Here is a 47,500-nt window from a genome sequence, read left to right as displayed (position 1 = left end):
TTTCTCATCTCTCTTACGGCAACATTTTCGTTCTTTAAATCGATAAGACGATCTAGATGCAACATACATACATCAATTTTCTCACGCACTGTTGGTTCCGGCATTAACTCACCTGTCTCTAAATACTTTACCGTACGATAAATCATCCACGGATCTCCAAGAGCAGCGCGACCAATCATAACACCATCTACACCAATTTCATCAAGCATACGCTTTGCATCTTGTGGTGTTTCGACATCACCATTTCCGATAACCGGAATATTTACAGCCTGCTTTACTTGTTTAATAATATTCCAATCCGCTTTACCTTCATACATTTGCACTCGTGTACGCCCATGAACCGCTATCGCTTGTCCACCAGCACGCTCAACAGCTCTAGCATTTTCTATTGCGAAAATATGTTCTTCATCCCAACCAATACGCATTTTAACTGTAACTGGCTTTTCAACAGCATCTACAACCGCCGCTACCATCTCATATATTTTATTTGGGTCTAAAAGCCACTTTGCTCCTGCATCACACTTAGTGATTTTCGGTACTGGGCACCCCATATTAATATCAATAATGTCTGCTGTCGTATATTTATCTACGTATTTCGCAGCATCTACAAGAGTTTCTTTCTCTCCACCAAAAATTTGTAAACTTAATGGCTTTTCTCTCTCATCGATATATAACATATCTAATGTTCTTTTGTTATTAAGTAATATTGCCTTATCACTTACCATTTCAGCACAAACTAAACCTGCACCAAATTCTTTTACCGTCAAACGGAATGCAGAGTTACACACTCCCGCCATCGGTGCTAGTACAACTGGATTTTTCATCTCAATATTTGCAATCTTTAACACCCGACTTACTCCTTCCTTTACGGTCACTTTGGCATCAATTCGTCTATTGAAACGTTTAATGTTTTAGCGACTTCTACTACAAAATCTTGGGAAGGTGATCTATTGCCCCTCTCAACTTCACCTAAAACCGATACAGATACCCCTAATTCTTTCGCAAAACCTTCTTGCGTATAGCCTTTTAGCTTTCGAAAAGCACGAATGCGTCTTCCCCATTTTTCTGCTTCCATACCGTTACTCCCTCTCGCCTTTTCATTTCTTCTACTTGTGAACGTGAAATGTCTTGTTTTATATCTTGATTGATTTCTAACAACGGAACGATAACAAAAGCTCTTTCGAACATCCGCGGATGCGGAACAATAAGATTCTCTGCTTCAATATTTTCTTGATTATATAGTAAAATGTCAAGGTCGATGGTCCTCGGGCCCCATCTAATTTCCCTTTTTCTTCCTAGGTCATTCTCTACCTTTTGTGTTACTTTCAATAATTCTTGCGGTGATAAATTGGTAGAAATTTTTATAACTAAATTTAAAAAGCAATTTTGGTCAGTATAGCCAACCGGATCAGTTTCATATACAGACGAAACATCATCAACTTGGATATGCTGGTTTTTATTTAAAAACTGAATTGCTTCAGTTAAATAAGTATAACGCTCCCCAATATTGGAACCTAATGCAATGTACGCTATATTATTCATGGACGTTCTCTCGTAATTTCTACCGCTACAGCACGATAATGTCCCGGTATCGGCGGATCCGGTTTAATTACCTTAATTGTACACTGTGAAATACTCTCATATTGTTTCAATATATCTGTAGCGATATTTTCAGCAATACTCTCTACAAGCTTATACGTTCTATCTTCAACCACTTTTCTACATAGTTCGAAAAGCTCCCCGTAATTGACAGAATACTCTAAGTCGTCGCTTTCTCCTGCACGTTTTAAATCCAACTCCACCGTTAAATCCACTTTAAATCTCTGACCCAATTTATTTTCTTCTGGGAATACACCATGATAACCGTAAAACTCCATATCATGGATATAAATTTTATCCAATTACTTTGCCCCCTTACCAATCATCGCGTCCATCATCTTAGCCATACGCGCCATTTCTTTCAAATCATGAACACGGATAAACTCACAGCCCTTTTCAATACCAAGACAAACGGTAGCTCCCGTTCCTTCAAGACGTTCCTCCACTGGCAAATCTAACACATGGCCAATAAAGGACTTTCTTGAAGTACCTAAGAGAACTGGGTAACCCAGTACATTTAATTGTTCTAAATTGCGCATCGCTTCTAAATTTTGCTCAGGTGTTTTCGCAAAACCGATACCTGGGTCTAAAATAATATTCTCATCTCGCACACCAGCATCTTTAGCAATTTTAATACTTTCATACAAATCAGCAATCATATCGGCCATTAAATTGCGGTAATTCATATTATCTCGGTTATGCATTAAGATAATGGGCACATCATAATAGGCTGCAACTTCAGCAATCCTCGGTTCCGCCTTCGCTCCCCAAATATCATTAATAATATGAGCACCAGCTTCAATCGCTTGTTTCGCAACCTCAGCTTTATACGTATCAATAGAAATAGGTAGCTTTACTTCTTTTGACACTGCCTGAATCATTGGAACAACTCGCTTTATTTCCTCTTCTACTGAAACTTTAGCGAAACCCGGGCGGGTAGATTCGCCGCCAATATCAATAATATGGGCACCTTCACTTTTCATTTCTTTCGCATGTCGCACCGCAGCATCTACTTCGTTGTAACTCCCACCATCAGAAAATGAATCTGGCGTTACATTTAAAATCCCCATAATTAATGTCTTTTCATTTAAGTTCAATGTATATTCGCCGCAGCGCAAATCATAATCCCACTTCAAACTACACATCTCCTCTTCGCAATTCATTTCTGCTCCACAATTTCTCTCTCTGCACTCCATAAAGATCCATAAGTCTTTTTGTAACCACTCCCACTTTACCTGGGAAATCTTTCTCCTCTATACGATAAAGAGGGACAATCTCTTGAATAGAGTTCGTTACGAACACTTCATCCGCTGAAAGCAATTCATCTTTTGTAAAGAAACCTTCCTTTACTTCTATATCTAGCTCTTCAGCAGCCTTTATAATAAACGCACGAGTGATTCCGTTTAAAATCCCTGTTTCTAATGAAGGAGTATATAAAATATCTCCTTTAACAAAAAAGAGATTCGAAACAATACCCTCTGCAACATAACCTGTTTCGGTAAGAAAAATACCTTCCTTATTCACAACATTTCCAATTTCGCGTTTCCCTAAAATATTATTTAAATAATGATGGGACTTCAAGCGAAATGCACCCTCTGGTGTATTTCTCACTTGCTTTAAAATAACTCCTTCTTTTTCCACTACATTCCCTGGAGATGCTAAAGGTTTTATAAAAACAATAACAGACGGTTCTTCATATACTTCCGTTTGTAATCCTATTTCATCTATACCCGCCGATACATTTAAGCGCACATATGCATGCTTTAACCCATTCTTAACAAGTAGATTCTTTAAAATAAGCATCACTTCATCTTTTGTCATTGTCCATTTGATTTGCAATATATCTAGCGCATCCATTAAGCGTTCATAATGATCATCCAATAAAAAGGGATGACCATTATAAATACGAAATGTCTCAAAAACCCCAAGTCCATATAGGTAACCGTGGTCATAAGGAGAAATTTTCGCTTCACTCGCTTCTACATACGAGCCATTTACGTAAATTAACACGATGTCACACTTGGGCTATATTTGCGAATGAAATTCTGTAGCAACTCTTTCCCATGAGAAGTCATAATAGATTCCGGATGGAATTGTACCCCTTCAATCGGCAACGTTTTATGACGAAGCGCCATAATTTCACCTTCTTCAGTCCAAGATGTTATCTCTAAACAATTCGGTAACGTCTCTTTTTTAACGATAAGAGAGTGATAACGTGTCGCGGTAAATGGATTTGGGATATCAGAAAAAATCGTCTGCCCATCATGATGCATTAAAGATGTTTTTCCATGCATCAAACGCTCTGCCCTGACAACATCCCCTCCAAATACTTGCGCAATTGATTGATGTCCAAGACAGACCCCAAAAATCGGAAGCTTACCTGCAAAATATTTAATAACCTCCATACTGATTCCCGCCTCATTAGGACTACATGGACCTGGCGAAATCATTAAAAAATCTGGTTTCATATTCTCAATATCCGAAATAGTCACTTCATCATTACGCTTAACAACAAGCTCTTGTCCAAGTTCTCCAAGAAATTGCACTAAATTAAATGTAAAAGAATCATAATTATCAATCATTAATATCATTTCTCTCACCTAACCGTTTCTTCGCTACTTTCTTTTGCACGCCATAAAGCGATTGCTTTTTTTAACGACTCTTTATATTCATCTTTTGGATTTGAATCAATTACAATACCCGCTCCAGCTTGCACATGCGCTTGTCCATCTTTAGCAAGTAGTGTTCGGATTACAATATTCAATTCCGTATCTCCAGAATAACCAATCCAACCAATTGAACCCGTATAAATCCCTCGGCGAACAGGTTCTAATTCTTCAATGATTTCCATCGTACGTATTTTCGGGGCACCGGTAATTGTCCCACCAGGAAATACAGCCTTCACCAAATCGAAAGCATCTTTATCTACTTCCACCTCACCACGCACATTAGAAACAATATGCATAACGTGTGAGTATTTTTCAATTACCATAAATTCATCTACTTCAACAGTGCCATATTTACAAACCCGGCCCAAGTCATTTCGTTCTAAATCCACAAGCATTACATGCTCTGCTCTTTCCTTTTCATTTTCAATTAATTCTTTCGCTAATTCTTCATCCTCTTGCTCACTTGCTCCTCGAGAGCGCGTACCAGCAATCGGTCTTGTACTCACTTCTTTTCCTTGCTTTTTAATTAGCAATTCAGGCGAAGCACTAACAATTTGAAAATCTCCAAACTCCAAGTAACCCATATATGGAGATGGATTAATTTCACGAAGACTTGTATATATTTCTAGTGGATGTGTTTGTAATGTTCTTTCTTGTCTTGTCGACAAGTTTACTTGAAACACATCACCCGCTCCAATATATTCTTGAATACGTTCAACGGCCTTCATAAAGCCCTCTTCCGTAAAAGCGACTGCTTCATTTTTCTTTTCAGGAGATTCAAACGGCATAGTCACTTCGGGGGCTTCTTTCATCCAAAGACCCTTCCATTCATTTAATCGTTCTTCTGCCTCTTCACACTCATCTACATAATGCGTAATAATCCATAACACTCTCTCCTGTTGATCATACACAAACACGTCATCAAATAACAAAAAGAATATGTCAGGTATATTAATATCATCCTTCGCAAGAGAAGAAAGTTTTTCAATATAACGGATACAATCATAACTAAAGTATCCAATTGCCCCACCTTGAAAAGGTGGGTACTCCGGATTATAATCCGTTTTCCATTTCTCCATATACGCTTGCATTAAATCTAACGGATTCCCTCGCTTTATTGTTTCCTTACCACTTTCACTTATATGTAACGTCTCATTCTTACCCTGAATTACCGCTACTGGATCCAGCCCAACAATATTATAACGACCACCACGTCCACTTTCTAACAAAATATGTTGCGGCTTATCCTGAGAAAGAAATTTATATTGCTTAAAGAAATCTAACTGATATGGAATAGAAAGCGCTAAAGATTTTCTTCGTTGCATATCAACACCCCGTCTTCTGTTATCCCACCCTCTTAAGCCAATCAAATCAAACTACATAAAATTATTTATATAGAGAATGACTACACTTGAGGGCTAGTGAAAATAAATTAATTATACTACTTCTTATTTTACATGAAGTTTTCTAGTCATTCACTCTTTTCCTTTTTCCAATCAAAAAAGAAAAAGCATCCTTTTTTAAGGATGCTTTTCAAATCACATTCACTTATGACTCAAATTGATAAAGTGGTGTACTTAAATATCGTTCACCGTTACTTGGGATAATAACAAGTACCTTTTTCCCTTTACCTAATTTCTTCGCAACTTCTGTCGCTGCATAAACGACCGCTCCCGAAGAGATACCAACTAAAATACCTTCTTCTTTAGCCACTCTTCTCGCATATTCGAACGCTTGCTCCGTTTTCACTTGAATAATTTCATCATATACCTCTACATCCAATGTCTCCGGAACAAACCCCGCTCCAATTCCTTGGATCTTATGTGGTCCTGGCTTTCCACCAGATAATACTGGTGAATCCGCAGGTTCTACCGCGTAAATTTTGATATCTTTATAAGCCTCTTTCAGCACTTCACCGGCACCTGTAATTGTTCCACCTGTACCAATACCTGCGATAAAAGCATCTAATTGATCCCCCATCTGTTCAACAATTTCTGGACCTGTTGTTATACGATGGATTTCTGGATTCGCTTGATTTTGGAACTGTTGTGGTATAAAGTACCCATGTTCTTCTGCTAATTCAGTTGCCTTTCGAATTGCTCCGCCCATTCCTTCAGGTCCTGGAGTCAATACTAATTCAGCACCGTAAGCGCGTAATAAATTACGACGCTCAATACTCATTGTTTCTGGCATTACTAAAATTGCCTTATATCCTTTAGCAGCTGCTACCATCGCTAAGCCAATACCTGTGTTACCACTTGTCGGCTCAATGATTGTATCGCCCTCTTTTAATAATCCTTTATTTTCAGCATCTTCAATCATAGCTAACGCGATACGATCTTTAACACTGCTCCCCGGATTCATAAATTCTAATTTTAAATATACATCTGCGCTGTCTGATTCTACGATGCGGTTCAACTTAACGATCGGCGTTTTCCCGATTAATTCTGAAACTGATTGTGCCACTCGCATTCCTGTCACTCCTAACACCGAGTATTTTTATTGGTTTTATCTATATTTAGATTTTGTCAGAAAATTCCCTATTTGTCAATCTATTTGGGCGGCTGATTCTCCACCTAAACTTCTTTATTACAGCTTCTCAATTAGACTTGTAATATCTTCTTTAGCGAATTTATATCGTTCATTACAGAAGTGACAGTGAACTTCCGTCTCTTCTTCTTCTGCACGAATTTGTTCTAACTCCGCTTTACCTAAACTAATTAGCACACTTTCAATACGCTCACGTGAACATGTACAATTAAATTGAACATCCATTGTTTCTAGCACTTTCACTTTATCTTCTCCAAGCACTTCATACAGTAATTCTTCTGGAGAAAGACCTTGTTCGATTAATTGTGATACTGGCGGGATTTGTTGAAGACGCTCTTCAATAAATGAAATTGTTTCTTCCTGCGCACCTGGCATAATTTGAAGAATGAATCCACCCGCCGCTAATACGCTATCATCTCCATTTACAAGAACACCAACACCTACAGAAGAAGGCGTCTGCTCAGAAACCGCGAAATAATATGTGAAATCTTCCCCTAGTTCTCCTGAAACAATGGGAGATTGACCAATAAACGGTTCACGCATACCGATATCTTTAATTACCGTTACAAATCCTTCTGTACCTACCGCTTGATATACACGTAATTTCCCTTGTTCCGTTCCTTCAAAATCAACATGCGGATTCGTTACATAACCACGTACATCCCCATTTGCATGAGCATCGACTAAGATAGGACCAATCGGGCCGTTACCCTCTACTTTAATCGTTAACTTCTGCTCGCCTTTTAACATAGCACCCATCATTGTACCCGCAGTTAAAGAACGACCAAGTGCCGCTGAAGCTGTTCTCCATGTATCATGACGCTTTTGCGCCTCACTTACTGTATTTGTTGTACGTACACTATAAGCACGAACCTCTCCATTAAACGCTAACGCTTTTACTAAATAATCTTTCATACTTATTTATTCACCCTTCTCATGTTGTAAATTTGCATTACGCTCATATAACATATACAAACCTTTTAACGTTAAAAACGGATCTACAATATCAATTACATTTGATTCTTCTGAAATTAATTTTGCTAATCCACCTGTTGCAATAACTTTCGGTTCTTGCTTAGCTTCTTCCTTCATACGCTTAACAATACCTTCCACTTGTCCAACGTATCCATAAAGAATACCTGATTGCATTGCACTTACTGTATTCTTCCCGATAACACTACCCGGTTTTGTAATTTCAATACGAGGAAGCTTTGCTGCCCTGCTATATAAAGCCTCTGCCGAAATCATAATTCCCGGCGTAATGACGCCACCCATATAATGCTTCTCTTCGTTAATATAACAATATGTAGTAGCCGTACCAAAATCAACAATAATAAGCGGACTTCCATATAAGTGGATTCCTGCTACTGCATTTACAATTCGGTCCGCGCCTACTTCACGTGGATTTTCATATTTAATATTCAAGCCAGTTTTTATCCCAGGCCCCACTACAAGCGGTTTAATTTTAAAATACTTTTCACACATACGCTCTAAAGCGAACATAATTGGCGGTACAACTGAAGACACAATAATACCTTTCACATCTTCAAAAGAAAGACCTTCATGCTCAAGTAACTGCTTTACAAGCATCCCATACTCATCTTCTGTTTTATGACGATCTGTTTCCATGCGCCAATGCTGACGAAGTTCCCCCTCTTCAAACACACCTAGTACCGCATTTGTGTTCCCTACATCCAATACAAAAATCATATTCTCACCACTTATCTTATTTAATCTATATTTGCGCAGTATGTATAAAACTTACAAAAACATCATATCACACATACTTATATAATCAGTTTTTCTATACTCATCATTGTACAAAAAGATTACTCTCTATTTCAATTTTTAATAATAGTTTCATTCAATTTTTTTTGCCACTTAAATTCATTCCACAAAAAAAGGAGTGACTATTGTCACTCCTTTTTTTCTTACTTATCTTCTGTATCTTCATCGTCTTTCTTCATATTGATGTTTACTTTCACATCATCTGAAGATGTTGGACGCTCAGGTAATCTGCCATAATCATATAAATGATTAATTTGCTCTGCATCTAATGTTTCTACTTCAAGTAACGTTTTTGCGATAATATCAAGCTTATCTCGTTTTTCAGTAAGAATTTGTTTCGCGCGAGCATAACAGTCTTTAATAATTATTTGCATTTCCACATCAATTTCATGCGCGATTGCATCACTGTAGTTTTGTTCTGAATGGAAGTCTCTTCCTAAGAATACCTGACCACCTTGTGAGCTACCAAATTGCATCGGTCCAAGCTTATCACTCATCCCGAATTCTGTAACCATACGTCTTGCAATACCAGTCGCACGTTGGAAGTCGTTGTGAGCACCTGTACTTGCTTCACCAAATACAATCTCCTCAGCTACTCGACCACCAAGTAAACCAGTGATTTTATCAAGTAACTCTGGTTTTGTCATGAAGTAACGATCTTCCTTCGGAAGCATTACCGCATATCCACCAGCTTGACCACGAGGGACAATTGTTACTTTATGAACGATATCTGCTTCATCAAGAACAACACCAATTACAGTATGGCCAGCCTCATGGAATGCAACGATATTACGTTCTTTTTCAGAGATAACGCGACTTTTCTTAGCTGGACCTGCAATAACACGATCCGTCGCTTCATCGATGTCACTCATATCAATTTTCTTCTTATCTTGACGCGCAGCTACTAAAGCAGCTTCGTTTAATAAGTTTTCAAGATCGGCACCAGAGAATCCTGGTGTACGAGTTGCAATTGCTCTTAAGTTGACATTCTCATCAAGCGGTTTATTACGAGCGTGTACCTTAAGTACAGCTTCACGACCATTTACATCTGGACGATCTACTGTAATTTGACGGTCAAAACGACCTGGACGTAATAACGCTGGATCAAGAATATCAGGACGGTTTGTCGCAGCGATGATAATAATACCTTCGTTTGCACCGAATCCATCCATTTCAACAAGCAATTGGTTCAACGTTTGTTCACGCTCATCATGACCACCGCCAAGACCCGCGCCACGTTGACGTCCTACTGCATCAATTTCATCAATGAAAATGATACAAGGAGCATTTTTCTTTGCGTTTTCAAATAAATCACGTACACGGGATGCACCGACACCGACGAACATCTCTACGAAGTCAGAACCACTAATAGAGAAGAACGGAACGCCTGCTTCACCTGCAACAGCACGTGCTAGTAAAGTTTTACCTGTACCTGGAGGTCCCACTAATAGAACACCCTTCGGAATACGGGCACCAACTTCAGCGAACTTACGAGGGTCTTTCAAGAATTCAACTACCTCAACAAGTTCTTGTTTCTCTTCATCCGCTCCAGCAACATCTCTGAAACGAATTTTTTTCTTTTCATCATTGTATAGCTTCGCCTTACTTTTCCCGAAGTTCATAACACGACTACCGCCGCCCTGAGCTTGGTTTAATAAGAAGAAGAATAAAATGAAGATAATGACAAACGGAATGATAGAAGTAAAGAACGTTACCCAAGCACTTGTTTCTTCTGCTGGTTGATACTTAACTTCAGCCCCTTGCGCTTTATCATTAATTTTCTTTTGTAATTCCTCAGTATTTGGTGCATAAGTAACAAATTGTTCTCCTTGGCTAGAAGTCTTGAATTGTCCCTTTACCTCAAACACACCATTTTTCGGTTGAAGCTGCACATTACGCACTTCACCTTTTTCAAGTTGAGTAATGAATTTATCGTAGCTAACTGATGTCGTTTTTTGCGTCGAACCATTAAAATAGCTCACGATTCCAATTACTACTAAGAATATCAGTAAATAAAAGATGGTATTACGGAAGATACGATTCATTCCTAACCTCCTCTCACGGCATAAACACTATAGTAAATCGTAACATAAAAAAAATTTCCTATACAATTGTAACGCCTATATTTAATTAATTTGAGTAAACACTTGGTTTTAATACTCCTACATAAGGAAGATTACGGTACTGCTCTTTATAATCTAATCCATATCCTACAACAAATTCATGAGGAACAGTAAATCCAACATAATCTGCTTTCAGATCAACCTTACGGCCTGTTGGCTTATCTAATAAAGTAACAATTTTTACAGATTTCGCTTTACGATATTTAAACAGATCCACTAAATAGCTTAGTGTAAGACCGCTATCAATAATATCTTCAACGATTAAAATATCGCGACCTTCTACCGAAGTATCAAGATCTTTTAAGATTTTTACTTCGCCTGTCGAAACTGTAGAGTGACCGTAGCTAGATACAGCCATAAAATCCATTTCAAGATATGTATCTGTTCTCTTTAATAAATCTGCCATAAATGGCATTGCACCCTTTAGTACACCAATCGCAAGAGGTACTGTATTTTTGTAATCCTCTGCAATAACTGCACCTAGTTCGCGCACCTTTTCTTGTATTTGTTCTTCAGAAATTAATACTTTTTCGATATCTTGATTCATCATTTCATTATCCTCCCGGAAGACTCCTTGCTTTTGTAGTGAATAATCATGTATTTACCCTTCTTTGCTAGCTCTTTCGAAGTAGCAAACGCAGATCGTTTCAACAAGGGTACCCAAATAATATTTCCACTTGCGTCACAAACGATCGGCCATTCTTCTCTTTTTTCTTTTGGTACTTTCGCTTCGATAAAAACAGCTTTTATCTTTTTTGTACCATCCATACCTTGCATTGACATGCGATCTCCATTTTCCCTAGACCGAATACGAAGTGGATACGATATATCATTATACTTAGCAACAAATACTGTTTCATTCATGTTACTCGGTATATCTTCGCTCACCTCTGTTACAAGTTTATCCCCATTCGGCAATATAATTGTCCCAGGTACTGATAAATCTTGCGAAAAAGGAGAAACAATTTCTTGTTTAAATCCAAAACCACATTCTTCGTATGTGCGAACAATTTTCAAACCACCTGGAAAATCTAGTGAACCTGAAGGTTGTGCCCGCTTAAAAAATTCAATCACCTTGTCAATATGTATAGAAGAAAGCGAAGATGGAATCTTATATTCATAAAGATAGTTTAATATTAGTTGAATCCCTCTTCTTTGTAAAGGCATAGACATGGATTCAAAGGCAGGAATTGATAAGCTAATTTGTTTATCGCTTTTTTTTGTAATTACTTTATTCATTTTCTCAAAAGCTAATTCCTGCAAATAAGCCTCATCCTCTTGCATCTGCACGCTAAATTTTTGGAATTTCTCATGCATTTGTGGATTTTCTTCTTTCAAATAAGGAAGGACATATTTACGTAATCGATTCCTTGTATATACTTCTTTTTTATTACTCGGATCTATACGCGGAATAACTTTTAATTTATTACAGTAATCAACAATTTCTTCCTTAGTTACCCCAAGTAACGGCCTAATTAAATATCCATTATGAAAAGATCGCTTCACTGCAATGCCTGCGTATCCTTTCGGAGTACTCCCTCGTACAAGGCGCATTAAAATCGTCTCTACTTGATCATCTCCATGGTGACCAAGAGCTACATATCTCGCATCATATTTCTTCATTATTCTTTCCAAAAATGCATATCTGCATTCTCTAGCTGCAACTTGTGCATTCATTCCATATTGCTGTTGATATTGCGACACATTAATCCTTAGCGTTTCACAAATAACTCCTAGCTCTTTGCAAAGAACCTGTACAAACTGTAAATCCTCATAAGATTCATTACCTCTAAACATATGGTCCACATGTGCTACTACAATTTCTAGCTGTTTTTCTGCCCTTTTTTCTAACAAATAATATAAAAGAGCCAAAGAGTCAGGACCACCAGAAACCCCTACAACAATTGTTGAATGTTTCTTTAATACATCATGCTGCTTTACAAAGTCATCTACTTTTTCAACAAATGCATCTTTCAACTTCGCAATCACCTTTCATTAAACAAGAACAACAACATTAGTTACCTTGTATATAATGGTACAACTTTTACAAACATTGTGCAAAAAAAAGATGTACAAAATCCATATTTTTATCTTACATCTCTCCTGTATATTTAACAAAGTAATCACATTACCTTTTTAATCAAAAAAACCTAGGCATCTACCTAGGTTTTTTTGATTATTTTATTGCGCCTGCATTCCTACTATTGGAATCGTAGCCCACTTCGGCATATTTTTCTTTACTTTCGCCACCACAATAGTCATATCATCATTTATATAACCATCACCAGAGCGAATTACTTCTTCCATAATAATATCAGCGATTTCCTGTGGGTCCTCTGTTTGTAGTTCTTTAATTTTACGTTTTATCCATAATTCGTGATTCTCCACATGTTGCGCTCCCTCAAAGATGCCGTCACTCATCATGATAAGAAGATCACCCGTTTTTAATTGCTCACCAACCACATCAACTTCAACATCTTCAATGATTCCCATCGGCAAATTACTTGCCTCAATTTTCAAAATATTATTTCCGCGTTTAACAAAACTCGGCGTCGATCCAATCTTTAAAAACTTCGCACTCGCATCCCGCAAATCTACCATAGCCAAGTCAAGCGTTGTATACATCTCCTCTGTCGTCCTTAAAGAAAGAATCGAATTGATGGACTTAATCGCTATTTCTTCATCAATACCTGATTGAAGTATCTTTTGTAATAATTTTACCGTTTCCCTACTCTCCATATGAGCCCTTTGTCCATTTCCCATACCATCACTAATCGCAAGTGCATATTTACCAACGCTCAAATCCATCATCGCGTAGGAATCACCTGAAACAAACCCACCACCTTTTGCAGCTGTGGCCAATCCTGTATCAAGAGAATATGTCTTCGCTGAACCAAATGATATTAAACTGTGCCCATTTGGATATGAGGATTTCTCTTCATGCTTAACGACGATATTCTCTTTTAAAATATCTGAAAGCATTGGAGCAACCAACTTCTCACATTCCCCATGTTCATTAGATGCAGCCGGAATCAACATTTCAATATCAATACTTCCTCTATCTAAACAATAAATATCAACATGCTCCACTTCGACACCAAAATCACGAAACGCTTGTAAAATTTGCTCCTCCTGCGCTTGATGGTTCTCTCTTTCTCGTTGTATCTCCTTAGCGAAATCCTCCATCACTTTTGATACACCTAGTAATTGCTCCGCTACAATTCTACGATTTTCCTTCATTTGTTTTCTTAATTTCTGCCCCTCATAGAAGTGATCTAATTCACCCGCTACTAAATCCGTTACTTTCTTCCCTCTCACACAATGCTTGTCCCATTCACGAACTAACTTCCGATTATGCTGCAGCGTTCCTTCTTCTGTTTCACTCATTATTTGTTTCATATAATCGTATGTTTTATCAAAATTAACTACCCAACATTGATCCTTCTTAAAGCATGTTTGACATGTTTTTGCAGTAATTGTACTTAAAAATAAATCAGCTTCTGTTTCTTTATCTTCCTCCTCCACATACCCGTATACAGAAAAGCTATTAGACAAAGCAGCAAATACATTAGCAAATTGATTGATTTTGTTTGCTGTAACATCGCGCACTCTTCTTAAATATTGTTGTTGATCCTGTGAATGTTCCTGTGTACCCGGCATAAATTTAGCAATACGATCCATAACAAGCTTCGGTGTTAATAAGAAGAAAACAATCGCTACACCAGATTCAATTAAAGTTGTTACAATACTTGTTTGCTTGTCTACATATAATGTAATTAAGCTTGTACCAATTAATAAACCTAAACTAACTCCTATACGCTTCCCTTCTTTTAACAATCCCCCAAGCAATCCTGAAAAGGCAAGGAGACTAAGTTGAGACAAGCTCGCCACATTTGCTAAACTTAATATTAACCCAGTGACAACTCCTACCGTGGACCCTGTAGCTGCCCCTGCAATAAAGGCAAATACTAATACTAAATATCTAGTGAAAATATGTTGAATAGAAGCATCATAAACAAACCAATCCGTTGTGCCCGTTAAAACAGATGCTAGTAATATAATTAAACAAACAATTTCTTCTGTTTCTAACGCTTGTTGCTTCCCTTTCCTTTCCACTAAAAGCGGAACACTTTGTAAAAATATCATCGTTAATACGAAGCTAAGCCCCGCTTCGATCGTACTGACGAGCAGATCATACATGGTGACGGTTTGCTGTGCAAAATATACAACAACTAAATGTGCGGTTAATGCGGAGATAAATACTTGGAATGGTACAAGTCCAACAGTTTTACGTGTAAACCGACTAAAGAAGATATTATAAATAAAGAAGGTAAAGATAGATGCAAAAGTAAAAAATAAATTATCTATTGAAACTGAAAGTGCTCCCCCCATTAGGGCTAAGAACGCGAGCGGCATTTTATCTCGCTTCATAACATAAACAGCAGCAAAAAACGGCAATGCAAACGGTAAAATGTTTGTTAATATATATGCTCGTCCCAAAAGAAAACCAATAACAGCAATAATGAATCCCCATCTAAAGAAAACTTTTTCAAACTTCATTCGCAACTTACTCGTCCACTTTATTGTTCCAAGCTGACTTTCATTCATCGCCAATGCACTTGTATTCATAGTATTCCTTCCTGCTTTAGGCATATTTTTAACACCACCTGCATAGTTTAATTACTGTTATTATAAAAGATGATTATTGGTTTTTTTGTCAAAACAACAGTTTTGACTTTTATAATCGTTCGACTTTTTATTCGAAATAAATCTACATATATACATAGTATTTAATTTATTTAAAGTGAGTTGAAAGAATGTTCAGAAAATATAGGGTGATTTTGTAGAAGTATTGTACGTCTTAATTTATATTTAACAAAAAAAGACCATGCAAATTTGCATGATCTTTTTAGATGACCCGTACGGGATTCGAACCCGTGTTACCGCCGTGAAAGGGCGGTGTCTTAACCACTTGACCAACGGGCCGTTAAATTAAATATAGCGGCGGAGGGGATCGAACCCCCGACCTCACGGGTATGAACCGTACGCTCTAGCCAGCTGAGCTACACCGCCATGTCGTCGTATTTAACGGACAATTAGTATATTACATCAGATATATTTTAAAGTCAATACATCTCAAAAACTTTTTTAAAAATATATTCTCTCACATAAAAAAGTACCCGAGTAATTACTCTGGGTACCTCTCTATATGTTAAGAATTAAACGGACTTATTATCCGCGACGTGCGCCACGGCCACCACGTTTAGATTCTGTGTTACGCTTTAAAGAAGTTAAACGATCTTCACTATCTTTTAAAAAGCGTGCCATCTTTTGCTCAAATGTTTCTTTTGGAGCTCGTTCGTTACCGCCACCGCGGTTATCTCTGTTGGAAGAACGATTATTACGTTGTGGACGTCCAGAACGTTGTTGATCACCACCACGTTGGTATTCACCGCGTGGACGATCTCCTTCTGTTTTTTCACGTTCTTTCGCTTTCTTAATAGATAGGCCAATTTTGCCATCTTTTTCAACATTGATAACCTTTACTTCTACTTGGTCGCCTACTTTTAAGTGATCGTTAATATCTTTCACATAATTATCAGCAACTTCACTAATATGAACAAGACCTGTTAAGCCTTCTGGCAGCTCCACAAAAGCCCCAAAATTTGTAATACCTGTTACTTTACCCTGTAACTTGCTGCCTACCTCGATTGACATAAAAAAAATGCTCCTCCTTAGTGGTTAAAAAGTCAAATTTTACTTTATTATATATAATCCTAAAATACAGTGTCAATAAGACATACTCTACTTAGAAACAGGAAAAATTATCTCCCCTTTTCCGGAGAAGAAATAATCCCTTCTAGCAATCTTTAAAACGTACTCTTCATCATTCAACTTTTGAACTTCATCTTTTAGATTCTTTTCTTTTTTCGTTAATGAATCCAGTTCTTTTTTCATGTCCTTAACTTTTGCTTCTTTTGCTTTAATGGAACTGTTTTGTTGATAAAACGTCACACTAATACTAGCAATAATTGTAAAAGCAAAGACAAGAAAAACCGCTAAACGGCGATAAAGTCGCTTCCTGTTCTCATCCGTTTGTATTATATGTTCTTTAACAGGATTTGGACTCTGTTTGTCGATTGTTCTTTGTCTCAGTTCCCTCATTTCCGAGGTCCCCCTAACTTCTTTTTTATACGCACCCATAATTGGAAGATATGTCCCTTCAATTTTGCTACATATTGCAGGAACCCTACATGCTTCATTATAAAAAGTTTAACACGATTAGGGAGAAGTTTCCATATGAGCGAAGCAATAAACCGAACAGGCGAGAAAAAAACTTTCCATATGAAAAGTAATATCCAAATCACCATTTTCCATAACACATGTCCAATTGAAAGCAGTATACGAAATAAGAATAATATAAATGCAATAAATAGCTGTGCTATAATAATAACAGGTTTTATCATGAGTAGCTGTATAATTCGAACAAAAAATTGTGTTGTTTGTACAAAAATATAGATGAGAAAATTTAACATCTTCATGTATAGTGCTTTCAATAAGCTTTGATATGCTGCAAAACCACATAGTAACGCCAAAAATACATATATACGTAGTTCGGCTTCATTTACACGCAGTAATACATAAAAAACGAATAATGCTTGGACAATCCAAAATAGTATATCATGTATAAATACAAGCCAACGTTTACGCTCTTGGCGCTTTAAAAACCGTTGGTATGTATCTAAAGAAGCACCAATCCAAGCACCCATTCCAATCATCGAAAGCATTGTATACAACTGAATTGTTAGGCTCATTTAAACAGCTTACTAAAGAAGCCTTTAGTTTTCTCCCCTTGGTTCTCATCAATATACAGCATTTCATGAACTTTCCCTTTAATTGATACAATACCCTTTTCTACATCTAAATTCTTCATTTGCAAATTTTGACCACGAATTGTTAAAAAACCCATTACAGTCTCGAGTAAAAACTCTTCGCTATCAAAACTCTCTACCTGCTTTACACCGGTAATATCAATTACACGCCTGCCACGCATAATAATATCATGCTCTACCGAAACATTTTGTTGATTAGAAGACATAGGTGAGTAACCATTATTCACGAAAATCCCCCCATAGCTTTATACTAGCTAATAGTAATGTATGAAGGGCTAACCTATTTTAGAACAAGCCTTCTTCCGCTTTCACCTTTTCCTCACGAACGAGACTATACATGTTTGCTGCATCTTCTTTTTTAGTTGTTTCTTTCAATTCATTTACTTTCACAGTTACTATTTTTTGCCCGAAACGAATTGTTAATTCATCCTCTACCTTCACATCTGAACTCGCTTTTGCCACTTGGCCATTAATCGAAATTCTTCCTTGGTCAGACACTTCTTTTGCTAATGTTCTTCTTTTAATTAAACGTGATACTTTCAAAAATTTATCTAGACGCATATCAAATCCCCCTATTAACGCTCTGTTTGTTTTGCCTCTTCCCATAAAATATCTAACTGTTCTAATGATAAATCTTGCATTTCCTTATTCATTTCAGCTACTTTTGCTTCCATGTATAAAAAGCGATCCATAAATTTCTCATTAGTTGAACGTAACGCTTCTTCTGGATCTAATTTATAATGACGAGCTATATTCACAAATGCAAATAGTAAATCACCAAATTCACCTAGCATCTTTTTCTCGTCCATGTTTACAACTTCTTGTTGGAATTCTTGCCATTCTTCTAAGGCCTTCTCTATCATCGGCTGCACATCAACCCAATCAAATCCAACCTTTCCAGCTTTCTTCTGAATTTCATAAGCACGCATTAGTTGTGGCAAGCTTTTTGGAATACCCGCTAAAACAGATTCTTTCACGAATCCCTTTTCTTGTTTTTTAATTTCTTCCCAATTTGCAATCACTTCATCAGCATTATTTACATCCGTATCCCCAAACACATGCGGATGACGACGAACCATTTTCTCAGCTAAAGTCCGAATAATATCATCTATAGAGAACCAACCTTCATCCTCTCCAATTTGGGCATGAAGCATAACTTGTAATAATATATCACCTAGTTCTTCTACTAAATGATCATCATCCTCTTCATCAATTGCTTCTAGCACTTCATACGCTTCTTCAATTAAGTATTTCTTTAAAGATTGATGAGTTTGCTTTTTATCCCATGGGCAACCATTCGGTCCACGAAGATCAGCAATAATTGCTCTAAGCACATCAAATTGCTGATATAAGGACGCACGTTCCTTAACTGGCGGTACATACACACTCGTTAAATTATTTAATTCTGTTTCGTGATCTAACATGTATAACGATACCTTTTTCACTTGCTCGAATGAAGTCCCTGCAGCTGTTACGATATACACTTCGTAATCATCTGGCAAAATCTCCATTAACGTTAGCTTCACATCTGAAGCAACGAATGCATCATACACCTGGCAAAAGATTAAATGTTGACGTAATTCTAATTGTCCTCTTTCAAATGATGTAGCATCAATTAATTGGAACCCTTCAATCGGATCAATTTTTAGACTTGCGAACATCGGATCAAGGAAACTTTGTCCACCTTCAATTCGCACTTCAATATTTGCTGCTTCTCCTTTTTCCAAAAGTAGCTGAACTGTTCTTTCTGCTACAAGCGGATGACCTGGAACAGCATAAATAATTTCTGCGCCTTTAGCTTGTTCTAGCAATGTATTCGCAATTGTTTCATATACGATTTCAAATGTATCATGTGCCTCATATACATTATCAAAGGCCGTATACTTTATAGCTTCTTTCTCCAATTCTTCTATAACTGGGTGCTCCTTCGTTCTAACAAACATATGGTCTGCTTCTTTTATCTTTCGATATACACCCATTGTTAACTGATCTAACTCACCAGCACCTAATCCTAAAATAGTAATGATTCCACTCACAACCAGTCACCTCTATCCACTCTTCTTCAATGAACCTTCTTTTTTCTCTTGTTTCATAACGTTTCCTAATTCTTCTTTTGTAAATACACGTAATTTTAAAATTAAAAACATATATGCTAATCCACCGATAGCTACACCTAACAGCGCTTCAAGCGTCGCAATTCCTCTATGTCCTGTATCAATTACTAATCCGGACATTCGTAACATACGCATAAAGATTATTAATACAAACCCCATACCGATACCACTAATAGCTACACCTAACATATTCCGCCTATCAATAAGCGGCTCCGATACAGCTCGCATAAGTAACACACTATTTAGCAAGGCAATTACAATAAGCGCAACTAAAGTTGCAATTGCAGCTCCCTTTACACCAAAATACGGCATTAATATATAGTTTAAAACTAACTTCAAACAACCTCCAAATACAACGAATATTGCTGGTTTTAATGTTTGTCCCACTCCTTGCAAAATGGAAGCAGTTGTAATTGACAATGAACTAAATAAAATAGATAAAGATAAAATCGATAACACATCTGATCCATCACTATTTTCAAACAACATAATATTTGTAGGTTGAATAATACAAGTTAATCCAATAGCAGCTGCAGATCCAATAACAAATGTTATTTTCATTGCTAACTTTACCTTTTCTTGAATAAATGAAAGATCTCCTCTTTCTTTCGCCGCTGTAATAATAGGAATAAGTGACAATGAGAAAGAAGTTGTCACAACAGTACCTAATTGCATAAGCGGGATACTTCTATCATAAACACCTTTTAGTACCTTTGCATTTTCAACTTGCTCTCCCGCACGAATAAGCAAAGTATACAAGGAAATAGAATCCGCCATTTGTATAAAAATAAGGACTAAATTACTAACACAAATCGCTAATCCCTGCCAAAAAAGGATTCGAACAATTCCTTTTTTATTTCTAATTCCCTTCCATCTTTTGAAGAAAATAGCATGGAAATCATGACGCATATAAAGTAAAAGTACGATAATCCCAATAAGCCCGCCTGCAATTGAACCTAGCATGGCACCCGCACCAACTGTATATAAATCAAATCCATGAGCAATAAGGAATAGTGATAAAAATACAATAATAGAAACACGAATCGTTTGTTCAATTACTTGCGAAACAGCCGTCGGCATCATATTATTGAAACCTTGAAAATATCCTCTCGCTACAGATAAAAATGGCATTAGTAGGAATGAAAACGAAATAACACGTAATAATTTATTTAAATGTATATCGCCCATAGCCGATGCAATTGTTTCGGCCCCAAAGAATAATGTGAAAAACCCTATAAATCCAATTCCTAATAAAAACCAAAAAGATACACAAATAATTTCTTCTGCTTCTTTTTGTTTTCCTCGTTCTAATCTTTCTGCGACCATTTTTGAAATAATAATGGGAAACCCATAAGTAGCTAAAATCAAACAAAATCCATAAAACGGATAAATTTGTTGGTAAATATAAAAACCAACATCACCCGCTATATTTTGATATGGAATACGGTAAAAAGCGCTTAATACCTTCGTAACAAAACTTGCGATTGTTAATATAATAGCCCCACGCCAAAAGGCTTGGTACTTCTTCGCTTCCATACAAGAAAACTCCTTTTTCTATTCTCACCCCTCGTATTATATCACAAAGAAAAACTGGCTCTCCTTCATATTCCTTACATTCACTGACTTCTTTCAACAGCAAAAATATTCAATGAAAAAAGGTAGCAAAGCGCTACCTTCGTTCAATATACTTATATCTCCAAATAGTTAATTTCTCAAATAGAAATATCATAATTAGGAAAGATTGCTACTTATAGAAATTACACTTCGCTACTGCTCCATTTGTTTCGCTAAAAAGCTTGCAGCTGTATTTACTGATTTATGCTCTACTTCACTTATAATAGCCTCTTTAGAGAAGATAACGACAGCTCCGATTGGATCTCCATTTGCAATAATCGAGCCAATTGTATAAGAGCTCACTTTTTCTGTTACTCCATCAATAATTGAAATTTCGCTTTCATCTGTCATAATTACAGACTTACGCTCTTCCATTGTCTTCTCAATTAAATCGCCAACACTTTTATTTAAGTATTCTTTTTTAGATGCGCCTGCTACTGCGATAATAGAATCACGATCGCATACAAGCACATTATGTCCTAAGCTATCGTATAAAGCTTCCGTATATTCCTTTGCAAAATTACCTAGTTCACTAATTGGAGAATATTTTTTCAAAATCACTTCTCCATCGCGATCAACAAATATTTCTAGTGGATCTCCCTCACGAATACGTAAAGTTCTACGAATTTCCTTCGGAATTACTACCCTGCCTAAATCATCAATTCGACGTACGATTCCAGTTGCTTTCATTCTAATGCTGCCTCACTTTCTACTGATGATCAAAGTGGTGAATTTACCTGTTCATGTAAAAATCACCAACTATTAAACATAGTATTTTACACATTAGTTCTTCTATGCACGTCGAATTGTATTTTTTATCTTATATTAGGCATTTATTACTTCTTTTTTTACATCTGGCAAGCCTTTTAATAAATTTTCAGCAATTGTTAACCATTTCGACGTCTCTAATCCATTCGTTTTCATCACAATTTTCAATTGTGACCCCTCCATACCAAGACCGATCATACGGCCAAAACTACTTCCTAGCATGAATAATTTTCCACCATCTATATTTTGGCTCGCTTGTTCAGAAAACAGGAATGTTACTTCAAATTTATTTTGCTTAATTAACTCAATTTTTTCTTTCATCGCCAACACTTTAATGTTTGCAATTTGTAATAAATAACCAACTTCTTGTGGATAATCACCAAATCTGTCAATCATCTCTTCCTGCAACTCTTCAATATCTTCAATTGCAGAAATACCTCTAAATTGTTTATACATCATAATTTTTTGTTTACTATCTGAAATGTACGCATCCGGTAAATATGCATCTACTTCTAAATCAATTTCAACATTAACGGTATTTTCAACTCCGTCTGTTCCTCTACGTTGCTCAATTGCATCTTTTAACATTTGAGAATATAGATCAAATCCGACAGAATCAATAAATCCATGTTGTTCTGCCCCTAACAAATTACCCGCACCACGAATTGATAAGTCTCTCATCGCAATTTTGAAACCGGATCCAAGCTCTGTAAACTCTTTAATTGCTTGCAGACGCCTCTCTGCAACTTCCGATAACACTTTATCACGTTTGTATGCAAAGTATGCATACGCGACGCGATTAGAACGCCCAACACGACCACGAAGCTGATACAACTGCGATAATCCCATACGATCTGCATCAAATACAATTAATGTATTTACATTCGGAATATCTACACCCGTCTCAATAATTGTTGTACTTACAAGAACATCATGCTGCCCTTCTAAAAACGATAGCATAACAGACTCTAATTCACCTTCATTCATTTTCCCATGTGCGTATGTTACACGAGCATCTGGAACTAACATCGAAATTTCATCTGCTTTTCTTTCAATATCCTCCACACGGTTATATAGGAAGTAAATTTGACCGCCTCTTGCTAACTCTCGCTCTATCGCTTCTCGCATTAACGCTGGATTATACTCTACTACATATGTTTGTACTGGGAAACGATTCTCTGGTGGTGTCTCAATAACAGATAAATCGCGCACACCAAGCATAGACATATGAAGTGTACGTGGAATCGGAGTTGCCGTTAATGTTAACACGTCAACATTTGCTTTCAATTGTTTAATTTTTTCTTTATGTGTAACGCCGAATCTTTGTTCTTCATCAATAATAAGAAGTCCTAAATCTTTATAAGTAACATCTTTAGATAAAATACGATGCGTTCCGATTACAATATCCACCGTTCCATCTTTTAAACCTTTAATCGTTTCATTTTGTTGTTTTCGTGTGCGGAATCTACTTAGTAACCCTATATTAATCGGGTAATCTTGAAAACGCTCTCGAATTGTTTCATAGTGTTGTTGTGCAAGGATTGTTGTTGGTACTAAAATCGCAACTTGTTTTTCATCCATAATTGCTTTAAATGCCGCACGAATAGCTACTTCCGTCTTTCCATATCCTACGTCACCACAAAGAAGCCTATCCATCGGACGTCCGCGTTCCATATCTTTCTTAATCTCTTCAATAGAACGTAATTGATCCTCTGTCTCTTGATATGGGAATAAAGATTCAAACTCTTGTTGCTCTGCCGTATCTGGTGTATATGCATAACCTTTCGAAGCTTCACGCTCGGCATATAATTTAATTAGGTCATCTGCAATGTCTTGTACAGATTTTTCAACTTTCGTTTTGACCTTCTTCCAATCATTTCCGCCTAATTTATAAACTTTTGGTTCCTTACCTTCAGACCCTACGTATTTTTGCACTTGATCAATTTGTTCAATTGGAACGTATAACTTATCATTACCTTGATATTTAATATTTAAATAATCTTTATGAACACCATTAATCTCTAATGTCTCAATACCTAAAAATTTACCTATACCATGATTTACATGAACGACATGGTCTCCAACTTTTAATTCCGAATAACTTTTAATACGTTCAGCGTTAGATAACTTTTGCTTACGTTGTGATTTTTTAACCTTCTTATGAAAAAGCTCCTTTTCAGTAATGACAACAAACTTTTGCATCGGCATTTCAAAGCCTGCATGTAAATCACCTACAGCAATTTGTAACCTTCCAGGCAATAAGATATCTGTCGCCTCTACAATGTCTGCATCAATATCATAATCACTTAAAATATGTTGTAGTTTTTTTACACGTTCATCATCTGTTCCAAGCACAACGGTCGTAAAATTACCTTCATTCCATCTATCAATTTCAGTTTTTAACAAATGCATCTGTCCGTGGAAATCTTGCATCGTTTTACATGTCACATTTACAATATTTTGAGGATGTGTGTGTGCTATATGGCGTAAGAATAACGTTAAATATACAAAACTTCTTTTTTTATTATGAAGAAACTCCTCAAACGAGTGGGAGAAAGATAAATCCTGAATAATTGTTCCTTCGCCAAGAAGTGAGATATACCATTCCGCTTCTTCTGTTTCAAGATGTGATGCTGTTTCTTGAATACGGGAAATCTCATCTAAAATCACAACACCATTTTCTGGTAAATAATCTATCAGACTAGCAGGTTCTTTATAGAAAATAGATAAATATTTAAACATTTGTTCTATACTCTGCCCGTTTTTCAACATTTCAATTTCATGACTAACCGTCTCAAGCACAGTAGTCTTTAATTTATCATCGGAAAGCTTTTGCATCGTCTTAGTCAAACCTTCTTCAAGATGCTTAATTCCCGATTTCAATTCTTCCTGTGAAAATAAAAACTCTGTTGCTGGACCGAACTTAACACTTTCCTTTTTATCTTGAGAACGCTGTTCATCCACATCAAACAATCGAATAGAATCGACTTCTGTATCGAAGAATTCAATACGAAACGGTAATTCTTCCGTTAATGGGTAAATATCTAATATTCCCCCGCGTAAACTGAACTCTCCTGGAGCTTCTACCATTGACTTACGCTCGTAGCCAATATGATGTAAAGTATGCAAGAGTGCATCTAAATCAATCTCTTGCCCTAGATTGATTTCAATTTGCCTTTGCTTCCATAATTCTTTTATTGGTAAAAACCTACGCAGCCCTGCAACTGGCGCTACAATAATCCCATTCTCTCCTGCAGCTAAGCGATTTAACACTTCAATACGCTGTGCCTTCAATTCTGGACTTGCAACACCAACCTCCGATGCTATCAATTCATTTACCGGATATAGCCAAACATCTTTTTCACCAAGTAACGCCACTAAATCTTCATGTACTTTTTGTGCTTGGTATAAATTGTGCGTCACGATAAGTTGTGATTGCTTTGTCTTTTTATATAAAGCTGCCATTAATAATGAACGAGAGGATGTTGCCATACCCGATACAAGTTGTTCTTTCAACCCATCTTCTAGCCCATTAATAACCGATTGTATTTCTTCATTTTTATAAAATTGCTCTAATAAACCTATCATTTTCAAAACTCCTCTCAACATAAAGAGCAAGTTACTATATTTTATGCAAATATTTTGGAAAAAGAAAACAGAAAAATGCTTTGGACATGCCAAAGCGACAACATTTTATTGCAGAAATTTTTCATATTCATAATACTCAGGATAAGATGCGAGCGTTTCTTGACACGATTCACAAATCGTTTTTATATATATATTTCCATTCTCATGAAAATGAATCATATCCACTACTTCTTGCTCTGTTAGTTGAAACAAAACGTCGCTATATACTTTTTCTGCGATAATGGAGCCCACATTACTTCCACAATGTCTACAGTAATAATAACCTTCCATACTAGCCTCCTAAATATCCAATTGCTACTAGTATGGGATAAAACAAAATAAAATATTCCAGATTGTGCGCTTAACTATTAAAAGTATTCATGATTTGGAGAAAAGGTTTATTTAACCATTCCTCACATGCATCTGCTGCATTTTCAATGGATTGATTAACGCCAGATATTTCTTCAGATGTAAAACGTCCTAATACGTAATCCACTACTTTTATCCCATTTTTCGGACGATCGATTCCCATGCGGATACGTTGAAATTCTTGTGTTCCTAAATGTGAAATTGTTGATTTTACACCATTATGTCCACCCGCACTACCTTTCATGCGAAGGCGTAATTTACCTACAGGAATATCTAAATCATCGTACATAACAATGAAGTCCTCGACATCAATTTTATAATAATCCATGAGTGGACGGATACTTTCCCCAGATAAATTCATATATGTAAGTGGCTTTAGTAAGATTACTTTTTCCCCATTAACAAAACCTGCGCCAAATACCCCTTTAAACTTTTGTTCATTCAAAGAAATACTCCAACGTTTTGCAAGTTCATCGATTGCCATAAATCCAATATTATGCCTTGTTAATTCATATTCTCTACCTGGGTTCCCAAGTCCTACTATTAATTTCATTCTTGTACCACTACTTTCTTTTTTCGATACGAAAAGACGTAACCAAGCTTGGTTACGTCTCATTCTATCCAATTAATTGAATAATACACTTACAGATTCTTCTTCGTATACACGAATGATTGCTTCTCCGATTAATGGAGCAACTGAAAGTTCATGTACTTTATCAATTTTCTTCTCTTCTGGTAATACGATAGAGTTCGTTACAACTAACTCTTTAATATTCGAATTTTGAATACGCTCAATTGCTGGACCAGATAATACTGGGTGTGTACAGCAAGCATATACTTCAGAAGCACCGTTCTCAACAAGAGCGTTTGCCGCTAATGTAATTGTACCAGCTGTATCAATGATGTCATCAATTAAAATTGCTGTTTTGCCTTCGATGTTACCGATAATGTTCATTACCTCAGATACATTCGGACGAGGACGACGCTTATCAATAATAGCGATTGGCGCTTTTAGGCGATCCGCCATTTTTCTAGCACGCGTTACACCACCGTGATCAGGAGATACGATTACGATATCTTTAAGGCCTTTTGCTTCAAAGTAGTCTGAAAGAATCGGTACACCCATTAAGTGGTCGATCGGGATATCAAAGAATCCTTGAATTTGCGGAGCATGTAAATCTAGAGTGATTACACGAGTTGCACCTGCTGTTTCAAGCAAGTTTGCTACAAGTTTCGATGTAATTGGTTCACGAGAACGCGCTTTACGGTCTTGACGCGCATAACCATAGTAAGGAATAACAATATTAATTGTTTTTGCAGATGCACGTTTTAATGCATCAATCATAATAAGTAATTCCATGATATGTTCGTTTACTGGGAAGCTTGTAGATTGAATAATGAATACATCGCAACCACGGATACTTTCTTCAATGTTAATTTGAACTTCTCCATCACTAAAACGATCAACAGAACATTTTCCTAGTCCTACTCCAATATGCTTTGCGATTTGCTCAGCAAGTTCCTTATTAGAGTTTAAAGAGAATACTTTCAAATTAGAATTTAGATATTGAGTCGACATCTAGATTAACCCTCCACATTATGATTTTTTCTTATTCAGCAATTGATCAACATAGTCTTCTTTGTTAACTTGACGTGCACGTGCTACTGATAATGCTTTTGATGGAACATTCTCTGTTATTGTAGAGCCTGCTGCCACATAAGCACCATCTTCAACTGTTACAGGAGCAACAAGGTTTGAATTACATCCAATAAATACCCCGTTACCAATTACAGTTTTAAATTTATTCTTGCCGTCGTAGTTCACCGTAATTGAACCACAACCAAGATTCACGTCTTCTCCAACTTGTGCATCCCCGATATAACTTAAGTGTGAAGCTTTACTTCTATTACCAAAAACAGTTTTTTTGATTTCTACGAAGTTTCCAACGCGCACTTCATCTCCAATAACTGAATCTGGGCGAATATGTGCAAATGGACCAACTGATACTTCTGTACCAAGTTTGCTGTCATGTACAGTAGATTGACGAATTACCGTACGATCTCCAATTTCACTATCGCGAATTACTGTATGCGGTCCAATTTCACAATCAGAACCAATTACAGTGTTCCCCTCAATAACCGTTCCTGGGTGAAGAACTGTATCACTACCAATAATTGCATCCGCAGAAATGTATGTGTTACTTGGATCAATAATTGTAACACCATTTACCATGTTCTTTCTGTTGATACGATTTTTCATAATAATTTCCGCTTGCGATAGAGCGACTCTGTCGTTAACACCTAACGTTTCATCGAAGTGCTCTGTTTGATAAGCTGATACAATATGACCTTCATTTTTTAAAATTTCAATAACGTCCGGAAGGTAATATTCGCCCTGTACATTATCATTTGAAACTTTAGAAAGTGAAGCAAATAAAGCTTTATTATCAAAACAATACGTACCTGTATTGATTTCTTTAATAGCTAATTCTTTTTCATTCGCATCCTTATGCTCAACAATCTTTTCAACATGACCATTCTCATTACGAACGATACGGCCATATCCAGCAGGCTCTTCTATGTACGCTGTTAGTACCGTCGCCATTGCTCCCGCTTCTTCGTGTTGCTGAAGCAATGCTTCCATCGTTTCAGCAGTTATTAGAGGTGTATCACCACAAATAACTAAAGTTGTTCCCTCTTCATTTGCAAGTACACTTGCAGCTTGATCGACAGCATGAGCTGTACCAAGTTGTTCTGCTTGTAATGCAAACTCACTTACGTTTCCTAGCTGTTCTTGTACCTTTTCAGCACCATGTCCAACGACTGTTACAAGTTTCTGCAATCCTAATTGAGATACTTCATTGACTACATGTTGTACCATTGGTTTTCCACATACAGGATGCAGCACTTTGTATAGCTTGGACTTCATACGTGTGCCTTTACCTGCAGCTAGAATCACTGCAAATCTGTTTGACATATAGACCCTCCATCGCAACCTATTTATCCATTAACGATATTATCCTAAATCATCATATATTTCAAGAAACACATTATAACTATTAAATTTTACCATAATTCTTATAAGATGTTTTACTCTTTAGTATCTTTTTTAAGGAATAAGCTATACTATTTTAAATGATTTTGAAAAAATTAGAAGTTTTTCATCTTTATTTTTTCAAAATATGAATTTTTATAATTAGAAACGTGTATTATTCAAAAAAAAAAAACAAACTCCTGTAAATGCTTACAGGAGTTTGCTACAAAATTATAAGACTTTCTTTCAAAAGCCCTTTTCATTCGAATTTTACGAAGCGCCTGCTTCTTCAAACTCAACCTCTTCTAACTCGCCTAAACGATGATACTCTGTTAAAACCGCATCTTGAATTTTAGAGCGTGTATTAGAATTAATTGGATGTGCAATGTCACGGAATTCTCCATCTGGAGTACGTTTACTTGGCATTGCTACAAATAATCCATTATTACCATCAATTACACGAATATCATGAACAACAAATTCATGGTCTAGAGTAATAGAGGCAATTGCTCTCATGCGGCCTTCTGTGTTTACGCGGCGTAATCTTACGTCAGTCACTTCCATCTTGTGTTCACCACCCTTTTCTAAATAAGCGATATATTTGTATAAATTCCACAAAATTTCTATTTTCCCTTTAATTTTTTAAAAATTTTTAAGATAAAAATTTTTATTGTAGTTGAATATAAGGATTAGTAGAGGTTATCGCTTACAAAGAGTTACTTAACTAGGGCAATTACTTCGATTTCAACAGAAACATCTTTCGGTAATTTTGCTACTTGTACACAAGAACGCGCTGGTTTATGAGTAGAGAAATAAGAACCGTATACTTCATTAACAGCATTAAAATCATCCATATCCTTCAAGAATACTGTTGTTTTTACCACTGTATCAAATGAAGCACCTGCTTCTGCTAATACCGCTTGTAAATTTTCAAATACTTGCTCTGTTTGTACTGTTACATCTCCTGTTACAAGTTCTCCACTTGCCGTTAACGGAATTTGTCCTGAACTATAGAACATATTATTTACAATAATCCCTTGTGAATATGGTCCGATTGCCTGTGGTGCTTTGCTTGTTTGAACAACTTTCATACTTTTCACCCTTTTATTATTTATTTTTACTCTTTAAAAATAGTGTACCAAAGGCAGTTTGTCCATCTATTTTGTAATTTATAAATAGGAATAAAAAAAGGTAAAGCTATCTGCTTTACCTTTTTACTCAGCCTCTACAAGCCCTTTATCAAATGGTGCAAGTGCATAATTCCCCTTTTCCACTTGAATCGCTTTTTCTTTCACATCAACTTCTGACAGACGAATTAATGATACAAAGTTATTAATAAGTCTTTCTTCAATATCCGTAGACTCTACTAATACGCCAATCCCAACAACATTAGCTTTAAACTCTTCTAGCATGCTCATCATACCTTGAATGGTTCCGCCAGCTTTCATAAAGTCATCAATAATTAAAACATTGGACCCTTCTGGAAGGCTACGCTTTGCTAAAGTCATCGTTTGGATTCGCTTAGAGGAACCTGATACATAGTTAATACTAACAGTGGGTCCTTCTGTTACCTTATTATCTTTTCTCGCAATTACTACCGGTACATCTAAGTAGTTCGCTACTGCATAAGCAAGCGGAATTCCTTTTGTCGCTACCGTCATAACCGCATCAATTGGTTGCCTAGCAAAAACAGAAGCAAATAAACGACCTGCGCCATTAATCTGGCGAGGATTACTTAAAAGATCCGTCATATATAAGTAACCGCCAGGCAAAATACGGTCTGGGTTTTCAAATAAGCTACAAAGCTCGTTAATAATTAGATTTGCCTCTTCTTCACTTATATAAGGAATATATTTCACTCCTCCTGCTGCTCCTGGTACCGTTTGCAATGTGCCGACACCTTGTTGTTCAAACGTTTGCTTAATAATAACTAAATCTTCACTAATGGAAGATTTAGCCGATTGATACCTTTCAGCAAAAAAAGTGAGAGAAACTAGCTGACGAGGATTTTGTAACAAGTAATACGTCAGATCGACCAATCTTGTACTTCGTCTAATTTTCATACTCTCACCTCAAATCACGAATATTCTAAACAAATCATAACGTATTATACGTCTTTATTCAAGCGTTTCTCGCTCTCCTAATAAACGCACTGCATATACTTGCTCGCAAAATCCTTTTAACCCGTTATATATGCGGTGCATTCGCGAATCATGGTGTACAAGACCAAATACAGTTGGGCCACTTCCACTCATTAATACGGCATCTGCCCCAAAGCGTTTCATCTGTGATTTAATACGTGCAACCTCGGGATGCATCGCAAACGTCACATCTTCTAAAACGTTACCAACAGTATCACAAATTCCTTTATAATCGCCATGGTTAATGACTTCAACCATTTTATCTACATTTGGATGAGTAACACGATTTAATTTTAAATTTCCGTACACGTCAGCAGTAGATACACCAATGTGGGGCTTTGCTAAAACAACCCAACAAGAAGGCGGAGTCTTTATATGTTCAATTTCTTCTCCTCTTCCAGTGGCAATAGCAGTTCCACCATATACACAGAACGATACATCTGACCCAATTTCTGCGCCAAGCTTTGCTAATTCATCGATTGTTAGCCCTAAATTCCATAACTTATTAAGGCCACGTAATGTCGCTGCTGCATCACTACTTCCACCTGCTAATCCAGCGGCTACTGGAATCGTTTTTTCAATAGTAATAGACACACCTTTTTTTACATTAAACTTCACTTTTAATAATTTCGCTGCTTGATAAGCTAAATTGCGTTGGTCGTCTGGGACATACCGATTATGGGACAAAATTTCAATACGGTCTTCTGCTAATTCCGTTAGCTCTAAACGATCTGCCAAGTCGATTGTTGTCATAATCATTTTCACTTCATGATATCCATCTTGTCTTTTTCCCAGTACATCTAACGACAGATTAATCTTTGCTGGTGCTTTCACTAGTAGCTTCAATCTATTCACCCACTCTATGTACTCAATCTTTTATCGTTTATTTTACCATAAATTTATAGTAAGACGATGACACTTCCCTAATTATATCGAAAAGCATTCAGAATGAAACTACTTATGTCAAATGACGGCACCTTTTAGCGTGCAAAAAGCCGAGGAATCTCTCCTCGGCTACCGTAGCATAGAAAGTATCTTACAACTACTGGTTTCGTTTCATTAATTGCTGTTCTGCAATTTCTATAGCACGTTTCACCATATTACCAGCATCTTTCGCACGAATTCCGCCCCATCCTTCTTTCTGAACAACATCATAAAAGCCAAGCTCTTTTGCAAGCTCTTCTTTAAATTGATTTGACATGACTCCTCTTCGTCTACTCAATGCAGAGTCCCTCCTTATTTTGCTACGGTATAATTAGTATGCAAAATAATATAGCTTTTCATTTATGGGAATATATGTAACGAAAAATACATTAATTATAAAATACTTCATTTTGAGATTCATCGTAAAATGTTAGCTCTACTGTCTCTGTTAAAACATCTGCATAACTATAAGATACACGTTGCAATGCATCTTCTTGCTGGTCTAATTGTACAACAAACACAGAACGATACGTTTCTGCAAGTACACCTGATTGCTCCACAGTTTTTCTTCTCCCACTATTTGCCTTTAACATAAGTCGCTGTCCAAGATGGTGATCTAATTCGCTTTTAATTTCATCTAAACGTTTTGACATATACTTTGCTACACCTCGCTGTAATTTAGATTGAACACTTAAAACACGATATATCTATCCCAATTATTAACCGCAATTCACAGACAATATCATTATAAAAGCATCATGCGTTCAAATAGATAGAAGAAATACTATATTCTAAAAGTATCATTGTATAGTCTGCACGTTCTTGCCGCTTTTTATCCAGACTCATTTAAATCATTTCCACATAAAAAAGCAAGATACGTATGTACCTTGCTCATTCGTCATAATGTTGAAAGGGCAATCCTGTTCGTAAAATCCCTCTTGTTTCAATTCCGCCTAGTCCCTTTTCGCCAGTAATTGTATTACGCACAACGTCCCATACATTTACTCTTTCCATAAATGAAGTGAAACTAATTTTGCCAACTACATATACAGGATCTAGAGCATGAATATTAATTCTAGACGGTGAACTAGCAAAATTAGCACCTGCCCGAATCAACGCCTCAAAGTGTGATTGACAAGCCCCAGCAAAAATAACGAGTTGATCTAACGATGGATACTTTTTCCGCACTTCTCGAACGGCCTGTACAAAATGTCTAGAATGTCTATATGCTGCTAAATCTCCCATAACTCCTTTTGACTTTGTATATGCATCATGTCCTGTAATAACTAAAATGTCTGGGCGAAAATGATCTATTAAGTCTACTACCTTTTCATGCATCTCCGTTTCCTTACAATGAATACCTTGAACAGGAACGCCTATTTTATTATATAAATCTAAGCACTTGCGCAAATATAAAGGATCTCCATCTATATGCAACACACGTCCTGGCATTTGAAAATAATTCACTTCACTTGTATATCCACCAGTTGAATTATGTTCATGTCTTTGTTTCATCAACACGTAATCTTGCTGAAACAACCGGTAAGTACGCTCCATCGTTTCTTTTTCACGCTTCACTCTATTTTTATGTTCTCGTTGATCTATACTAACTAAATCTGCAAGTGGTGCATCCGCCACAAGTCTAATTTCCTCTCCAAATAATATTGCCATATCGCCTTTTATTTCTATAATACGAAAAAGAATATCCCTATTATGAGAATATCGTTCAACTAATTCTCCAACATGTAAATCCATTCTCCTACCTCCAAACTCCAAACTCCAAACTCGTTAGGCCATCTTACCTGTTTTTAAAGTATGAATTTAGGAAAGGAAAGGTGACAAAAGGGACAGCTCAAGTTGAACTGTCCCTTTCATATTCTTATGACAATTTATGAAGAATTAATGCATTACTTAATGTTGCAAACTCTTCGATAGATAGCGTTTCGCCTCTTCGCTTCGGATCAATTCCTACTTCTGTCAAAATTCGATCCAACAGCTCTTTATCTTTCGGGAAACCATTTAAATTATTTGATAAATTATTCATTAAAGTTTTACGACGCTGTGCGAAACTTGCTCGTACTACTTCAAAGAAGAAAGTTTCATCTGTCACTTCTACAACTGGTTTAGGACGCTTTAGAAGACGGATAATCGCAGAATCAACATTTGGTTGTGGCACAAACACTGTACGCGGTACAGTCATAACTGTTTCTACCTCTGTATAATACTGAATGGCAATTGATAAAGAACCATACTCTTTCGTTCCTGGTTTAGCAGCTAAACGATCCCCAACTTCTTTTTGCATCATAACAACAAATCCACGAACCGGTAATTTTTCTTCGAGCAATTTAAATAAAATTGGCGTTGTAATATAGTATGGTAAGTTAGCTACTACCATTACATCTTGTCCTTCTTCAAATTGCTCACTAAACACTTCATGTACATCTGCTTTTAGTACATCTTTATTTATAACTGTAACGTTGCTATATGGAGCTAACGTCTCGTCTAAAATTGGTAATAATCTCTGATCAATTTCAAAAGCCACTACTTTTTTAGCACGCTTCGCCAATTGCTCTGTTAACGCACCGATACCTGGTCCAATTTCAATTGCGCCACTTTCTGAACCGATTTCTGCGTGATCAACGATACGATTTAATACATTCGTATCAATTAAAAAATTTTGTCCTAAACTTTTTTTGAATGAAAATCCATACTTTTCAACAATGTCTTTCGTACGATTTGGTGTTGCGATATCTTTCATTTTTTTTCCTCCTGTATTACTTGCTTATAAGCTTCTGCAAATGATTCCTTTGAAACCTGAAACATTTGTAAACGTTTATGTAACTGTTTTGCGTTTGTATAACCAATCTTTAATAGCTTACCCACTCTTTCTCTGCGACTCTTTGCCATTTCTCCGCCCACTAAGCCCGCATCAACTAGATCACTCCAACTAATTTCACTTGTGTAAGCTTCCATTTCTTCATGTATATTCTCTAAAGCACGGCGAATCGACTCATTAGAAGCATGTTCGATTCCAACACCTTTTTTCCTTTTAGCAAGTGCTTCTTCCTTCGTTAAAAAAGCATGCTTACATCCAGGAACCTTGTCAGAAATAATTTTTCGAATACGCTCTCCAGGATAATCCGGATCTGTGAAAATAATAACGCCTCGTTTTTGCTGCGCTAATTTAACTTGCTCAATAACGTGATCACCGATTGCTGAACCGTTCGTTTCGATTGTATCCGCATCAACAGCACGTTTAATCGCAACTGTATCATCTTTACCTTCTACAACGATAATCTCTTTAATTTTCATGCTTGCCTCCACACTCTTTTCATCTCTACTTAGTAAAACAAAAAAATGACGACTTTTCCATTATTATTTTCCCAATCGTACATTTTAAAAAGTAGAAGAGAAAAATCTTTGTTCACTATCCTTATTGTAACACTTCTATCTCCATCTTAATTTATCCGCAATATTTCTACACTTATGTTATGAGTAAATAGTGGGTTCTTATCACTTCTACTATCTCTCTTCTCAAAAAACAAAAAAAGAATGGGACTCCCCATTCTTTTTTATTCAACACCAAATAAGGATTTGGCATTCTTTGTTGTTACTTGCGCTACTTCGTCATAAGAAATTCCTTTTAAATTCGCAATTTCTTCTGCTACCAGTTTTACATAACTAGGTTCATTTCGTTTCCCTCGAAATGGATGTGGTGTTAAATACGGGCAATCTGTCTCTATCAATAATTTTTCTAACGGAATCTCCATAGCAACTTCTTTCGGTTTCTTGGCATTTTTAAATGTTACTGGCCCACCTAATGAAATTAAAAAGTTCATATCGACACATCGCTGCGCTACTTCTGCACTACCGCTAAAGCAATGCATAATGCCCCCTACTTCAGCTGCATTCTCTTCCTCTAGGATATCAACAATATCTTGAGTTGCATCGCGGTTATGTATAATAATCGGTAATTTCACCTTTTTCGCTAATGCAATTTGTTTACGGAATACTTCCTTCTGTATTTCTTTTGGAGACTTATCCCAGTGATAATCTAATCCCATTTCCCCAATTGCAACTACTTTAGGATGAGCCGCTAATTCTTCTAACCAAGCTAAATGTTCTTCTTTCATATCGATTGCATCAACAGGATGCCATCCAACTGCAGCGTAAATAAAATCATAAGCCTCTGCTAATTCAATTGCTTTCTTTATCGTTACTTCATCAAATCCAACAACAACTGTATATGTAACTCCCGCTTCTTTCATTCTCGCGATAACTTCTTGTAAATCTTCTTCAAATTGCTCTGCATTTAAATGTGAATGTGTATCAAACAACATAATAAATAACTCCTTTTATATTGAAATCAATTCTCTCATAGAAAAACTACACTCTTTCTAACTTAACGATAACAATACTTCAATTTTAATGCAAAAAACGGAATGTAAAAAGAAAAAAGACGCTTCACCAATGTTACACGTGAAACATCTCTTTTCTTGCCTTAATTACTTGATTTTTGTACCGTTTGGTAAATTCTGGTCAATTGATGCTAATGACAATACGCCATTCTCTTCACCTGCTAAAATCATACCTTGTGATAATTCACCACGTAATTTTACAGGTTTTAAATTCGTTACACAAATAACCTTTTTACCTTTTAGTTCTTCTGGGGAATAGAATTTAGCAATCCCAGAAACCACTTGGCGCTTCTCTGTACCTAAATCAAGCTGAATTTTTAACAACTTATCTGCTTTTTTCACAGGTTCAGCGGATATTACTTCAGCTACTCGTAATTCTACTTTAAAGAAATCATCAATTGTAATTTCTTCTGCCTTTGGTTCTTCTGCTTTTTTCTCTTCTACTTTAGGAGCAGAACCTTGCATTTGTTCTTTAATATACCCCACTTCTACTTCCATTTCCAAACGAGGGAAGATTGGGTTTCCTTTTTCTACTTTTGTTCCAGCTGGAATACATCCAATTGTAGATAGGCTTTCCCAAGATTTATGCGCCTCTTCAGTAAGTCCAAGTTGAGCAAACATCTTACTTGGTGCTACTGTTAGGAATGGCATAAGCATAATACCTGTTTGACGAAGTACCTCAGCTAAGTGGGCCATTACAGACGCAAGTTTTTCGCGATCATTCTCATCCTTCGCTAATACCCACGGCTGCGTTTCATCAATATATTTGTTCGTACGGCTAACTAATTGCCAAATGGAACTTAGCGCTACAGAGAATTCCATATTCTCCATTGCCTCTTCTACTTTTTTCAATGTATCTTTGGCAAATGTCACTAACGTTTCATCAAACTCAGTTACATTTGCTTTAAATGCAGGAATTTCCCCGTTAAAGTATTTATCAATCATAGCTACTGTACGATTTAATAAGTTACCTAAATCATTCGCTAAATCAAAGTTGATTCGTTCAACAAATCCTTCTGGTGTGAATACTCCATCAGATCCAAATGGAACTTCGCGAAGTAAGTAGTAACGCAATGCATCTAATCCGTAACGATCAATTAGTGTAACTGGATCTACTACGTTTCCTTTTGACTTACTCATTTTTCCATCCTTCATTAAAATCCAGCCATGAGCAAAGACTTTCTTCGGAAGTGGTAAATCTAAAGCCATTAAAATAATTGGCCAATAAATTGTGTGGAAACGAACGATTTCTTTCCCAACTAAATGGACATCTGCTGGCCAGAATTTTTTATACTTCTCTTCATTTTCTGTTCCATATCCTAATGCAGTAATGTAATTAGACAACGCATCTACCCATACGTAAATAACGTGTTTTGGGTTACCTGGAACACGAACTCCCCAGTCAAATGAAGTACGAGAAACAGCTAAATCTTCTAATCCTGGTTTAATGAAGTTATTAATCATTTCATTTTTACGGGACTCTGGCTGAATGAAATGGGGGTTATCTTCATAGAACTTTAATAGTCGGTCTACATATTTACCCATTCTAAAGAAATAAGACTCTTCGCGAACAAGTTCTACAGCGTGACCACTATCTGGGCTTTTTCCACCAACTACTTTGTCACCTTCCATAATTGGATCTACTAATTGATGCGCTGTATAGAATGTTTCATCTTGTACAGAATACCAACCTTCATATTCATCAAGATAAATATCACCTTGATCTACTAGCTGCTTGAAGATTTTCTCAACAACATCTTTATGACGATCTTCAGTTGTACGAATAAAATCATCATAAGAGATATCCATCTTCTCCCAAAGTTCTTTAATCCCTGATACAATGTTATCCACATATGCCTGTGGTGTAACATTTAGTTCTTCTGCTTTCTTTTGGATCTTCTGTCCATGCTCATCAGTTCCTGTTAAATAATGAACATTGTATCCTTGCATACGCTTATATCGTGCCATCGCATCTCCTGCTACTGTCGTATAAGCATGTCCAATGTGTAACTTTCCACTTGGATAATAAATTGGGGTAGTAATATAAAAGGACTTATTTTCCTCTTTCATCGTTTTGGACCTCCCGAATAACCTCATATGTATTTATAAACAGTATATCAAAAACTCATATATAAAGTGAAACTTTAATCCGTGGAGAGGGTTCATCCCCCATGGATTATTAGTTGAACCAATCGGGCTTTTACGAGCAGCCCGACTCCCACTTAACTTCTTTGCTCCGGCTAAATTTTGAAGTGGGAGTCTTACTGCTCGTTAATGCGGGATAAAAACGAGTTAATGCTCGATATCTTTATCATCTATTACTCATATTCAAAAAAAATATACAATATATTTCCCGAAAAGTATAAACATTACAAAAAATAATACAAAACAATTGTAGAAATGACTTACATTCTATCATATATAAGAAGTATAAAAATCTATAAATCTTTTTTAAAAATATAGAATTTAATAATTGACGGAAATGTAAATGATTGGTATCATATGTCCATAGGGTATTTTGTCGAAAAATGACGAATCAAAAAAATAGACTCGAAACTTATAAACTATTTATTTAGGAGGAAAAGAATTATGAAATCTACTGGTATCGTTCGTAAAGTTGATGAATTAGGTCGTGTTGTAATTCCAATCGAATTACGCCGTACTTTAGGTATTGCAGAAAAGGATGCTCTTGAAATCTACGTTGATGATGAAAAAATCATCTTAAAGAAATATAAACCAAACATGACTTGCCAAGTAACTGGTGAAGTATCTGATGGTAACCTATCTTTAGCTGAAGGTAAAATTATCTTAAGTAAAGAAGGCGCTGAACAAGTCTTAAACGAACTTCAAGATTATATCGAAACAGCAAAATAAGCTTCTCAATTATGAGAAGCTTATTTTTTATCCACATGATAGATTTGATATACGTCGCGTTTCGACAAATCTCGGTCTTTAGCGACTATTTTTATCGCTTCTTTTGAATTCATACCTTTTTCATTTATATAATGTTCAATATGATTATATACTGAAATAGCTTCCCACCATTGTTCCTCTGGAGTAGGTTCTTCTGTTGAACCTGCTACTAAAATACAAAACTCACCACGAACTTCATTTTGCTTCGTCCACTCAATCGCTTCTTCAATTGTTCCACGAATAAACTCTTCAAATTTTTTCGTTAGCTCACGACATAATACGATTTCCCTATTTCCTAATACTTCTTGCATAGAGATTAAAGTATCATCTAAACGATGTGGCGCCTCATAAAACATCATTGTAGTTGGAATATAGCGTAGTTTTTCTAATTCAAGCTTACGTCCCTTTTTATTTCTTTGCAGGAAACCATAGAAATAAAAATGTTTTGTCTCAAGTCCTGATGCAATCAATGCTGTAAGGGCTGCATTTGCCCCAGGAAGCGGAATAACATGATATTGTTCTGCTACAGCCTCTACAACGATATCATAACCAGGATCTGAAATACATGGCATACCAGCATCGCTCACAATGGCTACAGTCTTACCTTCTTCTAACTTATCTAAAATTTTCCGTCCACTTACTCCTTTATTATGCTCATGATAACTCATAACTGGTGTTTCAATTTCAAAGTAATTACAAAGTTTCTTCGTTTGCCTTGTATCTTCCGCTGCAATAATGTCTGCCTCTTTTAAAATTCGGATTGCACGAAATGTCATATCCTCTAAATTTCCGATTGGAGTCGGTACTAAATATAAAACTCCCTTTTCATTTTGCTGAAAGCTTTTTTGCTGCCACATAGCGTTCTCCTTTTTGCATATATTCTTCTTTTTTTTTCCTCGTTAACTGCTTAAAGTGATACTCAGCTTGCATAGCCGTTCGTTTATCCTCGTGATCCTCTACATATTTTAAAACAACTGGAAGTCTAGCGCGTGTATATCTAGCACCTTTTCCACTATTATGGGTCTGAATCCGTTTTTCTATATGATTCGTGTATCCAGCATAATAACTTCCATCAGAACACTCCACCACATAAAAACAATGCTTATTCTTCTCCATATAAAATTGAACGAAGCTCCTTTGTATATTCATTGTTTTCTTCATATACAAAAAGAGGTGGTAAGATTTTTAAATCTGCATTCCCATCCTTAATTCCTTCAATTAACAATGTATTCGCTTCTTTACCAGCCTTAGGATAAACAAATCGCACACGTTTCGGTTCAATTTTGTATTTACGCATTAATGTGACGATGTCGAGCAAACGACCTGGACGATGTACAAATGCTACTTTCCCACCCTGTTTCACTAGCTGACTACTTGCGTATACAACATCTTCTAGTGTGCACATAATTTCATGACGAGCTATCGCTAAATGTTCATTCATATTCTTCTCAGAAGTTTGTGGTGTTTGAAAATAAGGAGGATTACATGTTACAACATCATATTGATGACGTCCAAGTTTCTCCGGCATATCTTTCAAATCTCCATGGATTAAATGAATTCTTTCTACTAAATTATTGTATTGAACACTTCTTATTCCCATATCATATAAGCGCTCTTGAATTTCTACACCTGTAATTTTCCCTTTTGTCCTTGTACTTAATAAAAGAGGGATAACTGCGTTACCTGTACACAAATCAAGTAAATTACCTTTTTGAATTGGCACCCAAGCAAAATCTGCAAGTAAAACAGCATCCAAAGAAAAATTAAATACTGATGGACTTTGTACAATCTTCATATCTTGCGCTAATAAGTAATCTAAACGCTCATCTTCATATAAATTCATATATTGCTCCCTTTCTTACACTTAACCTACCCTATTTCATCTTCTATTAATGTAAAAATAAATTTCATTCTACTCTCATGTATAAAAAATTACCTTTCCAATTATATTGGAAAGGTAATCTCACTTTTTATTTAAAAATGACAGACAGAATAAACAATCTCCCTCTTTACGTACACTTCCATAATGTAGATTGCAAATATGAAAACCTTCTTGATATAGTCTCGCTAGATTATCGTAGCCTTCACCAATATCTGTCTTCGCCTTCATTTCTTTGCGTTTTTGAGTTTTTTGTTTTTCCTTGTTCTGCACTTCTTCAAAACGATGTCGCAAATTTTCATTTTCCATTTTTATATGTTGGTTTTCTTCCAATAATTCTGCAAGATGTTGTTTTAATTCTCCCAACTGTTTGTATAAATGTCCAATTTGCTCTTCCATACTAGAAACCGATGCAAAAATATCCTTTTTCTCCACAAGCACCCACCTCATTAATCTGTGGTTTGACTCGAAACGACCCCTTTATTCATTAATTCATCTAACGTATATTCTACTATCCGTTCCTTGTCTACTAGTTCCACTTGAATTAATCTTTCTAAAATATTTAATCCGATAACACGGCCAGTACCGTGCGGTGTTTGTATACGTTGATCTAAATCAGGAAGTTGTTCCTTTGCTGCCTCATATTCATCATTCTCATATTTTAAGCAACACATTAAGCGACCACATAAACCAGAGATTTTTGCAGGATTTAATGATAAATTTTGATCTTTTGCCATTTTAATGGATACAGGTTCAAAATCTCCTAAAAAAGTAGAACAACAAAGCATACGACCACATGGACCAATACCACCAAGCATTTTTGCTTCGTCACGAACGCCGATCTGTCTCAGCTCAATTCTTGTCCTAAAAATTGCCGCTAAGTCTTTCACTAGTTCCCGGAAATCAATCCGACCATCCGCAGTAAAGTAAAAAATAATCTTATTACGATCGAACGTATACTCTACATCTACAAGCTTCATATCAAGATTATGTTCTCCTACCTTTTGTTGACAAACTTGATATGCTTCTTTCGCAGCATGCCTATTCTCTTCAACAATGGTACGATCATTTTCATTTGCAATACGAATAACTTTTTTTAGCGGTAATACAACGTCATTTTCATCAACTTGCTTTTTGGTAATAACTACTTTTCCATACTCAATACCTCTTACCGTTTCTACAATTACAAACTCATTTTCTGAGATATCGAACTGATTTGGATCAAAGTAATATACCTTTCCGGCCTTCTTAAAGCGAACACCTACTACATCATACAAAACGGTCATCCCTCCTGCAACCGCAACACTAACTGTTCGAACACAAGCTGCGCATTTACATTAGCGTTGATTCTATTTTTTGCCTCTAATATATTAAAGAGAGCTGATACAATGCGCTTCTGAGCATAAGAAAAGGATTCAAACATCTCTTTCTGCTCATGAAAAACAAGACGATCTTCTTCTCCAAGTTGAACATATAATAAATCCTTATAAATAAGGAGTAACATATCTAAGCCTTGCTGTAATTGTTCTTTCTCTCCAAAGTGCTTCCCCCATTTTTCTTGTACAAAAAAAATAGAGGCCTTATCTTTTTCGAGCGCTTCACATAATTTTATCACTAAAGCTCTCGCTTGTGCAAACCATTCATCATTACACATTAATAAAGCTTCTTCAAAACTATTTGTAAGCTGCGCAGCAAGTGTAGATAAAGAAACTGTAATACCTTCTTCCTCTAACCTCTTAATTAAAGATTCTGTAGGCAACGGCCTAAACGTAACAACTTGACAACGAGATAAGATTGTATTTAAAATCTGATGACTTTGTTCAGTAAGTAAAATAGCTGTTGTATCACTACTTGGTTCTTCTAAAAACTTTAAGAGCGTATTCGCTGCATTTGCTGTCATACGATCTGCATGCTCAATAATATATACTTTTTTATTTGCTTCTAATCCTGTTTTTGAAAACTCTTCTTGTAAATCATGAATTTGCTGTTTTTTAATAGATAATCCATCTGGTTTTACAATATGTAAGTTTGGGTAGTTACCTGAATCAATTCGGCGACAATTCGTACATACATGACAAGGCTCTACACCATTTCTTTGTGAACAGAGAAAACTTTTTGCCATTTGAATTGCTGTGGCGAACTTCCCAGTCCCTTTCCCTCCCTCTAACAAGTAAGCGTGGGATATACGCTCTTTTGCAATGCTATTCATCAACATTTTGACACCGATGGGCTGTATAGCAGAAAGCTGCTCCCACGTATTTATCATACTGCATACCTCACTTATTTCATTCTTTCCTTCTATTATAACAATTTATCTTCTATAATCTGAACAACTTCTTCTATAAGTTTTTTCATTGGTTGATCAGCATTTACTAATACAATGCGATTAGAGAAACGCTCTACAACTTGTAAATACCCTTCACGCACACGTTTATGGAAAGAGATATCTTCCATATCTAGTCGATTTACTTCACGTCCTGCATCTTTTCCAATTCGTGCTAAACCTACCTCTGGCTCAATATCTAAATAGATTGTTAAACTAGGCATACAATCTTCCGTTGCGAAACGATTAATTTCAAATACTTTATCCATACCTAAGCCTCTTGCATATCCTTGATATGCTAAAGAGCTATCTATAAAACGATCACATAGTACAAGATAGTTTTCCTCAAGTGCTGGCATAACTTTTTCCACTAAATGTTGTCTACGTGCAGCAGCATATAAGAGCGCCTCTGTACGTGCTTCCATCATCGTATACTCTTTTTTATGTAAAATTGTTCTAATATCTTCAGAAATTGCAATACCACCTGGTTCTCTGGTCGCCATTACCTTTTGTTCCTTTTGCTCAAAATATGGTAATAAACTTTTAATTAATGTTGTTTTACCCGAACCTTCTGGCCCTTCAATTGTTACAAATAATCCCTTCATCCTAAAACCTACTTTCTATATCATACACGTTCATATATTTCGTACTACCTTGAAAACGAGCCCCTGTTTTCTCTAAATGAGTAATTTGCTTTGTATGTTCTTGAGTAATTCTCTCTCCATACATGATCAATGGAATTCCAGGTGGATACGGAATCACCATTTCTGCAGCTATCATACCAACGGCTTCTTCTATAGATACTAACTTCGTTTCATATCTCTCTAATTGTTTATACGTATACGGTAAAGGGGAAATCTCCCCTTTATAAGTATAACGAATTGATGCTGTCTTGTCTTTTACCTTATATTGCTGCATAGCTAATCGAATGATCTCTATAGCTTTCATATACCCCTCATTTACTTGTAACGGTAATATAAATAGGACGTTATATGGATCTGCCATTTCCGTATATATACCGACTTTTTCAAATACAGACTGTAATTCATACCCCGATAACTGACAGCGAGTTTGCACCGTAACTTTTAATTCATCTTGCGATGGATATTGTAAAATAGCTATTTGTGGGATAGATCGCAATCCTTCTTTAAATCGGCGTAAAAACTCAACGATTTCATCATGACCTTCTTCCTTTATAACAGCTATTGCAAAACGTGCTATATCAAGAGAAGCCATAATTGGATACGATGGGCTACTAGATTGTAGCATACTTAAATAGGATGAAACTTTTTCTTCGCTCACCAAACGGCTATTTATATGTAAATAAGATCCCATTGTCATCGCAGGTAATGTTTTATGTGCGGAATGAACCACAATATCCGCACCATAAACTAATGCTGACTTCGGGAAGGGGTCCCCTATACAAAAATGCGCCCCATGGGCTTCATCTACTAGAACAGGAATTTTATGTGCATGTGCGTAAGCGATACTTGCCTCTAAATCAATTCCCATACCATAGTAATTAGGATGTGTTAAAATAAGTGCTTTTGCATTTGGATACTTTGTAATTGCCTCCTTAATAATTTCATCATGAACACCTACTGGTACGTTATGTACTTCATCAATCCATGGATTTAAAAAGACCGGATTAGCCCCTGCTAATTTCAAACCATTAATGATCGATTTATGACAATTTCTTTGTACGAGGACAATATCATGTTCGCCGCAGCAAGACAAAATCATTGCTAAATTTCCAACTGTTGAACCATTAATTAAAAAATAACTTTTGTGCACGCCATATACTTCAGCTAATAATTGCTGTGCTTCATCTATACATTCAAACGGGCTATGTAAATCATCTAATCCTGTTAACTCTGTTACATCAATTGATAATATGTCCTTAAACCCCCCTGAAGCTTTCTGAGGGAAGTTTAAACCATTCTTATGACCCGGAACATGAAAAGATAGTAGTCGCCTTTCTTTAAATTCCATTAGCGCCTCATATAAAGGCATACGATTTTGATTCATATATATCTCTTCCTTATTATTCATTCTGTATCTATTATACAGATATTAGGGCAAAAAAAATAATAGGCATAATGCCTATTTAAAAATATGATACTTCTAATTTTCGCAGTTGTTTTAAATAATGTATATACTTCGGGTCAGTTGTCTCAGTATTCACCAGATTTCTTTCGCACTCGTAACATATTAAATTATTATATACATATATTCCTTCCCCTCTTTTTGTCTCACAAACGATGCAAATTTCACTTGGTAATTTCATAATCTTTCCTCCCTTTTTAAATAAACATATTATATACCTCTATTCCTTAACAAATTTCCGGAAAATATACATCAATTTTTTATATAATATGATTTATTCTTGGGCAATGTGTTTGTATTACTTATGTATTCCCTTTACTTCTTTCATGTACTGTTTAAAAACAAAAAAACACAAGTCAAAAGACTTGTGTTTTTATCTTGCTTGGCGACGTCCTACTCTCACAGGGACAAGGTCCCAACTACCATCGGCGCTAGAGAGCTTAACTTCCGTGTTCGGTATGGGAACGGGTGTGACCTCTCTGCCATCATCACCAAACTATGAAGGTATATTCCTTCAAAACTAGATAACATTTGCTTCATATTATATGGTTAAGTCCTCGATCTATTAGTATTCGTCAGCTCCACATGTCACCATGCTTCCACCTCGAACCTATCAACCTGATCATCTTTCAGGGATCTTACTAGCTTACGCTATGGGAAATCTCATCTTGAGGGGGGCTTCATGCTTAGATGCTTTCAGCACTTATCCCTTCCGCACATAGCTACCCAGCTATGCCCTTGGCAGAACAACTGGTACACCAGCGGTGCGTCCATCCCGGTCCTCTCGTACTAAGGACAGCTCCTCTCAAATTTCCTGCGCCCACGACGGATAGGGACCGAACTGTCTCACGACGTTCTGAACCCAGCTCGCGTACCGCTTTAATGGGCGAACAGCCCAACCCTTGGGACCGACTACAGCCCCAGGATGCGATGAGCCGACATCGAGGTGCCAAACCTCCCCGTCGATGTGGACTCTTGGGGGAGATAAGCCTGTTATCCCCGGGGTAGCTTTTATCCGTTGAGCGATGGCCCTTCCATGCGGAACCACCGGATCACTAAGCCCGACTTTCGTCCCTGCTCGACTTGTAGGTCTCGCAGTCAAGCTCCCTTATGCCTTTGCACTCTACGAATGATTTCCAACCATTCTGAGGGAACCTTTGGGCGCCTCCGTTACACTTTAGGAGGCGACCGCCCCAGTCAAACTGCCCACCTGACACTGTCTCCCGGGTCGATAAGACCCGTAGGTTAGAATTTCAATACAGTCAGGGCGGTATCCCACCAGCGCCTCCACCGAAGCTAGCGCTCCGGTTTCAATGGCTCCCGCCTATCCTGTACAAACTGTACCAAAATTCAATATCAGGCTACAGTAAAGCTCCACGGGGTCTTTCCGTCCTGTCGCGGGTAACCTGCATCTTCACAGGTACTATAATTTCACCGAGTCTCTGGTTGAGACAGTGCCCAAATCGTTACACCTTTCGTGCGGGTCGGAACTTACCCGACAAGGAATTTCGCTACCTTAGGACCGTTATAGTTACGGCCGCCGTTTACTGGGGCTTCAGTTCAGAGCTTCGCTTACGCTAACCCCTCTCCTTAACCTTCCAGCACCGGGCAGGTGTCAGCCCCTATACTTCGCCTTACGGCTTCGCAG

At 36.6% G+C, this 47,500-nt stretch carries 49 protein-coding genes, 2 tRNA genes and 2 rRNA genes (2 of these 53 cut by a window edge); 1 reads left to right on the top strand and 52 read right to left on the bottom strand.

The window, feature by feature from the left end; translation table 11 throughout:
* The 41 genes from dusB to metG all read right to left on the bottom strand — a co-directional run.
* Positions 1-848, bottom strand: partial view of a tRNA dihydrouridine synthase DusB gene (dusB, locus tag MHH59_RS00425; protein WP_002009708.1) — the 5' portion only. 151 nt of this gene lie to the left of the window's left edge; the window shows 848 of its 999 coding nt (coding positions 1-848); it begins with the start codon at positions 846-848; its stop codon lies off the left edge, out of view.
* 23 nt (positions 849-871) lie between these two features.
* Positions 872-1,075, bottom strand: a complete 204-nt coding sequence (locus MHH59_RS00420) for a helix-turn-helix domain-containing protein (protein ID WP_002009706.1) — start codon at positions 1,073-1,075, stop codon at positions 872-874.
* Positions 1,027-1,542 (bottom strand): 2-amino-4-hydroxy-6-hydroxymethyldihydropteridine diphosphokinase, encoded by a 516-nt coding sequence (folK, locus tag MHH59_RS00415; RefSeq protein WP_002124564.1) that lies wholly within the window; start codon positions 1,540-1,542, stop codon positions 1,027-1,029. The genes MHH59_RS00420 and folK overlap by 49 nt, the downstream gene beginning before the upstream one ends.
* Positions 1,539-1,901, bottom strand: coding sequence for a dihydroneopterin aldolase (gene folB, locus MHH59_RS00410; RefSeq protein WP_002130228.1), 363 nt, complete (start codon positions 1,899-1,901; stop codon positions 1,539-1,541). Before folB ends, folK begins: the two co-directional genes overlap by 4 nt.
* Complete coding sequence (gene folP / locus MHH59_RS00405; protein WP_078178527.1) at positions 1,902-2,762, bottom strand: dihydropteroate synthase; 861 nt, start codon at positions 2,760-2,762, stop codon at positions 1,902-1,904. It abuts the gene before it with no gap.
* Positions 2,737-3,609 carry an aminodeoxychorismate lyase gene (gene pabC / locus MHH59_RS00400; protein WP_340850749.1) on the bottom strand — a complete coding sequence of 291 codons (873 nt, stop codon included), beginning with the start codon at positions 3,607-3,609 and terminating at the stop codon, positions 2,737-2,739. The genes folP and pabC overlap by 26 nt, the downstream gene beginning before the upstream one ends.
* Positions 3,603-4,190, bottom strand: coding sequence for an aminodeoxychorismate/anthranilate synthase component II (gene pabA, locus MHH59_RS00395; protein ID WP_002130225.1), 588 nt, complete (start codon positions 4,188-4,190; stop codon positions 3,603-3,605). The genes pabC and pabA overlap by 7 nt, the downstream gene beginning before the upstream one ends.
* 5 nt (positions 4,191-4,195) lie before the next feature.
* The gene (gene trpE / locus MHH59_RS00390) at positions 4,196-5,593 is read right to left on the bottom strand and encodes an anthranilate synthase component I (RefSeq protein WP_147740499.1); all 1,398 of its coding nucleotides are present in this window, start codon (positions 5,591-5,593) and stop codon (positions 4,196-4,198) included.
* A gap of 223 nt (positions 5,594-5,816) precedes the next feature.
* Positions 5,817-6,740, bottom strand: coding sequence for a cysteine synthase A (cysK, locus tag MHH59_RS00385; RefSeq protein ID WP_002130221.1), 924 nt, complete (start codon positions 6,738-6,740; stop codon positions 5,817-5,819).
* Positions 6,741-6,857: 117 nt separating this feature from the next.
* Positions 6,858-7,733, bottom strand: a complete 876-nt coding sequence (hslO, locus tag MHH59_RS00380; RefSeq protein ID WP_309515299.1) for a redox-regulated molecular chaperone HslO — start codon at positions 7,731-7,733, stop codon at positions 6,858-6,860.
* 6 nt (positions 7,734-7,739) lie between these two features.
* Positions 7,740-8,528: a type III pantothenate kinase gene (locus tag MHH59_RS00375; RefSeq protein ID WP_002009692.1), complete on the bottom strand. Its 789-nt coding sequence runs from the start codon at positions 8,526-8,528 to the stop codon at positions 7,740-7,742.
* A 221-nt stretch (positions 8,529-8,749) separates the two neighbouring features.
* Positions 8,750-10,651 carry an ATP-dependent zinc metalloprotease FtsH gene (ftsH, locus tag MHH59_RS00370; protein ID WP_002091565.1) on the bottom strand — a complete coding sequence of 634 codons (1,902 nt, stop codon included), beginning with the start codon at positions 10,649-10,651 and terminating at the stop codon, positions 8,750-8,752.
* Between the two features lie 85 nt (positions 10,652-10,736).
* Positions 10,737-11,279 (bottom strand): hypoxanthine phosphoribosyltransferase, encoded by a 543-nt coding sequence (hpt, locus tag MHH59_RS00365; protein ID WP_000981846.1) that lies wholly within the window; start codon positions 11,277-11,279, stop codon positions 10,737-10,739.
* The gene (gene tilS, locus MHH59_RS00360) at positions 11,276-12,706 is read right to left on the bottom strand and encodes a tRNA lysidine(34) synthetase TilS (protein WP_016119038.1); all 1,431 of its coding nucleotides are present in this window, start codon (positions 12,704-12,706) and stop codon (positions 11,276-11,278) included. The genes hpt and tilS overlap by 4 nt, the downstream gene beginning before the upstream one ends.
* Positions 12,707-12,910: 204 nt before the next feature.
* Complete coding sequence (spoIIE, locus tag MHH59_RS00355; RefSeq protein ID WP_078178524.1) at positions 12,911-15,382, bottom strand: stage II sporulation protein E; 2,472 nt, start codon at positions 15,380-15,382, stop codon at positions 12,911-12,913.
* Positions 15,383-15,643: 261 nt separating this feature from the next.
* Positions 15,644-15,715 (bottom strand) — tRNA-Glu (locus tag MHH59_RS00350).
* 13 nt (positions 15,716-15,728) lie between these two features.
* A tRNA-Met gene (locus MHH59_RS00345) sits at positions 15,729-15,802 on the bottom strand.
* Positions 15,803-15,961: 159 nt separating this feature from the next.
* Complete coding sequence (locus MHH59_RS00340; protein WP_002009683.1) at positions 15,962-16,447, bottom strand: S1 domain-containing RNA-binding protein; 486 nt, start codon at positions 16,445-16,447, stop codon at positions 15,962-15,964.
* Positions 16,448-16,534: 87 nt separating this feature from the next.
* Entirely contained in the window at positions 16,535-16,894 is a 360-nt protein-coding gene (gene divIC / locus MHH59_RS00335) for a cell division protein DivIC (RefSeq protein ID WP_002091572.1), read from the bottom strand.
* Entirely contained in the window at positions 16,891-17,544 is a 654-nt protein-coding gene (gene yabQ / locus MHH59_RS00330; RefSeq protein WP_002091573.1) for a spore cortex biosynthesis protein YabQ, read from the bottom strand. Before yabQ ends, divIC begins: the two co-directional genes overlap by 4 nt.
* The gene (gene yabP, locus MHH59_RS00325; RefSeq protein WP_003186823.1) at positions 17,541-17,828 is read right to left on the bottom strand and encodes a sporulation protein YabP; all 288 of its coding nucleotides are present in this window, start codon (positions 17,826-17,828) and stop codon (positions 17,541-17,543) included. The genes yabQ and yabP overlap by 4 nt, the downstream gene beginning before the upstream one ends.
* A gap of 79 nt (positions 17,829-17,907) precedes the next feature.
* Positions 17,908-18,183, bottom strand: coding sequence for an RNA-binding S4 domain-containing protein (locus tag MHH59_RS00320; RefSeq protein WP_002009677.1), 276 nt, complete (start codon positions 18,181-18,183; stop codon positions 17,908-17,910).
* 14 nt (positions 18,184-18,197) lie between these two features.
* Positions 18,198-19,658 carry a nucleoside triphosphate pyrophosphohydrolase gene (gene mazG / locus MHH59_RS00315; RefSeq protein ID WP_002009675.1) on the bottom strand — a complete coding sequence of 487 codons (1,461 nt, stop codon included), beginning with the start codon at positions 19,656-19,658 and terminating at the stop codon, positions 18,198-18,200.
* Between the two features lie 12 nt (positions 19,659-19,670).
* The gene (locus MHH59_RS00310) at positions 19,671-21,272 is read right to left on the bottom strand and encodes a putative polysaccharide biosynthesis protein (RefSeq protein WP_340850748.1); all 1,602 of its coding nucleotides are present in this window, start codon (positions 21,270-21,272) and stop codon (positions 19,671-19,673) included.
* 231 nt (positions 21,273-21,503) lie between these two features.
* Positions 21,504-22,040 (bottom strand): stage V sporulation protein T, encoded by a 537-nt coding sequence (spoVT, locus tag MHH59_RS00305; RefSeq protein WP_002009670.1) that lies wholly within the window; start codon positions 22,038-22,040, stop codon positions 21,504-21,506.
* A 135-nt stretch (positions 22,041-22,175) separates the two neighbouring features.
* Positions 22,176-25,706, bottom strand: a complete 3,531-nt coding sequence (gene mfd / locus MHH59_RS00300; protein ID WP_002130216.1) for a transcription-repair coupling factor — start codon at positions 25,704-25,706, stop codon at positions 22,176-22,178.
* A 105-nt stretch (positions 25,707-25,811) separates the two neighbouring features.
* Positions 25,812-26,036 carry an anti-sigma-F factor Fin family protein gene (locus MHH59_RS00295; protein WP_002091576.1) on the bottom strand — a complete coding sequence of 75 codons (225 nt, stop codon included), beginning with the start codon at positions 26,034-26,036 and terminating at the stop codon, positions 25,812-25,814.
* 70 nt (positions 26,037-26,106) lie between these two features.
* Positions 26,107-26,667, bottom strand: coding sequence for an aminoacyl-tRNA hydrolase (gene pth, locus MHH59_RS00290; protein ID WP_087943057.1), 561 nt, complete (start codon positions 26,665-26,667; stop codon positions 26,107-26,109).
* A 72-nt stretch (positions 26,668-26,739) separates the two neighbouring features.
* Positions 26,740-27,693, bottom strand: coding sequence for a ribose-phosphate diphosphokinase (locus MHH59_RS00285; RefSeq protein WP_002091580.1), 954 nt, complete (start codon positions 27,691-27,693; stop codon positions 26,740-26,742).
* An 18-nt stretch (positions 27,694-27,711) separates the two neighbouring features.
* Positions 27,712-29,091, bottom strand: a complete 1,380-nt coding sequence (gene glmU / locus MHH59_RS00280) for a bifunctional UDP-N-acetylglucosamine diphosphorylase/glucosamine-1-phosphate N-acetyltransferase GlmU (protein WP_002091584.1) — start codon at positions 29,089-29,091, stop codon at positions 27,712-27,714.
* Between the two features lie 327 nt (positions 29,092-29,418).
* Positions 29,419-29,712, bottom strand: a complete 294-nt coding sequence (spoVG, locus tag MHH59_RS00275) for a septation regulator SpoVG (RefSeq protein ID WP_000454042.1) — start codon at positions 29,710-29,712, stop codon at positions 29,419-29,421.
* Positions 29,713-29,864: 152 nt separating this feature from the next.
* A complete protein-coding gene (locus MHH59_RS00270; protein ID WP_000869819.1) occupies positions 29,865-30,239 on the bottom strand; it encodes a RidA family protein in 375 nt (124 codons plus the stop codon).
* Positions 30,240-30,362: 123 nt separating this feature from the next.
* Positions 30,363-31,211, bottom strand: a complete 849-nt coding sequence (gene purR / locus MHH59_RS00265; protein WP_002091587.1) for a pur operon repressor — start codon at positions 31,209-31,211, stop codon at positions 30,363-30,365.
* A gap of 54 nt (positions 31,212-31,265) precedes the next feature.
* Positions 31,266-32,135 (bottom strand): 4-(cytidine 5'-diphospho)-2-C-methyl-D-erythritol kinase, encoded by an 870-nt coding sequence (ispE, locus tag MHH59_RS00260; protein WP_012260164.1) that lies wholly within the window; start codon positions 32,133-32,135, stop codon positions 31,266-31,268.
* 196 nt (positions 32,136-32,331) lie between these two features.
* Positions 32,332-32,511, bottom strand: coding sequence for an acid-soluble spore protein SspF (gene sspF / locus MHH59_RS00255; RefSeq protein WP_002094215.1), 180 nt, complete (start codon positions 32,509-32,511; stop codon positions 32,332-32,334).
* A gap of 91 nt (positions 32,512-32,602) precedes the next feature.
* Positions 32,603-32,866: a biofilm formation stimulator Veg gene (gene veg, locus MHH59_RS00250; protein ID WP_002009653.1), complete on the bottom strand. Its 264-nt coding sequence runs from the start codon at positions 32,864-32,866 to the stop codon at positions 32,603-32,605.
* 238 nt (positions 32,867-33,104) lie between these two features.
* Positions 33,105-33,968 carry a sporulation peptidase YabG gene (gene yabG / locus MHH59_RS00245; protein WP_002009651.1) on the bottom strand — a complete coding sequence of 288 codons (864 nt, stop codon included), beginning with the start codon at positions 33,966-33,968 and terminating at the stop codon, positions 33,105-33,107.
* A 124-nt stretch (positions 33,969-34,092) separates the two neighbouring features.
* The gene (rsmA, locus tag MHH59_RS00240) at positions 34,093-34,971 is read right to left on the bottom strand and encodes a 16S rRNA (adenine(1518)-N(6)/adenine(1519)-N(6))-dimethyltransferase RsmA (RefSeq protein ID WP_002091590.1); all 879 of its coding nucleotides are present in this window, start codon (positions 34,969-34,971) and stop codon (positions 34,093-34,095) included.
* Positions 34,968-35,525, bottom strand: coding sequence for a ribonuclease M5 (rnmV, locus tag MHH59_RS00235; protein ID WP_002029323.1), 558 nt, complete (start codon positions 35,523-35,525; stop codon positions 34,968-34,970). The genes rsmA and rnmV overlap by 4 nt, the downstream gene beginning before the upstream one ends.
* A gap of 260 nt (positions 35,526-35,785) precedes the next feature.
* The gene (locus MHH59_RS00230; RefSeq protein ID WP_078178522.1) at positions 35,786-36,553 is read right to left on the bottom strand and encodes a TatD family hydrolase; all 768 of its coding nucleotides are present in this window, start codon (positions 36,551-36,553) and stop codon (positions 35,786-35,788) included.
* Between the two features lie 165 nt (positions 36,554-36,718).
* Positions 36,719-38,701 (bottom strand): methionine--tRNA ligase, encoded by a 1,983-nt coding sequence (gene metG / locus MHH59_RS00225; RefSeq protein WP_002029324.1) that lies wholly within the window; start codon positions 38,699-38,701, stop codon positions 36,719-36,721.
* A gap of 519 nt (positions 38,702-39,220) precedes the next feature.
* On the opposite strand from metG, the gene MHH59_RS00220 reads away from it, so the two are divergent.
* Positions 39,221-39,505: an AbrB/MazE/SpoVT family DNA-binding domain-containing protein gene (locus MHH59_RS00220; RefSeq protein ID WP_000843037.1), complete on the top strand. Its 285-nt coding sequence runs from the start codon at positions 39,221-39,223 to the stop codon at positions 39,503-39,505.
* A gap of 20 nt (positions 39,506-39,525) precedes the next feature.
* Here the strand turns inward: MHH59_RS00220 and rsmI are convergent, their stop codons facing one another.
* The 11 genes from rsmI to MHH59_RS00165 all read right to left on the bottom strand — a co-directional run.
* Complete coding sequence (gene rsmI / locus MHH59_RS00215) at positions 39,526-40,401, bottom strand: 16S rRNA (cytidine(1402)-2'-O)-methyltransferase (RefSeq protein WP_002130208.1); 876 nt, start codon at positions 40,399-40,401, stop codon at positions 39,526-39,528.
* Positions 40,370-40,660, bottom strand: a complete 291-nt coding sequence (locus MHH59_RS00210) for a GIY-YIG nuclease family protein (RefSeq protein WP_002130207.1) — start codon at positions 40,658-40,660, stop codon at positions 40,370-40,372. The genes rsmI and MHH59_RS00210 overlap by 32 nt, the downstream gene beginning before the upstream one ends.
* Positions 40,647-41,387: a tRNA1(Val) (adenine(37)-N6)-methyltransferase gene (locus MHH59_RS00205; RefSeq protein ID WP_002130206.1), complete on the bottom strand. Its 741-nt coding sequence runs from the start codon at positions 41,385-41,387 to the stop codon at positions 40,647-40,649. The genes MHH59_RS00210 and MHH59_RS00205 overlap by 14 nt, the downstream gene beginning before the upstream one ends.
* Positions 41,388-41,507: 120 nt before the next feature.
* Positions 41,508-41,858, bottom strand: coding sequence for a DNA replication initiation control protein YabA (gene yabA / locus MHH59_RS00200; RefSeq protein WP_002009639.1), 351 nt, complete (start codon positions 41,856-41,858; stop codon positions 41,508-41,510).
* A 14-nt stretch (positions 41,859-41,872) separates the two neighbouring features.
* Entirely contained in the window at positions 41,873-42,700 is an 828-nt protein-coding gene (locus MHH59_RS00195; RefSeq protein WP_002009637.1) for a PSP1 domain-containing protein, read from the bottom strand.
* Positions 42,701-42,705: 5 nt separating this feature from the next.
* Positions 42,706-43,689 carry a DNA polymerase III subunit delta' gene (gene holB, locus MHH59_RS00190; RefSeq protein ID WP_002009636.1) on the bottom strand — a complete coding sequence of 328 codons (984 nt, stop codon included), beginning with the start codon at positions 43,687-43,689 and terminating at the stop codon, positions 42,706-42,708.
* Between the two features lie 35 nt (positions 43,690-43,724).
* A complete protein-coding gene (tmk, locus tag MHH59_RS00185) occupies positions 43,725-44,351 on the bottom strand; it encodes a dTMP kinase (protein WP_002130202.1) in 627 nt (208 codons plus the stop codon).
* Position 44,352: 1 nt separating this feature from the next.
* Entirely contained in the window at positions 44,353-45,774 is a 1,422-nt protein-coding gene (locus tag MHH59_RS00180; protein WP_002130200.1) for an aminotransferase class I/II-fold pyridoxal phosphate-dependent enzyme, read from the bottom strand.
* A gap of 79 nt (positions 45,775-45,853) precedes the next feature.
* Complete coding sequence (locus MHH59_RS00175; protein ID WP_002130199.1) at positions 45,854-46,033, bottom strand: sigma factor G inhibitor Gin; 180 nt, start codon at positions 46,031-46,033, stop codon at positions 45,854-45,856.
* Positions 46,034-46,232: 199 nt separating this feature from the next.
* Positions 46,233-46,348: ribosomal RNA gene (gene rrf, locus MHH59_RS00170) — 5S ribosomal RNA — on the bottom strand.
* Positions 46,349-46,397: 49 nt separating this feature from the next.
* Positions 46,398-47,500, bottom strand: a 23S ribosomal RNA gene (locus MHH59_RS00165) (it continues 1,819 nt past the right edge of the window).

This window comes from Bacillus sp. FSL E2-0195 (assembly GCF_038003645.1).
Lineage (GTDB): Bacteria > Bacillota > Bacilli > Bacillales > Bacillaceae_G > Bacillus_A > Bacillus_A mycoides.
This window is presented reverse-complemented; position numbering and strand designations above follow the sequence as displayed.

Bases quoted from the DNA above. Each gene is read 5' to 3' on its own strand.
- MHH59_RS00420 (WP_002009706.1), bottom strand. From the start codon at position 1,075: ATGGAAGCAGAAAAATGGGGAAGACGCATTCGTGCTTTTCGAAAGCTA.
- folK (WP_002124564.1), bottom strand. From the start codon at position 1,542: ATGAATAATATAGCGTACATTGCATTAGGTTCCAATATTGGGGAGCGT.
- folP (WP_078178527.1), bottom strand. From the start codon at position 2,762: ATGAATTGCGAAGAGGAGATGTGTAGTTTGAAGTGGGATTATGATTTG.
- pabA (WP_002130225.1), bottom strand. From the start codon at position 4,190: ATGATATTAATGATTGATAATTATGATTCTTTTACATTTAATTTAGTG.
- trpE (WP_147740499.1), bottom strand. From the start codon at position 5,593: ATGCAACGAAGAAAATCTTTAGCGCTTTCTATTCCATATCAGTTAGAT.
- cysK (WP_002130221.1), bottom strand. From the start codon at position 6,740: ATGCGAGTGGCACAATCAGTTTCAGAATTAATCGGGAAAACGCCGATC.
- hslO (WP_309515299.1), bottom strand. From the start codon at position 7,733: ATGAAAGATTATTTAGTAAAAGCGTTAGCGTTTAATGGAGAGGTTCGT.
- MHH59_RS00375 (WP_002009692.1), bottom strand. From the start codon at position 8,528: ATGATTTTTGTATTGGATGTAGGGAACACAAATGCGGTACTAGGTGTG.
- ftsH (WP_002091565.1), bottom strand. From the start codon at position 10,651: ATGAATCGTATCTTCCGTAATACCATCTTTTATTTACTGATATTCTTA.
- hpt (WP_000981846.1), bottom strand. From the start codon at position 11,279: ATGATGAATCAAGATATCGAAAAAGTATTAATTTCTGAAGAACAAATA.
- spoIIE (WP_078178524.1), bottom strand. From the start codon at position 15,382: ATGCCTAAAGCAGGAAGGAATACTATGAATACAAGTGCATTGGCGATG.
- MHH59_RS00340 (WP_002009683.1), bottom strand. From the start codon at position 16,447: ATGTCAATCGAGGTAGGCAGCAAGTTACAGGGTAAAGTAACAGGTATT.
- divIC (WP_002091572.1), bottom strand. From the start codon at position 16,894: ATGAGGGAACTGAGACAAAGAACAATCGACAAACAGAGTCCAAATCCT.
- yabQ (WP_002091573.1), bottom strand. From the start codon at position 17,544: ATGAGCCTAACAATTCAGTTGTATACAATGCTTTCGATGATTGGAATG.
- yabP (WP_003186823.1), bottom strand. From the start codon at position 17,828: ATGTCTTCTAATCAACAAAATGTTTCGGTAGAGCATGATATTATTATG.
- MHH59_RS00320 (WP_002009677.1), bottom strand. From the start codon at position 18,183: ATGCGTCTAGATAAATTTTTGAAAGTATCACGTTTAATTAAAAGAAGA.
- MHH59_RS00310 (WP_340850748.1), bottom strand. From the start codon at position 21,272: ATGGAAGCGAAGAAGTACCAAGCCTTTTGGCGTGGGGCTATTATATTA.
- spoVT (WP_002009670.1), bottom strand. From the start codon at position 22,040: ATGAAAGCAACTGGAATCGTACGTCGAATTGATGATTTAGGCAGGGTA.
- mfd (WP_002130216.1), bottom strand. From the start codon at position 25,706: ATGATAGGTTTATTAGAGCAATTTTATAAAAATGAAGAAATACAATCG.
- MHH59_RS00295 (WP_002091576.1), bottom strand. From the start codon at position 26,036: ATGGAAGGTTATTATTACTGTAGACATTGTGGAAGTAATGTGGGCTCC.
- pth (WP_087943057.1), bottom strand. From the start codon at position 26,667: ATGAAATTAATAGTAGGACTTGGGAACCCAGGTAGAGAATATGAATTA.
- MHH59_RS00285 (WP_002091580.1), bottom strand. From the start codon at position 27,693: ATGTCGACTCAATATCTAAATTCTAATTTGAAAGTATTCTCTTTAAAC.
- glmU (WP_002091584.1), bottom strand. From the start codon at position 29,091: ATGTCAAACAGATTTGCAGTGATTCTAGCTGCAGGTAAAGGCACACGT.
- spoVG (WP_000454042.1), bottom strand. From the start codon at position 29,712: ATGGAAGTGACTGACGTAAGATTACGCCGCGTAAACACAGAAGGCCGC.
- MHH59_RS00270 (WP_000869819.1), bottom strand. From the start codon at position 30,239: ATGAAAGTTGTTCAAACAAGCAAAGCACCACAGGCAATCGGACCATAT.
- purR (WP_002091587.1), bottom strand. From the start codon at position 31,211: ATGAAAATTAGACGAAGTACAAGATTGGTCGATCTGACGTATTACTTG.
- veg (WP_002009653.1), bottom strand. From the start codon at position 32,866: ATGTCAAAACGTTTAGATGAAATTAAAAGCGAATTAGATCACCATCTT.
- yabG (WP_002009651.1), bottom strand. From the start codon at position 33,968: ATGGATTTACATGTTGGAGAATTAGTTGAACGATATTCTCATAATAGG.
- rsmA (WP_002091590.1), bottom strand. From the start codon at position 34,971: ATGAAAGATATCGCAACACCAAATCGTACGAAAGACATTGTTGAAAAG.
- rnmV (WP_002029323.1), bottom strand. From the start codon at position 35,525: ATGAAAATTAAAGAGATTATCGTTGTAGAAGGTAAAGATGATACAGTT.
- MHH59_RS00230 (WP_078178522.1), bottom strand. From the start codon at position 36,553: ATGTTGTTTGATACACATTCACATTTAAATGCAGAGCAATTTGAAGAA.
- metG (WP_002029324.1), bottom strand. From the start codon at position 38,701: ATGAAAGAGGAAAATAAGTCCTTTTATATTACTACCCCAATTTATTAT.
- MHH59_RS00220 (WP_000843037.1), top strand. From the start codon at position 39,221: ATGAAATCTACTGGTATCGTTCGTAAAGTTGATGAATTAGGTCGTGTT.
- rsmI (WP_002130208.1), bottom strand. From the start codon at position 40,401: ATGTGGCAGCAAAAAAGCTTTCAGCAAAATGAAAAGGGAGTTTTATAT.
- MHH59_RS00210 (WP_002130207.1), bottom strand. From the start codon at position 40,660: ATGGAGAAGAATAAGCATTGTTTTTATGTGGTGGAGTGTTCTGATGGA.
- MHH59_RS00205 (WP_002130206.1), bottom strand. From the start codon at position 41,387: ATGAATTTATATGAAGATGAGCGTTTAGATTACTTATTAGCGCAAGAT.
- holB (WP_002009636.1), bottom strand. From the start codon at position 43,689: ATGATAAATACGTGGGAGCAGCTTTCTGCTATACAGCCCATCGGTGTC.
- tmk (WP_002130202.1), bottom strand. From the start codon at position 44,351: ATGAAGGGATTATTTGTAACAATTGAAGGGCCAGAAGGTTCGGGTAAA.
- MHH59_RS00180 (WP_002130200.1), bottom strand. From the start codon at position 45,774: ATGAATCAAAATCGTATGCCTTTATATGAGGCGCTAATGGAATTTAAA.
- MHH59_RS00175 (WP_002130199.1), bottom strand. From the start codon at position 46,033: ATGAAATTACCAAGTGAAATTTGCATCGTTTGTGAGACAAAAAGAGGG.